Origin of the sequence: Paenibacillus sp. EKM212P, from assembly GCF_011066115.1 — a bacterium.
GTDB classification, from domain to species: Bacteria; Bacillota; Bacilli; order Paenibacillales; family Paenibacillaceae; genus Paenibacillus; species Paenibacillus polymyxa_B.
This window is the reverse complement of record NZ_JAAMNR010000003.1, coordinates 346,027-403,697: the sequence shown is the minus strand read 5'-3', so window position 1 is coordinate 403,697 and position 57,671 is coordinate 346,027. Positions and strand designations below refer to the sequence as shown.

Here is a 57,671-nt window from a genome sequence, read left to right as displayed (position 1 = left end):
TCCAGTTTTAAAAAGATAAGCATTTTGCCTAATCCAGAGAATGGATGCAAAATGCTGGGGAATATATCAGTAGCTTAGCCGCCTGTAAAAATCCAAAAGACTTAGCAGGGTTGCTGTCCTGTAAAGATACAAAGACTGGCAGCATGGCTGCCCATAGAACAACTGTTAGCCTGCGGGTAACAGTTGTTCTATGGATAGTATACATGGTTCCGCAAGCAGGATAAAGCCTGCGGCTTATGTCCGCTGGGAAGGACAGGAGTGTGCTTGCAATAGCGCTTCATTGTGATGAATTAGCTCACGGCGAACAGCGGCGCTGCCGAGAGAACGCAAGGGATCAGATGATGTATTGAAGGTGTAGTCCTCCAGTCTAGCGATGGTGGTCGTCGCTACGTGAATACGGGTATCACTGGATGCGTAGTAAATAAAGACTTCATCTTGCTCGTTAACAACAGCCCCGTTGCAAAAAATAACATTCGAAACGTCGCCCACGCGTTCCTCATCATAAGGAGCCAGAAAGTGCCCGCCGGGCTTGGCGATGACGCGCGTAGGGTCTTCTAGACTGGTGGCAAAGGTATACAGCACATACCGCAGCCCGGCGGCCGTATTGCGTACCCCGTGAGCAATATGAATCCAGCCGCGACTGGTTTTGATCGGGGCAGGCCCCTGACCGTTCTTGGCTTCGTACACCGTATGATAACAACGCTCATCAATGACGGTTTCGTGTTCAATCACGGGTTGTGTAATATCTTTGCACAGGCCGAAGGCGATGCCTCCGCCTGAACCGGTGGAAATAAACCCGTCCTGGGGACGAGTATAGAAGGCATATTGACCGTCCACAAATTCAGGGTGCAGGACAACGTTGCGCTGTTGTGGGGACTGGGTAGTGATGTTGGGAAGCCGGGTCCATGTACGAAGATCACGAGTGCGGACCAGTCCGGCCTGAGCGACAGCACTGGAGGTATCGTGGGGTGGTGCGTCAGGGTCCTTTTTTTCCGAGCAATAAATACCGTAAATCCAGCCGTCCTCATGCTTTACCAATCGTATATCGTACATATTTGTTTCTTCCGGGTCGATATCCTCCCATACGAGGGGAGCGTCAATGAATCGAAATTGATCAATGCCGTTATCGCTCTCTGCCAAAGCAAAAAATGACTTTCGATCCAGTCCCTCTGTACGCGAAACAAGAATGTATTTTCCTTCATGATAGATCGCCCCTGGATTCAATGCCGCATTTACACCCAGCCGCTCCATGAAAAAGGGATTGGTTTGCGCATCCAGATCAAACCGCCAGTGAAGTGGAACATGATGGCGTGTGAGCACTGGGTAGATGTAGCGTTCGTAGATACCATTATAAAAGGTAGCTTTAACCTCATTGGGGCGTGTAATCAGTTCCTCTTGCTGCAACCGCAGCTCATTATATTTGCTATGGATCATTGGTTTTCCATCCTTTCTAGCATTTCTATGCAAAATCGGCTGTTATGATAAGGGCACTTCCAGGGTCCTGCAATCTCTCTCGCATCAGGCTTACCATCCGCTTGAACTGACCAGAACCATTCGCCTCCGGGGCGCGGATCGATGATATGTTGCTGGGTATAGGACCATAGATTTTTCACAATTTGCAAAAAACGTTCGTCTTTTGTACGTTGAAACGCATTATAAAAACCAACCATCCCCTCGGCCTGTACCCACCAGATACGTGAGGTGTCTACCCGCTCTCCTTCCCGCTCATTGATGAGCGATCCGTCTGGCTGAACAGCGCGCTCTGCTACCGCATTGGCAATATCCATCACCATATCCACGTATTCTGACGGGTAATAACCCAGCACATTCATAGCGTCTTCAATCAACCAGCTGGCTTCGATGTCGTGACCATATGAGGTCAGGTCAAGCAGAGAGCGCCATTCACGATCGAAAAATACCCCCAGTCGTCGAGCAGAAGCATCGTAAACACGATGATATAAAATATCCAGTACGTTCGTCAGTGCATCTCGAACCTCTTCATTTGGCCAGACGCGCAGCAATTGGGTGTACGCCTCCAAAACATGAATATGCGTATTCATGGTGATATGCGCGGTGACGCCATTTTCGCTGAGTAGCTCATTAGGCTGCGTGTTCCACAAGCGGTCATATTGTTCGCCGTATGCCTGTCGGGTGGGATCATATCCTTTTTGCTCCAGCAGGTGGAACAGCTCCATAGCTAGTGGTAATGCATTCGGGTCGTCTGTGGCACGTGCATACTCTGCTAGCGCATAGATCGCGAATGCCTGCGCGTATACATGCTTGCACGTGTCCACGGGTTGCCCGGTGTAGTTCACTATCCAATACATTCCTCCATGTAATGGATCAAGCAGGTGATCTCGCAGGAATGTGAATGCATGTCGTGCGGCTTCTGCATAGGTATCTTCCCCTGTTACACGGGCAGCCGCCGAGAATGACCAGAGTAGCCGTGCAGTGGCAATCCCCCCTTTGTCGGCTTGGTTATGAGTGTGCAGATCCACATCCACTTCGCCGTAAAACCCACCGTGTGTCTCATCCTTCAGTCCAAGCCAGAACGGGAGTATGTGTTCCTTCCATTCCTGTCTAATTTCGTCCAGTAATGTTTCCAAGAGACAAAGCCTCCTTCGGAAAATGAATTATTAGGTTATCGTTAACTTTACAGGATTATCATATATAGCTGTTTGTAAACTGTCAACCATGCTAAATTGGTGTTTTTTCATAAGATGTGACCCATTCCACTTTACAAAAAGAATATTGCAATTGACATAGTAAGCGCTAACATAATAAAATGATTTTGTTACTTTAACGATAACCTTATTCGAAAACAACAGGAGGAGTCGTCTCATGAAGTTGTCCAAGGTTTTGATGTCATTACTATCCGTGGTTTTGTTAGCGGGGCTGTTTACTGGCTGTACCTCAAAGAAGGATGAGCCAGCTGCCAGCTCTGATCCGAAGGGTGTGGAAGGTGAAATTACGGTTATCACACAGCGGACAGATATTGTGGATACGGTGTTTCAGGACTACGCCAAGGAATTTAACAAGCTTTATCCGAACGTGAAGGTCAATTTTCAGGCATTGGCCGATTATGAGGGCCAAATTAAAATCCGGATGGGGACCAGGGATTACGGAGATGTTTTGCTGATTCCTGGCAGTATTCCAGTTGAAGAGCTGCCCAATTTTTTCGAGCCACTGGGTACTTATGAGGAGATGAAAAACAAGTATACCGGCCTTGAAGAGCGTACGGTGGATCATAACAGCTACGGTATTCCGATTGCGATGGTTTACTCTGGTGTGATTTATAACAAAAAGGTGTTCAAGGACGCAGGAATCACGCAGCTTCCCAAAACACCGGACCAATTCCTGACAGCGTTACAGCAGATTAAGGACAAAACCAAGGCAGTGCCGCTGTTTACGAACTATGCCTCTGGTTGGGCACTGACCCAGTGGGAGTCTAGTCTGGCAACATTGGCGGGTACGAAGGAATATGTGAATGTCACACAACCGAATACAGATGACAATTTCACGAAGGGCCAGCCCCACTATGAACTGTATAAGGTCCTGTACGATGCGGCTAAAAAAGGCCTGATTGAAAAAGATCCAACGACTACAGATTGGGAGACCTCCAAGGCGGATCTCGCTCAAGGCAAAATCGGTACGATGGTGCTTGGCTCTTGGGCGATTGACCAGATCAAAAGCACAGCTTCTAACAAGGATGATATCGGTTTTATGCCTTTCCCGACGAATGCCTCCAAGGTACTTGTGCCTCTGGCTGGTGATTTTAACCTCGGTATTAACGTAAACAGTGAAAATAAACCGGCGGCCCGTGCCTGGGTGGATTGGTTTACCGAAAAGTCCAACTATGCCGTAGAGCAGGCAGGTAGCATTAGTCCGCTGAAGGGTGCCCCAATGCCTAGCATTTTGAAGCAATACGAAGATCAGGGAGTCGTTTTTGAAACGCTCACTCCGTCTCCAAAAGGACAGGAAGGGATTGTCGATAAAATCGACAAAAAGGGAGAAATCGGCTTGTGGCAGCCTGACTTCAAAAAACGCATTATTGAGGCAGCGGTCGGTAACCGCCCGGAATCGTATGATGCCATTATGAAGGATCTGAACGATGCATGGGTGAAGGCGCGTGCTGAAGTGGCTGCAAAGGAAGCAAAATAACCATCTGAACTGACGAAAAGAAAGGATCGACGTAGCAGTCGATGGACGGATAGCCAGGAGGTGCAGCATGTTAAAATTTTCGAATCTCAGCTACTCCAAACAAAGATTGGCGATTATTGTTGCCTTTTCAATTATTCCGCTAGCGCTGCTGATCACTTTTGCGTACTTGCCAGTGATCAATATGTTTAAGTACAGCTTTTCGGACTGGAATGGCTATAGTAAGCGTCTGGAATATGTGGGCTTTGAAAACTATATCAAAATCTTTACCGACCCCGAGTATTTCTCGGTGTTTAAGGTCAGTCTGTATTACTTTGTAGCCACGTTTGTACAGATGGGGCTGGCCCTTTATTTTGCAACCATTCTCAGCTTTCAAACCTGGTTTAAAAATTTCTTTAAAGGCGTTTTGTTTTTTCCTTCCCTGATGAACGGGGTAGCTATTGGTTTTATTTTTCTATTCTTTTTTAAGCCAGACGGTACCCTTGATACACTGCTTCAGGCGATGGGGCTGGGTTCGTATGTCAAGCTGTGGCTGGGCAACCCGGAGATTATCAATATTTCGCTGGCTGGCACGTCGATCTGGAGATACATGGGCTTTAACTTTATCGTGTTTCTCGGTGCGATTTCCTCCATATCCAGTGATCTGTATGAAGCGTCTGATATAGACGGGGCTAACCGCTGGCATCAATTCCGCTCTATTATTTTGCCGAGTATCAAGCGGATTTTGCAATTGAATCTCATCTTGGCGATTAGCGGGGCGATCAGTGCGTTCGACATCCCGTATATTATGACCGGTGGCTCCAACGGCAGTGAAACATTCGTCATTCAGACGCTTGATGTGGCATTCAAATACAGCAAGGTCGGTTTGGCCTCAGCGATGGCGGTCGTTCTGCTGCTGATCGTGATTGCTGTCACACTGCTTCAACGGTTGCTAATTCGGGGAGAGGAGGACTAATCATGTATAAGCTGAAAAGAATACTGGGTAGCAGCATCAAGTATGCCGCGCTTCTACTAGGTGCGTTCATTGCACTGCTGCCGATTGTCGTCATTTTGTTTGCATCTTTGAAGACGAAGGCTGAATATGCGGCAACCAGTCCTCTGACTCCCCCCGTAAACTGGCTGAATTGGGCTAACTATACCAAAGCCTTTATTAACGGAAATATGCTGACCGGATTTGTGAACACAGCTTTTATCCTGTTGATTTCGATCATCGGAGCTACGTTGACCGGTTCCATGATCGCGTATATTTTGAACCGTTTTAAATTTAAGGGCAAAAGTCTCATGCTGGGTGCGTTCTTGCTCGCCACGCTCATTCCGGGGGTGACGACACAGGTATCGACATTCCAAATTATCAACAAGCTGGAGTTGTTTAACACGCCTTGGGCGGCGATCTTGCTGTATTTGGGAACGGATATTATTGCGGTGTATATTTTTCTGCAATTTCTGGATTCCATTGCGGTGGCGCTGGATGAATCAGCCATGCTGGACGGGGCCTCCTATCTGACGATCTACTGGCGCATTATCTTGCCCCTGCTGAAGCCTGCCATTGTGACGGTGATCATTATCAAGGGCGTTAATATTTACAACGACTTTTACACCCCGTTCCTGTATATGCCCAAAACAAGCCTTCAGGTCATATCGACGGCGCTATTCAAGTTTAAAGGGCCATATGGCTCGCAATGGGAAGTCATTAGCGCGGGCATTATCATTGCCATTATTCCGACGCTGATTGCGTTTTTATCATTACAAAAATATATCTATAACGGATTCGCGCAGGGTTCGGTGAAATAGAATAACGGCGAAATAGAAAAATGATGAGATCAAGTATCTCGGTGAGAGGAGAATATACGTATGAGTAAATTGAATGTGGATTTGGATGTAGGTAACGTACGAATTGTGGGAGAAAGTCTGTCGAAAATGCCGTGGCAGGATAAGCCGGAAGGTAGCGAGGCTCCGGTGTGGAGGCATAGTGAGAATCCGGTCATTGGGCGGAATCCGGTGCCGGGCATTGCCCGTATTTTCAACAGTGCAGTAGCTCCGTATGAGGGACGGTTTGTAGGGGTATTCCGGGCTGAAACGATTAATGGACGTCCGCATTTGCATCTAGGCTGGAGTGACGACGGGTTGGCTTGGGACATTGAGACAGAACGTCTGCATTTGGTCGATGAGGAAGGAAGCGATTACCAGCCTAATTATGCTTACGATCCGCGTCTGGTCCGCGTGGAGGATACGTATTATATCATCTGGTGCACAGATTTTTACGGTGCAGCGTTGGGAATAGCACAAACGAAGGATTTTAAAAGCTTTGTACGATTGGAAAATCCGTTCCTGCCGTTTAATCGCAATGGTGTGCTGTTGCCCCGCAAGCTAAACGGAAACTTTATGTTGCTATCCCGTCCGAGCGACAGCGGACATACACCATTTGGCGACATTTTTCTGAGTGAAAGTCCTGACTTGGTCTATTGGGGCAAGCACCGTCATGTCATGAGCAAGGGCGGACAGGGCTGGTGGCAATCGGTAAAGATTGGCGGCGGACCGGCTCCGATTGAGACGACAGAGGGCTGGCTGATGTTCTACCACGGGGTGACAGGCACGTGCAATGGGCTGGTATACAGTATGGGCGTAGCCGTTCTTGACCTGGATGATCCGTCTAAAGTTAAATATCGTTCCTCGAATTTCGTGCTGACCCCGGAGGAATGGTACGAAGAACGGGGTTTTGTGCCGAATGTGGTGTTCCCGTGTGCTACGCTGCATGATGCGGACACCGGGCGGATTGCGATTTATTATGGAGCCGCTGACACGTATGTAGGTATTGCATACACGACAGTGTCTGACATTATGAAGTATGTCATCGCAACGGATGAAGTGGTCGCAGACGACCGTGAGTCAGGTCGGATGTAGGAGGAACTTGAATGCCGGAGGATATGTCTTTACAGCAATTGCAGTCATATATGGGGAGTAACCCGAAGCCGCCGGATTTTGACGCATACTGGGAACGGGCATTACAGGAGCTGGAGCGGCAGCCGCTTGATTATACACTGGAGCCTGCTGATTTTGTCTCTCCGATGGTGGAGTGTTACCATCTATATTTTACTGGAGTGGGCGGAGCAAAGGTTCATGGGAAGCTGGCTCGTCCCAAGCACCTTACGGAACAAGGGCCAGCTTTGGCCATGTTTCATGGATATTCCTGCGACAGTGGCGACTGGTTCGACAAGGTAAGCTATGCGGCACACGGATTCACTGTGCTGGCCATGGATTGCCGGGGGCAAGGTGGGCTGTCCGAGGACAATTTGCAGGTTCAGGGAACGACGGTACGCGGCCATATCATCCGAGGGATTGACGACCCGGACCCGGATCGGTTGTATTACCGCAATGTATTTTTGGATACCGTGCAGACGGTGCGCATTCTGATGTCTATGGAGCAGGTCGACCCTGAACGGATCGGCGCATTTGGCTGCTCCCAGGGAGGGGCCTTGACGGTTGCCTGCGCTGCATTGGAGCCGCGTGTCCGTATGGCAGTTCCGGTATATCCGTTTCTGTCGGACTATAAAAGAGCCTGGATGCTGGATGCCACTACATCTGCATATGAAGAACTGGTTTATTATTTTCGTTGGTTTGATCCGAACCATCTGCGCGAGGAGGAGCTCTTTCACCGACTAGGCTACATCGATATTCAACATTTGGCAGATCGTATTCGTGGTCGTGTGTTGTTTGTGACAGGACTGTCGGACATCATCTGTCCGCCTTCCACGCAGTTTGCGGTGTACAATAAAATCGTATCAGACAAGGAAATACTCCTGTATCACGAATACGGTCATGAGTACCTACCCTATCTGTCGGATCGTGCTATGAGCGAATTTTTGCGGCTGTAGGGGGTTGAACTTAGCCACAGGCTCCTTTATAGTAATAGCTATAACCTTCGTGAATGCGTAATAAATGAATGCCCCATTTGTATAACCTCAATAATATGGTTTGAGGGTCTCTACCAGGAACCGATAAATCCTGATTACAAAAAGTGTACGTCTTGTACATTTCTTGTGGTCAGGATTTTTTTGCGTAATACGAGGGAATTTACATGACAGCAAAGGAGCTAATGTAATGAACTTCAAAGTAGTTATTTTAACGATTGCGACCTTTACGGTGGGGCTGGTGGAGCTGATTATCGGTGGCGTGCTACCCCAAATTGCACAGGATTTGAATGTCTCCGTAAGCACGGCAGGACAGCTTATCATGATCTATGCGCTCGTGTATGCTATTGCTGGGCCAACTTTGTTGGCGTTGACAGCCAAAATTGAACGAAAACGACTGTACCTGTGGTCGATGTTTATTTTTATTCTGGGAAGTCTGCTGGCCTTCTGGAGTCCGAATTATGCAGTCTTGTTTGTATCCCGTATCATTACCGCTGCAAGCGGGTCGCTAATCGTGACATTGTCACTGACCATTGCAGTCAAAGTGGTGTCCAAGGCTTATCAGGCCCGTGTCCTCGGTGTCATCTCCATGGGGGTTAGCTCCTCCATCGTTCTAGGTATTCCAGCCGGGGTGCTGATTGGAAATGCATTTGGCTGGCGGGTGCTTTTCCTGATCATTGCTTTGTTGACGGTCGTTGCTATGATCGTTATCAACTTGTTTATGGAGCGTATTCCGACAGAACATGTTGTACCTATGCGTGATCAGTTGAAATCCTTAAAAAATGTTAAAGTCATCAGTGCTCATTTGGTGACCACGCTGACACTGGCGGGCCATTACACGTTATATGCGTACTTCACTCCGTTTTTAGAAAATATGATGGGCTTGAACGCTTCGTGGGTTAGTGTGGCCTATTTTGTCTTTGGGCTGGCGGCAGTGAGCGGTGGTTTTATTGGCGGCTCTTTGGCAGATCGGTTCGGCACAGCGAAAAGTATTCTAGTCGTCGTAGGCGTGTTTATCGCCGTGATGTTCTTGCTGCCATTCTCAATTCACTCGATTTATGTATTTGCGCCACTACTGATTATCTGGGGCATACTGAGTTGGGCCTTGTCGCCCCCGATGCAAAGTTATCTTATTGAACATGCACCCGAATCGGGTAGTATTCAGCAAAGCTTTAATTTCTCCGCACTCCAGGTCGGGATCGCTTTAGGTTCTGCCTTGGGAGGAGTAGTGATTGAAAATAGTGAATCTGTTGCCACGAACGCTTGGGTAGGTGGGGCATTTGTGATTGTTGCTTTTGTCTGCGGCGTATTTTCGATTACCAGAGCGGGGACATCGCAGGCTGTCAGAGGGCACCACTCTGTTTCATAATTTGCTGGACCATCGCCCTCTTTTATAATGCGAGCAAACATGTTATACTACACACAATTATGAAGAAGGAGGTGAGGTAGGTGAATCACGAGATGCTGAACAACCGTATTAGCCAGCTGCCGATTGCTATGGCTGGCATTGTTCATGCTTTTCCATACAACGGGAGAAGTCTGTCCAATTTTAATCATACGGTTGTAAACATCGCGAGAAGACGCCTACCTTAACTCGAACGGATTGCTGTATCTTCCGAAGAGTCGCGGGGTTGCTCCTGCGGCTCTTTTTGTGTTACCCGGGTAAGGGTCTTCCTAAATAAAGGAGAGCCTGAACATGTATATAGTAAACGGTCAACAATTGAAAAAATACCATGCTGCCAATCTGATTTTGGATGGTGCATCGTTTGATATCCATACGGGAGAAAAGGTGGGGCTCATCGGCCGCAACGGAAGCGGTAAAACCACCCTATTACGCCTAATCGCACGTTTGTCCCGCCCGGATGAAGGGCAACTCGTCATCGCCAAGGATACGAAAATTGGCTATTTGCCGCAAATTCCGGCGGAGTTTGAGAGCTTCAACGTGTACGAAACACTGGCTTATGCCTATCGTGAGCTGAAGGATTGCCGCAATCAGATGAGCACACTGGAACGGGAAATGTCAGATCCGGTTGTGGCAGCAGACGTGGGCCTTCTGGAGAAGTTGCTGCAATCGTATGCTACCTTGCAGGAACGGTTTGAACGCAACGGCGGCTATGAAATGGCTGCAAACATTGACCAGGTAGCGGATGGGCTGCGTATTCCCAAAGGAATGTATACGCGCAGCTTCGGCTCGCTGTCGGGTGGAGAGAAAACAAAAATAGCGCTGGCATCACAGCTCATCGGACGGCCGGATTTGTTGCTGCTGGATGAGCCGACCAATCATCTGGATTTGAAGGGGCTGGAATGGCTGGAGCAATTTTTGCAGGGCTACACAGGTGCGTGTGTGGTTGTATCTCATGATCGTTATTTTCTGGATCGGGTCGCCGTTAAAATGATTGAGCTCGAGGATGGCGAGGCGTTTACGTATTATACGAACTACAGTGGCTATGTTAAGGAAAAGGAAGAACGACTGCTACTACAATTTGAAGACTATAAGGAACAGCAAAAGCGGATCAAAAAGATGAAAGAGGCCATTCGGCGCTTTGAAGAGTGGGGGCGCAATGGCGACAACGAAAAGTTTTTCAAAAAGGCAGCCTCCATTCGTAAGGCGTTGGAGCGCATGGAACTGGTGAAGCGGCCTGTATTGGACCCGCAGGGGGCGGAATTTCACTTAAAGCTGGAGGATCGTTCCGGTCGCCGGGTACTGCAGTTTGAAGAAATTGCTAAAGCCTATGGAGAACGCCAGATATTAAACGGGGCAACGGGCAGTCTGGAATTCGGCGAAAAGGTGGCCTTGCTGGGTGATAATGGGTCAGGCAAAACGACGTTGCTCAAGCTGCTGCTTGGTCAGGAAAGCGCGGATGCAGGCACAGTCCAGTGGGGTGCGCGCGTGGAGTACGGATATTTGGCGCAGCAGGAGAGAGAACGGAATAGCCGGGCGACTGTGCTTGCTTACTTCAAGGAGGAAGCAGGGGTGGAAGAAGGCGAGGCACGCGGGTTGCTAGCGAAGTATTTGTTTTACGGTGCCGATGTGTTTAAGCCCGTGAGCATGCTGTCCGGTGGCGAATGGTCCCGCTTGCGGCTAGCGTTGCTGGTCATGAAAAAACCAAATTTGTTGGTGCTGGATGAGCCGACGAACCATCTGGACATTGACTCACGCGAGGCGCTGGAGGAAGCGTTAGACACCTACACGGGAACAGTACTGGCGATTTCACATGACCGCTATTTTGTGAATAAGCTGGCAGGGCGCGTGTGGGAGCTGGAGGCTGGAAAGCTGACCTTTTATCTAGGCAGCTTTGACGAGTACCGAGCGAAGAAGCGGGAGCTGGAGAACGCTCGTCTACAGAGCGACGGGGATACCGGGACACGCCCGACATCTGCAAGCAGAGCCGCATCGGGTGGCGGCTCTGGCTCGGGCACAGCTGTACATTCCAGTGCAGCGAGCAATGGCATGGGGGCGGCTGCGCATGCGGGAGCGACTACGGAAGACGATGCGAGCCGTGCACGCTCAGGTCGCTTGGGCTCGCCCGCTACCGGGTCTGGAGCACGCGAAGCGAAGGCCGCCGCGAAGTCATCACGCACGCCCGCTGCATCCAGCGAGCGGTTGGAGCGGGCCATCGCCGCCAAAGAAGCAGAATTGGCGACAGCGGATGCCGAGCTGGAGCTGCTCGGCACAAACGGCGACACGATCCACATGGCGGAGCTGTGGGATGCGCGTGAGCGGCTGCAAGCCGAGCTGGACACGTTGCTCGGCGAGTGGGTTGAACTGGAGTAGGTGACAGGCTAGTAGTTACTGGATAGAAAACAGTTTATTTTATATAGAGGGTAGCCCTGAGGTAGAACGTTTACTGAAGGGCTACCTTTTTTGCAGTGTAAAGACAAAGAGATCATCACGAAAATTAATGACCATTAATTTAGATAAATGGAATTGATGTATCATTATTATTATATTTTACATATAAAGAAAGTTGTTTGCATTTCGCAACATGTGATATTTTTTAAATTGAATAAATAATATGTTTCATTGTTAAGTGAAGTATGTGTTGTCCATCATGATCTTACATATCAAATGCACGCGTTGGAACTTTGTTGTGATTTGTTATGGATGGAGGGAATAGTATGTCAGACTCCTTACTGGAGGTCAGTCAGGTAACGAAAAGAATGGGGAAAAGGCATTTGTTAGACCGTGTTTCCTTTAAGCTTCAGAAAGGGAAGATATATGGATTCATCGGACCTAATGGAGCTGGCAAAACCACAATGATGCGAATCATGACCGGATTAATGCAGCCAACCAGCGGCTCTGTAAAGATAGCTTCATACGATGTACAGACGGATCGGGAAAAGGCGCTGTCCAAGGTGGGGGCTATTATTGAATCTCCAGTCTTTTTTGATTATATGACAGGCAGACAGGTTTTGCGCAATTTGTCACGGTTACACTCTGAGATTGTGCCCTCAGATCGGGAGATACATATTGAAGAATTGCTTACAAAGGTGAGACTGGAAACACGGGGAGATGACAAGGTGAAAACCTATTCGCTGGGAATGAAGCAAAGGCTAGGTATTGCGCAGTCCATGCTGGGTGCTCCTGAGCTTTTATTGCTGGATGAACCGTCTAATGGGCTTGATCCTATGGGAATGCGGGAGCTGAGAGATATCGTGCTTCAGCTACGTGATTCAGCGAATTATGCCTTTTTTATCTCCAGTCATCTGTTGGATGAACTGCAACAGATGTGTGACGAACTCATTGTTATCAAAGAGGGCGGGCTAGTTTGGCAGGGACCTGCTGATCAACTAGTAGAGGACGGTCAACGGCTAGAGGATGCTTTCATGGGATTGATGGGACTATGAAATCATTAATATACAGTGAGTTCGAGCGATTATGGAGACGAAAGTGGTTCTGGCTCATGGTGTTATGTACGCCGCTGCTCGCTTGTTCGACAGGAGTATATTTTTTGCGCACGATGAAGGTTCCTGTTGAGGTATTATCTTTAAACTTTGTCGTTACTGGTCTGCGTGAGAATTTGTTTTTAGTATGCAACATAGCTGTAGCTGCTTTAGCTGCTGCTGTATACACAGAGGAATTTCGAAGCGGGCAACTGCGGTTGTTATTTATGCGCCGATTTACCCGCGGGCAGATTTTCTGGAGTAAACTGCTGGTTTTAAATGCTACTATTTTGTTTCTTCTCATTGTATTTGCAGTATCATCGCAGGTGATCGTTGAAGTATGGACTCTTTCATATGATGTAAGTGATGCGGGGTTGTCCGAATCTCAAGGACTGCAGATGCTTAAATACTATGGTTGGGCGCTTGCCTCATTATTAGCAATAAGCTCCTTCTATTGTTTCGTCGCTATGTATAGCAAAAGTGTAACGTATGCCATCGGTGTTTGTATGGTATACAATCTGGGCTCTCTGTTGTTTGATTCATTATATTTAAAATTGGCCTCTTTTGTTTCCCATATCCCATACCTATACAATGTGATCGCATTTATGATTATTCCATATATGCAGCATACAGGATTAGATAGGTCCTTAATGGGCAATTCGTCTGTGAATGGGGCGATTATCACCGTTGTTAGTCTATATCTTATCTTGTTTACTTGGGGCGCATACCGCCGTTTTGTGACTGATGATTATCTGTATTAGGGGGGGTTCCTCATGCTGGCAATCTGGCGAAGTGAAATGGAACGAATTTGGAATCGCAAATCCACTCTTTTATTATATATAGCCTATATATTCATCGTGGTTGCAATTATATGGAGCCATAAAGTAACGGGTACGAAGGTCTTACGTTTTGGTGAAGGAACTGTGGTCGTAAATAATCTGAACCTGCCGTGGCTGATGATGAGTGAGGTTGCCTTATTTCTAGTTACAGCAATCCTGCCCATTCTGTATGTGGATCAGTTAAGCGGCGATCTCTATTCTGGAGCATATAGGCTATATATGCTACGACCGTATCGACGTTTTCAGTTTTGGCTTGCCAAGTTGCTCGCACTATCAGCCTCAACAGCCATTTTTATGGGGACAAGCTTGCTTATAGGTGTATTCGCTGGCTGGTTGTTTTTCCCACACAGCTCTACTTTTTTTAAATATGGTTCATCCGTCGCCTCTTCCCCATCAGATGCCGTACCCTACATAATTTCGTTTTATTTGGTATTAACGCTGGTTTGCTTGGTAAAGCTCATGTTGAGTAGCGCTGTATGTTTGTTCATGTCACGGCCACTGTTTGCTTATATAGTGATTCTTATCTTATCCGTATTTCTCTTTGAGTTGTTTAGGCCCCTCATTATGTTAATGGACCCATTTCAGCAAATAATGCTTGCTTTAAGAGTAGACAGTTCTTTTAATTTTTGGATGTGTGCAGGTGGATTGATTCTGGTAAGTATCATTATTAGTTTTACACGATGGGAAAAAAAGATTGTTTAGAAATAAGACTTGTAACCTGAACATCATAAAAGTAAAAGAAAGATCCAACCGACCGTTTGAGGGTCAATTGGATCTTTTTTAACATTGGTTCCTCCTGTTATCAGATTGTTGTAGCAGTATCGTTTCTTTTACATAAGGGACGGGTATTAATTGTCTAGTCCCGCATAGATTGACATAGGGGAAAAGGAGGTATGAGCATGTGGTGTTGGGTCAAAAAGCTGTCTACACTGGCGGCGATCCTTTTATTGGCTTTTTTTGTAAGCGCATGCAACAAGGACGATGCTTCGGGTAAGGTGAAAATTGAATTTTTTCAAAACAAGCCGGAGGCCAAGGGTTCATTCGATAAGCTAATCTCTCAATTCAATCAGGAACATCCCGGTATTGAAGTGACACAGGTCAACCCGCCAGAGGCAGAGACTGTGTTATTGACCCGGGTTGTCAAAAACGATGTACCTGACATTGTAGGGCTTGGGGCCACCGATACCTACTCCATTTTGGCACAAAGTGGTATTTTTACGGACCTGGCGAATACAGAATTGCCACGTACGATTGACCCGATTTACCTCAAAATGCTTAAGGATGTAACCGGGGTCGATCCCGTGTATGGAATTCCTTATGCTGCGAATGCGAATGGTGTGATGTATAACAAAACGCTTTTCAAGGAAATGGGATTACGGGTACCCAAAACGTGGGATGAGCTGATTGCAACGGCGCAAAAAATCAAAGCTGCTGGAAAAATCCCGTTCTATTTTACATATAAAGATGATTGGCAAACGAACCTCCCCTTTAATGCGCTGGGTCCGAATCTGGTGGGCATTGATTTTTTCCTGCAACGGCGTGAAAATCAGGTCACTTTTCAGGACAAGTACCGCGAGGTTGCGGAAAAGCAGCTGGAGCTACTGAAATACGGACATGATGATAATTTTGGCAAAAACTATGCCGACGGTAACCGTGCCTTCGCTAACGGGCAGGGATTGATGTACATTCAGGGCTCGTGGGCCATATCTGAAATTCGCAAAGCCAATCCAAAAGTGGAGCTTGGATTTTTCCCATTACCAACAGGGAATGACGAAAAGGCGGTCAAACTGGTGTCCGGTATAGATACGCTATTAGCCGTATCGGAGAGCACTCCGCATAAAAAGGAAGCCGAGGCGTTCATTGCCTTCTTGTTGAAGCCGGAGAACAGCAAGCAATACATTACAGAGCAAACGCTGTTTTCGGCGGTGAAGGGAGTCACGCAGGATGATCCGAGTGTGGCAGAGCTGTTGCCGTATTTTAAATCGGGTCGCGTCGTTGATTTTGCCGATCACTATATTCCCAAGGCGGTCCAATTGAATTCGATTGTGCAGGCCTTCCTGCAAAACAGAGACATCGACGCTTATCTGGCCAAGCTGGACCGAGAATGGGATAAGGTAGCTAACCGCCGATAGGAGAGGAGGAGGAGACATGAATAAGCGACTAACAACTTTTTACTGGATGACGGTGCCGGCGGTGCTATTGTTTTTTGTATTTTTGACCTTGCCTGCCTTGCAGGGCTTTTATTATTCGCTTACAAACTGGAACGGCTTTGGTCATCAGTATCACTTTGTCGGGTTTAAGAACTATATTAATTTGTTTCAGGACGACAATGTGGGGAACGCATACTGGTTTACTTTCAAATTTGCGATTGTGGTTACCATTGCGACTAATATCCTCAGTTTGCTGATTGCGCTAGGGCTGAATGCTAAAATACGGTTTCGTAACTTTTTCCGCGGTATTTATTTTCTGCCTAATATTTTGAGCGTGCTAATCGTGGGTTACATATTCAATTACTTGTTCTCGAACGTGTTTACGATTTGGGGGCAAAATTTAGGTATTACCTCATTGTCGACGAACATTTTGGGCAGCGAACAACTGGCTTGGGTGGGGGTTGTTATCGTAGCTGTATGGCAGGGGATTGCCTTTAATACGATTCTCTATCTGGCCGGGCTGCAAACCATTCCGACAAGTCTGTATGAGGCGTCCAACCTGGACGGTGCGGGTAAATGGCGCGAATTCTGGAGCATTACCTTTCCGTTAATTGCACCGTTTTTCACGATTAATATGGTATTGGCGATGAAAAATTCCCTGATGGTGTTCGATCAGATCGTGGCTTTGACGAATGGCGGGCCGGGACGAGCCACCCAGTCGATTTCCCACCTGATATACACCGGGGGATTTAAAGGCGGAGAATTTGCTTATCAGTCGGCTAACTCTGTTATTTACTTTATTGTGATCGCGATCATTTCCATCTTACAGCTGCGATTCCTCCAGAGAAGGGAGATGGATAACTGATGAAAACCAGCAGACGTACCAACTGGCCTGTGCTGCTTCTGGTAGCATTGGGGGCAATATTTATCCTGTTTCCCCTCTATATGACGGTAACGATAGCACTTAAAAATCCCGAACAGATGGCGCATTCCGCCTTTGCCTTTCCGACCGAGCTGCATTGGGAAAATTTTAGTCGTGCAGTAGAAATGACCAACTTCTTCAGCGCTTTTCAGAACAGTGTGATAGTCACGACATCGACGGTCATATTGACTTTGCTAACCAATTCGATGGTCGCTTATGCGATTGCCCGTAATATGCAGCGACGCTTTTTTAAGGGATTATATTTTTACTTTGTGAGCGCCATGTTTATACCGTTCCCGATCATCATGCTGCCGATTGTAAAACTGGCCTCGGGCCTTCATATGACTAATCTGTTGGGTCTCATTATGCTGCATACGGTGTATGGTTTGGCGTTTAATGTCTTCGTGTATGTTGGTTATATTCGCTCCATTCCGGTGGCATTGGAAGAGGCTGCCACGGTAGATGGTGCGACGACATGGGGTACTTTTTGGCGCATTATATTCCCGCTGATGGCGCCGATTAGTGCTACGGTGGGAATTCTCACTTGTCTGTCCACATATAACGACTTCCTGCTGCCGCTCATTATTATTAGCGATGCAGAGCAATATACGCTACCGCTCGTTCAGTATGTGTTCCAGGGGCAGTTCAATACCGACTTTAATTTGGCCTTTGCCTCGTATCTAATGGCCTTGCTGCCGATGATTATTGTCTATCTGATTGCACAAAAATGGATTATCAATGGCGTTACGCAAGGTTCTGTGAAGTAGGGCGTGAGTCAATCGTTCCAGGCAGACTGTGCCTTCATAGGAAAATAAAAAGGGGTTCCCTATACCACGGTTCACACAGGTATATGGGACACCCTTTTTATAGCATTACTATTCAGATGCTTCGCTTGTGTTTGTCAGAGGCTGTAATGGTATAGTTGTCCCTGCCTCTGGGTCGTCCGTCGTGTAGTAGAACATATAGATGGAAGCCTCGGTCCCCTTGAAGTTCTTGTAGACATCCACTGCCTTGTTATTGCCGTCTCCGGCAAAATTGGCTGTGATCGGCTTGCCGATAATCCGTTCTTTACCCAGGCCAATATGCGTCTGGTTAATCCCTCCAAAGTGAGCATCCTCGCTTTCGGTTTCTACGAACAGATCCGCTCCTTGTTTATAGTAGGTCCAGTTCACCGGATAGCCGCCAATTTGTGTGGTCAGCGTCTGCCTTTGATCGGAAATATGAGTTAAACGCAGCGGCGTTTTATCATCTGAGTGTATCGTTACTTTGTATTTCCCGGTAAACGTAATCGGTGTGTCCTTGGTAATGACAAGCTCGGACGGTCGCTCAAAACGGATCGTGGTCAGATAAGGTTCGCTATTAGGCGGTGACCATCGGTTACCCTCCAGCGTCTTGCCGTTCACGGAAAGGGAGTATTTTTGATAAGGGATATCGACGAATTTTTTCTTGCTTCTGACCGTGACACGAATTTGTGTGGGTGTGACGATCATATGCTCCATCGTAAAATTTGGATCTCCCTTCTCCAGTGGGGTATCGAGCACGGTTTTAATCGTTCCGCTCTCCATTTGTTTTTTGCTTAACTGAAGATCAAATTCGATGGGCCCGTCGATGCTTTTTTCCGTTTTGGCATACTGTAGTTTGTAGGTGGTCTGTTCTTCCGGTATATCACTCCGCTTAAAATACTGCTGTGCCGTATATTCTCCATTCTCTCCGGGCTTGCCAAAAGCTCCTCCCGGCTGCGACATCACAGGGATTCCGCCCTTGTAGGCCATGATCTGCGGATTATCCCATTTCTTTGGCATGGATGAATCGAAGGTAATTGCGGAGGATAGCATCAGTTTGTCCTTCCCTTGATCAAATGCTTGTACCTTTATGTCGTGCAATCCGTCACGCCCCAGCGTGAAAGTTTGCGGCTCAGGCGATTGGATATGGAGCGGCAAATCCAGTTCCTGTATGCTGTAAAGCTGCATATGCTCTACGGTCAGCTGCATGTTCTCCGTCTCCTGCTGCGGTGTCCAATCGCTTTCAAAGTATCCGTTATACCGCTGGTTTTTGGGATCCCACTGTTGGAAGTTGTATTCCCCGTCACTGCCTTTTTTTGTAGCCTTTTTGAGTGACATACCTTTAACATTCCAAAACTCGTTGTCTGCACGTTTTCCGACCTCCAAGCTGTACAGGATCACGGTCCGGTTCTCATCGACAATAGCTGTATGCAGCGTTAGCTTCACTCCGTCTCTGGTCACGGACTGCTCCAGCGGTTGCCCGAGGTTTTGCTTTAATGCTGTCTGGATGCCACTTCTTCCGCGTAGCAGATTGTCCCAGTTGTAGTGGATGGCGGCATAGACAGGAACTGCAACCAGAAGTGCGCTTAGAGAGGCGGCAATAGCTATTTTGCGCCAGTTTCTGTGTCGGTGGGGAGTGAATGAATCGGAAGTGTCGGTTAGCGTAGGGGCAGTATGCCCTGTCTGTTCCATCCGGTTCCACATCTCATCGAAGTCAGGATAGGCCATTTCCGAATCATCATTTAACTTGCGCTTCAATGCCTTTTCTATGTTGTTCATAGTTCTCTCCTTCCATCTCGGGAATTTGTACCCCTGCATCCCGCAATATTTGCTCCAATAACTTTAGTCCTTTGTGAGTCCTCGATTTGACGGTTCCCAGCGGAATTTCCAGCAGTTTGGATATTTCCGCCAGCGTGAAATCATGCATATAGCGGAGTGTCAGCACAGCGCGGATTTTGGCCGGAAGGCGATTCATATAAACGGCCCATTCCTCTGCCGATTCGCGTTCTTCCACCAGCCTGTCTACAGGTTTACCTTCCGCCCCGCTAAATAGATAGGGATTAGCCGATACCTTCAAATGCAGGCTTTTCTGGCGTTTAAGGTAATTCAGACAATGATTGACCGTAATCTTCATAATCCAAGCTTTTAGTTGTTCGATCTGTTCACGATTGCTGCGAAACAGGATGATAAACACTTCCTGCGTTAAATCCTCTGCATCCGATGCATTATGTACCATGTAGTAGCAGGTTCGGTATACATCTCGTTGATACAAATCAAACAACTCTCGATTGCTCTCCAATGATGTGCTCTCCTTTCTCGTGCAGTTTATCTATATAACAACTGAGGTTCTCAAAAGGTTCATTTGGTTGCGAAAAGTAAACCGTCTGCTTCAAATGTACCACACGAAAAAAAGAAGCCTGTAAATCTCAAAATTGCAGATTTACAGGCTTCTTACATGTTCCTAAGCTAGACCCTATGGGATGACACTTCTTCACGCGAAAACACGCCAATGGATAGCTTGCGGACTACTCCGCTTAGTCAACCAGCCGTACTAGCGTTCTTCCTTGCGAGCGGGCTGCAAGGATGTCTTCGAGCGCGCTTGGCAGGTCGGCCAATCCGACTTCGCGCTCAACGAGCTGCTCCAGCTGCTCCAGCTGTTCCGGCTTCCATTCGCTGCCGAGCCGCTTCCAGATTGCTACGCGAGTGTCGTATGGGCAGAAGACAGAGTCTATGCCCAGCAGACTTACGCCGCGCAAAATAAACGGCAGCACCGTCGTAGGCAGCTTGGTGCCTGCCGTCAGGCCGCTCACGGCAACGGAGCCGTTGTAGGCGATCTGGCTGAGCAGCGAAGCGAGCGGCTTTCCGCCTACAGGATCAACAGCTGCTTGCCAAAGCTGCTTGCCCAGCGGGCGGATGCTCTCCGCACCGTCGTAGACCTCCTCGCGGGAAATAACCTCGGCTGCTCCGAGCGCCTTGAGGTAATCGAGCGCATCGGCCTTGCCACTGCTGGCTACGACATGGTAGCCTCTCTTGTTCAGCAAGGCAATGGCTGCCCCGCCTACGCCGCCCGTCGCTCCGGTGACGAGTACCTTGCCCTGCTCGGGAGTAACGCCGTTTTGTTCCAGTCGATATAACGACAGGGCTGCGGTGAATCCGGCTGTCCCGAAAATCATTGCCTCTCTCGGCGTGAGTCCGTTCGGAAGTGGAACCACCCAGTCCGCAGGCACGCGTGCATATTGGCTGAATCCTCCGAATTGAGAAACACCCAGCCCGTATCCGGTAACGAGCACCGCTTGTCCTTCGCTAAAGCGGCTATCCTCCGAAGAGACGACGGTTCCCGAGCAATCTATGCCTGGTACGAACGGATAGGCTTTGACAATATTGCCATCCTTGCGGGCAGCAAGCCCATCTTTATAATTGATGCTGGAATAAGCGACACGAATCAATACTTCTCCAGCAGGTAAACTGCCAGCTTCCAGAGAACGTACCTCTGCTTGAACTTCACCGTCCTGTGTCTGATCGACGACAAGAGCTTGAAATGATTGAGTCATCTGTAAAAGCCTCCTTTATTACCTTTTAACCCTATGAATGTCCTATATATTCCATCTTTAATTCACAAATTATGCTTAGGAAGCATACAACAATCTTCACAACCTGTCAGCGGCAATGCTCACAGGCTCGTATTCTATTATACTCTTTAGCTCATAATTGCGTCGAAAAGACCAGACTACTGATATATTCTTGCAATATCCTGTTTCAATAAAGTTCGATAATCAATTATAAAGAGGGTGATAAATGAATTCTTACGCATTTTGCAAATCATTTTACGTAAACGGGATGTATTTTCAGAATGACTGTGCTAACATACCTTTTGATCGTTAAATAAATCTATGAAGAAAGGTGAATGAATGACAACCAGAGCACTAAAAAAAGGTTCGGTATTGTCCGAAGCTAAGGAACTGAATTTGTTCCGTTTAACATGGCCTATTTTCCTTGAATTGTTTCTGTTTATGCTAATGGGGAGCGTCGACACGTTCATGATCAGTTCTGTATCTGATAATGCAGTGTCGGGTGTGGGCGCGTCCAATCAAATTATTTCAATTGCGATCCTTGTACTGGAGGTTATCGGCAACGGCGCTGCTATCGTCGTAGCTCAATATATCGGTTCTAAGAAACTAGTCGAAGCGGCCCAGGTTACAGGTACGGCCATTACGTTGAATTTGATGGTAGGTCTTTTGCTTAGCGTAATTTTTCTTGTATTTGGTACGCACATGTTGCAATGGCTGAATGTCCAGGGTGAGATTCTGGCTTACGCGGAGTCGTATATGAGCATCGTCGGGGGTGCCATTTTTCTTCAAGCATTGATTAATGCGCTGGCGGCGACCATTCGTACACATGGTTTTACCAAAGAAACGATGTATGTATCGGTTTTTATGAACGTGATCCACGTGGTCGGCAACTATGTTTTGATTTTTGGGCATTGGGGAATGCCTGCACTTGGAGTAGAGGGTGCTGCTATTTCTACAGTAGGTAGCCGCTTTATTTGTCTCTTGATCTTCTTCTGGCTGATGTACCGAGTCACTGAGGTTCGTGTCGAGTGGAAATATTACGTCCAATTGTCCAAAAAGTTTATCTCTAAAATATTGCGCATTGGTGTACCATCCGCGCTGGAGTCCATTATGTATCAGTCGTGTCAGCTCATCTTCACACTGTACGTGACTTATCTTGGCGCAGAAGCAATGGCGACACGTCAATATGCGAATAATATTTCAAGCTATATTTACTTGTTCAGTATGGCAGTCGGTATGGGTACGGCTATTGTGGTAGGAAGGCTCGTGGGAGCCAGACAGAAGGATACTGCCTATAAACGTGTACTGACCAGTGTGAAATGGGCGTTGCTCGTGACCGTGATTATTGATGCGGTGGTCATCTTTTTCCGTGTTCCCTTGCTTGGTTTGTTCACGGAAAACCCTGAAATTATTCGTTTGGGAGCACAGGTCATTTTACTTAGCATTCTGCTAGAAACTGGCCGGACAACGAATATCGTCATTATTAACTCGTTGCGTGCTGCTGGAGATGCGAAGTTCCCGGTCTTTATGGGCCTGATCTCCATGGTCTGCATGAGCTTGCCACTTGGTTATCTGCTTGTGTTCAAGCTGGACATGGGGCTCGCCGGCGTGTGGCTGGCGATTGCTGCTGATGAATGGACTCGTGCTGTCATCATGTATGCTCGCTGGAAAAGCCGATTATGGGAAAAGCATGCGCTGGTCGAGCACGATACACCAGATCAGTCTGCAACGCCCGTTCCGGCACATTGATGTCGAGCAGCATTTAGGGCCAGCTGGAGCCTAGCTTTTCGATAGAGTTGTGTACGCGGAGGCAGTTCAAGAGAACATCTTGAACTGCCTCTTTTTGCTGCTGAAGAACCATACTTCTACACGGGGGCACGATAGGCAACTTTGAAGTTCGACTTATATCATAATGGCATTCATAAATAGAAGTATGGTAAATTTACTAAAAAAAAGATATACTTTTGTTGCACTAACGCAGTACATGAAAGACAAGGAGTGTACCGATGAAGAAGCCGACGATTGAAGATGTTGCCCAGAAGGCAGGAGTGTCTAAAAGCACTGTCTCGCAATTTCTGAACAAACGATATAAATATATGAGCGACCAGACCAGAGACCGGATTGCCGAGGTTATTCAAGAGCTGAACTATCAGCCTAACGGGCTGGCCCGCAGCTTGAAGCAAAACCGGACGTTTATGGTGGGGGTCATTGTAGCCAACATTGACTATACCCTTTCGATCCAGTCTATCCGTGCGATTGAGGAGGAATTGCAGCGTTTTGGCATTCAGGTGATCATTTGCAACGCCGATGAAAATCCGGACAAGGAGGGCCAGTATATTGAGATGCTCAAGGCTCGGCAGGTAGATGGCCTGATCATCTTCCCGACAGGCAAGCATGCAGATATTTACAACCAACTCATTCGTGAAAAGTATCCGTTAGTGTTTTTGGACCGTTTGGTAGATGGGGTAAATACGCGCAGCCTGCTACTGGATAACGAAATGGCGATTAAGCTGGCGATTCAGGAACTTGTGGCTCATAAACATGAGCGAATTGCGCTGATTACTTTGCCCCTTGGCTTGAATCGGATTACTCCACGAGTGGAACGGCTCAGCGGATACAAAAAGGCGCTGGAGGAGCATGGCTTGCCATCTCGTGAAGAATATATGCACAGTGTGCCGAGAGAAGAAATCCAGCAGACGCTGAAGGAGCTGTTCCAACTGCCGGAGCCGCCGACTGCGCTGTTGGCCGGGAATGATATCGTGTTGGCTGAGGTGTTGAAGTATGTGAATGCCCGCCGTATACGTATTCCGGCAGAGCTGTCCATTATCGGGATTGACGATGCGGAGTTTGCCCATATTTACAATCCGCCGATTACGACCATTACACAACCCATTGCGGATATGGGGAAGCAGGCGGCAAAAACACTGCTGTCCAGCATTGAGGAAGGCGGCGAATCAGTCCCGATTATTTACCGATTTGTGCCGGATATCAATCGGGGAGAATCCGTCAAAACGCTGTAGACGAGCAATGTGTCATATATTATAAAAATAGCCCGTATTCCTTTGTACGATCTGAGTATGCGTATGCTGCTCAGATCGTACAAACGCGAATACGGGCTATTGGAAGTTAAGGCTGACTTTGGATTCGGCCTTGTTGAGCTTGCGCTTATAGCGGTGAAGGTTATGCGGGGAATAAACCCGGACTAATTTGTGCTGGCGCTGAGCAAAAACGATTCCAGCTCGGCTCGTGTCGGATAGCCGTCCATATCTCCGGCTGACATGACGGCCAGCGCACCAAGTGCATTCCCGCGCTTGACTGCTTCTGCCAGGGGAAAGCTCTCCAGCAGCGCGCTGATAACGCCTGCAGCAAATCCGTCACCGGCACCGACGGTATCCACGACATGCTCTACGCGGAAGCGTTTGACGTATCCCTCAGCATCTGCGGATTTGTAATATGCGCCTTCGGTTCCCAGCTTGATGATGACCAGCGAGGTACCTCGGTCAAGATAGAAGGAAGCGATATCCTCTGGTGAGGTGTAGCCTGTCAATATTTTACCTTCATGAATGCCCGGCAGAAGCCAGTCGCACCCCTCAGATGCCTCGTTAATCGCCTCCACCATCGTTTGCGTGTCAGGCCATAACTTAGGTCTGAGGTTCGGATCAAAGGATACGGTTTTGCCAGCCTTTTTCATAAATTGCCGCGCATGACGTGCGAAATCACGGCACTCAGGGGAGAGGGCGACAGAAATACCTGTAAAATGCAGATGGCGAGCTCCGGAAAAGTAAGCTTCGTTAAAATCAGCGATGCTTAATGTAGAAGCGGCGGAATGTTTGCGGAAATATTCCACCTCGGGGTCCCCACTTGTAACTTTGGATTTAATCAGCATTCCGGTAGAGTGGTCTTTGGTAAACATGACGTTCTGTGTGTCGATCCCTTCCTCACGTAGCGCACTGGCAATGAACTTGCCGAACGTATCCTCGCCGAGTTTGGTCACGAGTCCCGCCCGTAGACCCAAACGCGCCAAACCGGCTGAAACATTCGTCTCTGCCCCGGCCAACGCTTTGGTGAATGAACGCACCTCATCCAGAGAGCCTGCTTCATTGGCATAAAACATGGCCATCGGTTCTCCGAAGGTAACAGCATCCAATGTTGCGGTCATTTGTATTCCTCCTTATGTTTAGTAAACTTAATCTGTAAGCGCATGCACCAACTGAATAAATTGAAATTATCACATAAATCGGTTTTTCACAATGATGAAGTTGATATATTGGCTAAAAACTTTTTAGGTAATACAGATAAAAAAAAGTGGTTTTGTTTATCAAAAGGTAAAAAGCGTGTAAAACTTCGTATGTACTAAGGGTTTTTCTAGGAATAGTGAAGTTTTAGGTTGACACCCTCTTAGATAATTATTACAATTCTAGCTAAGAAGTAGAGTTAGAAACCGCTTTTATAACAATTCCATTGATAAAAAAGTTTATCTAAACAGGAGGAATGTTTTTATGGAAATGCGTTATTCAACTCATCCCGAACATGCCAAGCATTTTACGACTGAAGAGTTGCGTCAGCACTATTTGATCCAGGAACTGTTTGTACCTGAGGAGGTAAAGCTGGTCTATACGCATGAAGATCGTGTCATTATCGGGGGCATTTATCCCGTGAATAAATCTGTTGCGCTGGAAGGTAACGATCAAATCAAAGCAGAAACTTTCCTGGAGCGCCGCGAACTGGGCATTTTTAATGTCGGCGGCAGCGGTACGGTCAAGGTGGACGGTGAAACTTACGAGCTGGCCACAAAAGACTGTCTCTATGTAGGCAGAGGGGGCAAGGAGTTGATCTTTGAAAGCGATTCCAGTGAAAAGCCTGCAAAATTTTATATCGTTTCGGCCCTGGCTCATACCACGTATCCGACGACGAAGCAGTCTTTTGCCGATGTACCGTCTGAAAGTCTGGGTTCACAGGAAACAGCTAACAACCGAACGTTGCGTCGCTTTATCCATGATGAAGGCATTCAAAGTTGCCAATTGGTTATGGGGATGACGACGTTGGAGAACGGCAGTGTGTGGAACTCCATGCCGACACATGTTCATGACCGTCGGATGGAAGTGTATTTCTACTTTGAACTGGATGAGAATGCGAGAATGTTCCACCTGATGGGTGAACCGAACGAAACGCGCCATCTGGTGATGAAAAATGATGAAGCCGTTATTTCTCCACCTTGGTCTATCCACTGCGGTGCGGCTACGGGTAGCTATACCTTCATTTGGGGCATGGCCGGTGAAAATAAAACATACAAAGACATGGACCAGGTTGCCATGAGCGAGTTGCGTTAATCCAATTAGTGTATTGGGGCGTGAACCTGCAAGTGGCTGAGGGTACATGGTCATCCCATTCGTGGAAAGGATCAGGAACATGACGAAAAAGAAAGTTTTGGAACATATCACTTCAGTAGGTGTCGTCGCAGTCATTCGGGGAAACACGGCGGAGGAAGCATATCTAATGTCTAAAGCCTGCATTGAAGGCGGCTTGGATAATATTGAGCTTACGTTTACGACGCCGGATGCGGATCAGGTCATTCGAAGATTGAGAGACGAATTTAAGGATCGGGCAGTGATTGGTGCAGGAACGGTACTGGAGTCACTGACGGCAAGAATTGCTATTCTAGCCGGAGCAGAGTTTGTCGTGAGTCCTTCTTTTGAAGAAGAAACAGCGAAGCTATGCAATTTGTACGCGATTCCTTATATGCCCGGCTGTATGACGCTGAATGAGATCAAGGAAGCCATGAAATTGGGTAGCGATGTCGTGAAGTTGTTCCCAGGCAGTGCAATGGGGGCGGACTTTGTGAAGGCTGTCAGAGGTCCAATGCCTCATGTACAGATTATGCCAACTGGTGGCGTTGATCTGGACAATATGGAAACCTGGCTGCGTAACGGATGTGTAGCCGTGGGAATTGGGGGTAATTTGACGGCTCCAGCCAAGGAAGGTCGCTACGACTTGATCACAGAAAATGCAGCACGTTATGTAGCTAAATATAAGGAAGTACGCGCAGCGCTGTAGGCTTCAGGAATTATAGGTTTTAAACTAATTTGTGATGGAGGCGTAGGCATGGGTCTGGACAATTTTTCATTGGATTTTTTCAGTCTAAAAGGTAAAACGGCGATTGTAACAGGAGGCAACACTGGTTTGGGTCAAGGATATTCCGTAGCTTTGGCCAAAGCAGGTGCAAATCTGTTCATTGTAGCTAACAATGATGAATATGAAGAAACAAGACGTTTGCTGGAGCCAACGGGTGTGAAGGTTGCCTTTTATCAGGCTGATCTGACAGAGAAAGAATCCATTAAAAAAATTGTAGAAGAATGCGTCAATGAATTCGGTAAAATTGATATCCTTGTAAACAATGCAGGTACGATTCGTCGCGCCCCTCTGCTGGAGTATAAAGATGAGGATTGGGACGCTGTTATGGAGATTAACCTGAATGCCGTATATCACCTGAGCCAGGAAGTGGCAAAAGTGATGGTAGAGCAAAAAAGCGGGAAGATTATCAATGTCGCTTCTATGCTTGCTTTTCAGGGTGGCAAATTCGTTCCGCCGTATACAGCGAGCAAGCATGCGGTAGCTGGTTTGACCAAGGCATTTGCGAATGAGCTGGCGGTTCATAACGTTCAGATTAATGCGATTGCGCCGGGTTATATTGCTACGGCAAATACAGCTCCAATCCGTGCGGATGAAAGTCGCAATCAAGAAATCTTGTCGCGTATTCCTGCGGGTCGTTGGGGCGATCCGTCTGATTTGATGGGAGTTGTGGTTTTCCTCGCTAGTCAGGGTTCCGACTACATGAACGGTCATATCTTGGCGGTGGACGGCGGCTGGCTGGTACGTTAAGCAGCGCTGGTCGCATCGAAGTTTATGAACTGAAAGCTGCCTCAAAAGGAAACTATCCTTTCAGGCAGCTTTTATTTTTTAATGAAGCTATATGCTGAACTTGAAGACTTGGAGCGCTGTTTCGATCCGTCCTATGCATATGGCACGAATGCCTTTATAATTTAATGAGATAAAAATTGCTAGGCTCCAGCCGTACACTTGGTTGGAGCCTTTGAGCATAACACAGATAGATAGGAGAATGGAGAGATGAGTTCACAGCAACACCAACGAGCTTTGGTATACAAATCTTTGTGGCATGCCGGTCCTTGGGTGCTTGCCATAGGGATCATTCTGGTAGGTGCCAATCTGCGCGCCTCGATTACCTCGGTAGGACCTCTTATCGGTTTGATTAAGGATTCTTTGCATATTTCGAATACACTGAGTGGCCTATTAACGACATTGCCGTTGCTGGCTTTTGCCCTGTTGTCGCCTTTTGTAGCCAAACTGTCGCGCCGCTTCGGGTCATCTCTTATTATTTTTGCAGCCTTGCTGCTGTTGACCGCAGGTATTGTGGTGCGCTCAACGCTGGGGGTGACCGCATTATTTGTCGGGACCGCCATGCTGGGACTGGCTATTGCCGTGTGTAATGTGTTGCTGCCCAGTCTGATCAAAGAGGAGTTTCCTCGCAACAGCGGACTGATGACCGGCGTATACTCAGTATCCATGAATGTGGTTGCTGCAACAGCATCCGGGCTGAGTATACCGCTGGCTTTGAACGGAGGTATGGGCTGGCGCGGTGCTTTGGGAATATGGGCGATTGTAGGTGTCGTAGGAATCTTACTCTGGGTTCCCCAACTCCTTAAGGCTCGCAAAACAGCCAATAAAGCGGCAGTGTCTGCCCGAACTGTGAATGTGTATACATCGTCTTTGGCTTGGAAGGTGACGCTGTTTATGGGGCTGCAATCTGCCCTGTTCTATGTTCCTGCCGCTTGGTTTCCCGAAATGATGAGCGGACAGGGGATGGATTCAGAGACTGCGGGATGGATGCTGTCCGTGCTGCAGTTTTCACAAATGCCATTTACTTTTATTGTGCCTATTTGGGCAGCGCGGGTGAAGGATCAGCGGGTATTGGTTCTGATTATGGCTGCGCTGTATTTTATCGGTTTGGGTGGATTTCTGCTTGGGGCTACACAGTGGAGTGTGATTTGGGTCATTTGTATCGGTATAGCGGGTGGTTTTGCTTTCCCGTTAGTGATGATGTTCTTTAATTTACGGACGCGGACACCGCAGCAGGCAGCGGAGCTGTCTGGTATGGCACAATCCTTTGGTTATTTGCTAGCAGCGACCGGACCGACACTGTTCGGTTATTTGCATGATGCGACGCAAGGTTGGACAATCCCGCTGCTGCTGCTCTTGTGTCTGAGTGTGTTGCTTATGTTTATAGGGCTGGGTGCAGCTAAGAAACGATATGTCGGAGGCGAGGTGGATGATCAGGCTACAATTTGATGCAGATGGCTACAGTGTGGTCTGTAATGCAGATCGTGTTATGTTGTTGGCTAAAGAATTTGCGCTGTTGCGCTTTCTGTACGATAACCGGAATCAGGTGTTCACCCGGGAACAACTGCTGGATCGTGTGTGGCCGCTGGAGTATCCGGTGGAGCGTACGGTGGATGATCATATCTATAGATTGCGCAAAAAACTTAAGTCATGGGATGGGCTCCGTATTCATACGGTTAGAGGGTATGGCTACAGCTTGACCTTGACTGACGTGCAGCCTCAGAATCATCCGTCCTTGCTCGATCAGGAGGTGCAGGACGCCGTACATGGGCTTTTCCGGAAATACCAGCTGTTGGGGCAGGGGAATTCCATCGTAGCGCTGGCTGCCCAGCAGGAGCAGATGGGTTTTCAAATGTCTGCCTTTTATCAAATGTATACCCGTTTTGTACAGGCGGATGTGTCCTGGTTCTTGAAGCGGGAGGATTTTGCCCCTGTAGACCGATTGTATTGGATGTTGCTGCTATTTACGGGCACAGCAGGGGTAACGGATGAGGAGATTGCTCTATGTGAGTGTGCGCTTTCCAGCAGGCTGCTGTCCAGTGAACAGGAACGGGAATTACGCATTCTCAACATCTTGGAGGCTTATGTGGAAAATGGAGAACCTGAACGCGCACAGGAAGGTCTACCACTAACCTTGAGGGTCATGGAACGGGATAATCTCGATAAATTTGTGATGCCTGTTGCACTGATGGAGATGTACATGCATCTGGTTTCCAATCATATGGAAAAGGCTGCGGAACTGTCTGATCGTCTGGAAGGCATGCTATCGGAGGCTCCGTATTTACGCGAACTGGGCCGTTATCGCATGATGCGCGGACTTATGCTTTTGCGTACTGGAGATGTGAACAACGCCGAGCGGCTTATGGATGAAGGGCTGGATACCCTTGATATGGCTAAACAGGAATTGCTAAAAATCAAAGCGGTCTGCCAAATCCGCGGTTTTTTGAAGCTCTGTGGCACCTATCCCACGCTGGAAGAGAAATATGCGGCTCAATATGATCGGCTTGACCGGGACAACAGTTTAACACTGCATCGTCAGGCGCTAAGGCATTGGTTGGAGCAAACACTTTCTGTGATCTGATGTTTTTAGCTGTCTGATTTTCCTCTGATATAGACCCGCTAGAATGTTCTTATTGCTAAAAGAAGCTGAAAATGAGAGCAGGGTGAGTAGATAATGAAGGAAAAGAAAGAACTGCAATCCACGCCTAGCATTTGGCGCAATGGCCGTTTTCGGCGGATGTTTGCGGCGCACACGGCTGCCTCCTTTGGCGATTGGTTTGATGCTATCGCCATTCAGGTGCTTGTTGCCTATCGCTGGGAAGCCGACCCTATGATGATTGCGCTGATTCCGGTAGTGATGGCCCTACCGGGTCTGCTGCTGGGTTCCATCGCGGGCACGTTAGCCGACCGGGTACACAAGGCCAGGCTGATGATCGTCTGCGATGCAGCTATCGCCTTATTGACGCTGGTGATCCTCGCCGTCCCGGGCCCGGCGTGGCTGCTGCCTTTGCTCGGTCTGCGCGCGGCGGCTGGCGTATTCCAAATGCCCTCACAGCAAGGCTTAACCCGCACGGTAGTCGCCAGCGACGACCTGTTTCGGGCGACCTCGCTGAATGGGCTGGTCAATCAGGCCTCCAAAGTAGCAGGGCCATTACTGGGTGCTATGACCTTGACTGTGTTGTCCCCTCAGGCATGCATTATTCTCAATGCATTGCTGCGTCTCTGTTCCGGCCTGCTGCTGTGGCCGTTGCGGGGAATCGGTCCGGCGCTGGTCAGCACAGACCAACAAGCTGTTGCAGCCGGGCAGCAAGGAAAGTCGGCTGCGCATACAGCGCCTGAGGCTGATGAAGCCAAAATGCGGGAGGGGCATGTCCGCGCATCTCGTTTTTTCAACCAATGGCGTGAGGGCTGGGCGTTCTTATGGCGCAGTCGAATGCTTTTGCATACGCTTATATTCGGACTTTTCGGCTTGATCGCCATTCTCATGATCGACTACCAGTTCCCTACATTGCTGCGAGTACTCGCTCCGGGTAATGAATCACTGCTTGGCTGGCTGGTTTCAGCCATTGGTGCTGGCGCCGTCGGCTGCATGCTTGTGCTTAATCGCTTGAATCGCATAAGCGCAGGCTGGGGGCTCGGTGGTGGATATGTGCTGGTTGGCGGAGCTATTGCTGCTTTAGGCTGGGCGCGACCCGGAACAGGATTGCCTGTACTGCTTATGATCGGGGCCGTGCTGGGCGTGGGCAACGGCCTGTACATTATCACCCAGAATTATATACTACAAGCCAAAACCCCTGCTGATATGGTGGGGCGCGTCTTTGGTATCCAAAGTACCGTGATTGGAGCAATCATGGTACTTTCCCCGCTTGCAGGGGGAGTATTGATCCGAATAGCAGGGGCGGGAACGGCTTTTGTCTGGATCGGGATGACTGTTGGAATCTTGGGTTTGGCAGGCCTGCTGCTTCAATCCGTAATTTGGCGCGAGTCCCTCGCTGATTCTAGCCTGACTACGGAGCAAAATGCAGACCTTGCGTAGTCGAACTTGCGCAATAATTTGCTTTGATTTTCGTCATTTATATTTTTAGCATGGGAGAGATCATGATGACTCAACAAACTTCAGCCTCAGAGCCTGTGGCACGGTTACTTGAAGGATCACGGGTGTACTTGCGTCCCGTTAACGTAGAGGACACCGAGCTATACTATAATACATTGTTCCATCAGGATGTGCGGAGGCTGACAGGCACACAACGCAGCTTTACCAAGGATCAAATTGCCCGTTATATTGAAGCTAAAGGACAGGACACCTCAAGCCTGTTGCTGTTGATTGCGCTTAGCGAAGATGATCGTGTCATTGGGGATATAGCCCTGCAGGATATGGACAGCCTGAACCGCAGTGCCAACATCCGTATTGCGATCAATGAGCAGGGAAATCAGGGGAAAGGCTACGGCACCGAAGCGCTTGTACTTATGCTGGATTACGGATTCGGTATCTGTAATCTGCATCGGATTGAGCTGAATGTATTTGATTTTAATGAACGCGCCATTCGTTGCTATGAAAAAGTAGGCTTTCAGCGCGAAGGTGTGCAGCGGGATGCTTTATTCTATAATTATGAATACCATGATTCGATTCTGATGAGTATGCTGGACCACGAATACCGCGACCGCTATGTGAAAAAAGCAGAAAATTGATTCAATACGTTTACACGGGTTTGCAGAAGAGATATAATTAAAATATAAAATTGCTTGTTTGCGCAAGTATGACCGACAACATCAAATGAATATATGAATTTACCGGAGGAGCCTGTCACCAAGGCTCCTCTATGTCTTTTTTAGGGGAACCTGTGCTTTATTTCGGGTTTCCCTTTTTATTTTGCGAGCCGTTTGTTTCAGGTCGGACACATATTTTGCACGTTTGTTTAGCATTTTATGATTATCAGTTTTCTTCAATATTGTGGGTTATGCGCAGATGAGTTCAAGGATTAAATAAAAGGAGGTTATCAGCCTATGCAATTTATACTATATCTTCTGCTGATTCTACTATTCACAAAAGTCGCGGGTCATTTGTCCGTCAAGCTCGGTCAACCAGCGGTGTTGGGAAAGCTGATCGCAGGAATTGTCCTGGGCCCAGCCGTATTAGGATGGATTCAGAATGATTCGCTGATTCATAATATGTCTGAAATCGGCGTGCTGCTGCTGATGTTCATTGCTGGACTGGAGACGGACCTGGATCAACTTCGGCGTAACTGGAAGCCTGCGGTAGCTGTGGCGGTTGGAGGTATTATTTTACCGCTAATTTGCGGTTTTGGTGTAGGGGAAGCCTTTGGATTCTCGGTGCATGAAGGCTGGTTTCTAGGAATTATTCTGAGTGCTACCTCGGTAAGCATTACGGTACAGGTACTCAAGGATATGAATAAGCTGAATACCCGGGAAGGCTCGACCATTTTGGGTGCGGCAGTGCTGGATGATGTGCTTGTCGTGGTGCTGCTAGCGGTAGTAATGAGTATATTCGGTATGGGTGGAGAAACTTCGTTGGGACTTCTTGTTGGCAAAAAGCTAGTTTTCTTCGTCGTAGCTATTCTGGGGGGCTGGTTCGTTGTTCCATGGGTTATGAAAATACTTGCTCCGCTCAAGGTGACTGAAGCGGTCATCACGACTGCGTTGATTATTTGCTTTGGGTTTGCGTATTTTGCGGATATGTTGGGGATGGCAGGGATTATCGGAGCCTTTGCGGCCGGGATTGCCATTGCACAAACCAGCTTTAAGCACGTTGTAGAAGAAAAGGTGGAACCCATCGCTTATTCCATCTTTGTTCCTGTATTTTTTGTCAGCATCGGATTAAATGTTTCCTTTGAGGGAGTAGGGCAGCAGCTCGGATTTGTTGTTGTTTTGACACTGATTGCGCTGGTGACAAAGCTTATCGGGGGAGGACTCGGGGCGCGGCTGACGGGCTTCGATAACCGTTCTGCCCTTGCGATCGGCTCCGGGATGATATCTCGCGGCGAGGTCGCACTTATTATCGCAGCTACCGGTCTACAGTCGGGTCTGTTGGCACAGCAATATTTTACATCGGTGATCATTGCCATCATTCTGACGACCTTGGCTTCGCCTCCGATCCTCAAGCTGTGTTTTAGCGATAAGAGGGAGACTTCCGCTCACGTTACAGAAAAGAAGGTCAGCACGGACAAGTCATAACGAGAGTATCAACAGGTCATTAACAAAAAGACCCTTCGGGTACAGCTTCTCATAGCGTGCATGGAAAGTCTGATTTAGAGTAAAGCGGACTTTCCATGCAAGATGAGAAAATGGGCGAAGGGTCTTTTTTATGCTAAATGTGCGGCAAGAATAGGGAAATTAGGACTCGGACACCACAGTGAAACGTTGGTTCAGATGTTGTGGTTTTTCGATTTCGTCCACTACGGCAACTGCATAATCTTCGTAGCTGACATAGCTTGCACCTTTGGAATTAACCAACAGCGTGTCTTTTCCCACTTGGTAAGAGCCTGTGCGTTTACCCAGAGCAAATTCCGCAGAAGGACTAATGAAAGTCCAGTTCAGGTCGCTGGTACCACGCAAAACTTCCAGGTTTTTTCCTTGGTTATTTGCTGTTGGATATACGAAATCAGGGAAGCCGGGAGCATCTTTTACCAAAAGTGTTTGGGATTCGTCAGTGAACAAGCTGCCTGCACCACCTACGACAATCAGGCGAGTACCGGATACATTACGCAGACCTTCAATTAGTACGTTACCTGCATCGACATGCAGATGCTCTTGTCCGAGTGGAGCGGCAAATGCATTAACGACTACGTCAAAGCCTTTCAGATCATCTGTTTTCAGATCAAAAACGTCTTTTTGTACTACAGTAGCACGATTTTCTGTAACTTTAGCCGAGTCACGGACGATGGCGGTTACTTCATGCCCTCTGTCTAATGCTTCTTTTACGATATTACTTCCTGCTTTACCGGTTGCACCAATAACTGAAATTTTCATAATAGATAGCCTCCTATAAATATGATGTGGATGATGGATGATTCATTCGTTTGATCGTAAGTGTACCCAGTGCATTTACGAACTTTAATATGTAACTATTATAGTTACAATATAAAATAAAAGTCAAGCTCTTCTGTTGGGCAAACTAAAGTCCTCCGATTGGAAAGAGAGGAACTCGTTTAAATATATAAGGTGAAACTGAATGAGCAAACTTAAGCCATATTGGATATATGTAGACCACAGATAAGAAAGGAAGAGTGAACCGATATGAGTAAAAAAGTACAGCTTGAACCCGCAGCACAGAAATTTGCAGACGATAATGCCAAGCCTCCGTTTCTATATGATTTGGGTCCTGAAAAAGGACGTGAAACGGTCAATGAGGTTCAATCCGGTCCAGCAGACAAACCTGCCGCAGATGTAGAAGATCTAACTATTCCAGGTGGGCCTGGCGGTGAGGTAAATGTCAGAATTGTTCGTCCACAACAAGTGACAAGCGATCTGCCGGTCATTGTATATATTCACGGAGCAGGCTGGGTATTCGGTAATGCCCACACGCATGATCGTCTGATTCGTGAATTGGCAGTCGGCTCACAGGCAGCCGTTGTATTCCCGGAATATAGCTTGGCACCTGAAGCTAAATATCCGACGGCGATTGAGGAAATTTACGCGGTCGTTCAATGGGTGGCACAGCATGGGCGCGAGCATGGACTGAAGCCCGATACGCTGACGATAGCCGGAGACAGTGTCGGCGGTAACATGACCGCGGCTGTAACGCTGCTGGCCAAAGAACGCAGTGGTCCTGCCATCCGGCAGCAGTTGTTATTTTATCCGGTGACGGACGCTTCCTTTGACACGGAATCCTACCAGGAGTTCGCCACAGGATATTTCCTGAGCCGCGAAGGAATGCAATGGTTTTGGGATCAATATACGACAGATCCCAACGAACGAGCGCAGATCACGGCGTCCCCGTTACGTGCCACCACAGAACAGCTCAAAGGGCTACCGCGTGCGCTGGTCATTACAGGCGAGGCCGATGTGCTGCGCGATGAGGGTGAGGCCTATGCGAACAAGCTGCGTGAAGCGGGGGTAGATGTGACCGCTGCACGCTTTCAGGGCATCATCCACGACTTTGTGATGCTGAACCCATTGTCGGAAACCGCGGCCAAGCGCGGTGCGATCACGCTCGCTACCTCATGGCTGCGCCAAGGGTTTGAGGGCTAGTACACTATGGAGCATTTTAAGGGTGCCATCGTGTGATTTGATCCAGTTCCTTTGAACGATTAGGCTGTCTTCTTCCTGCTGACATCTATTGCAGGGAAGGCAGCCCTTTATACATATCTGCAATGAAACCGCTTCACGTTCGTCGAACAGAGTGATAATATAAAATTTGAACGAGTTTGACCGACATTCAGCCTAAGGGGGATATCCATGCCATTTCAGGGACAACGCATTTTACCTGCAGCTAAGCATATGAAGCAGCTGGAGGGTATTTTGGACAGTTCTTATGAGTATGCTGTTTTTCTGGATACGCATGTAGCGCAGCTGCGCAACCTGTACCAGATGGCTAGAAGTCGCAGCAAGCAAATGCTCCTGCATGCCGATCTGGTGCAAGGCTTGAAGAATGACGAGTATGCGGCTGAATATTTGTGTCAGGAAATTAAGCCATTTGGGATCATTTCGACCCGGTCTGGGGTGATCGCAACCGCTAAAAAGAAGGGGATTCTTGCTGTACAGCGGGTGTTCCTGCTCGATACAATTGCGCTAGAAAAAAGCTACGCGCTGGTGGAAAAAACACGACCTGATTATATTGAGGTACTGCCTGGTGTTGTCCCACCGATGATTAAGGAAGTCAGCGAACGCACGGGCATTCCTATTTTGGCGGGCGGACTTATTCGCACCCCTGAGGATGTGGAAGCGGCGTTGGCTGCGGGAGCTACAGCAGTTACGACCTCCAATAAACAACTGTTCGAGCATTATAAGCAATAGCCTTTACTTGAATCAAGTGGGCAACAATACATAAATATGCAAGGAGGCTGGAAAACGATGGAGCAATACATCCTTGCCTTGGATCAGGGCACAACCAGTTCGCGGGCCATCTTGTTTGATCGGCAGGGAAAAGTGGTATACAAGGCACAACGGGAGTTCCCACAGTATTTTCCCCAGCCGGGGTGGGTAGAGCAAAACGCAAATGAGATATGGAGCTCTATTTTGGCTGTCATCGCCTCCTGCTTGTCGGAATCAGGTGTGAAAGCCAGCCAAATTGCCGGGATTGGTATTACGAATCAACGGGAAACCGTAGTGGTGTGGGATAAACATACGGGTCTGCCTGTATATCATGCACTAGTATGGCAGTCACGGCAAACAGCCGGGATCTGCGAGGAATTGAAAAGCCGTGGATTTGATCATATTTTTCATAGCAAAACGGGACTACTCATTGATCCCTACTTTTCTGGCACCAAGGTCAAATGGATACTCGACAACGTCGAAGGGGCACGAGCTCAAGCGGAGCGCGGGGATTTGCTGTTGGGTACGATTGATACCTGGCTAATCTGGAGATTGTCTGGTGGTAAAGCACATGTAACGGACTACTCCAATGCGGCCCGCACACTCATGTACAACATTTATGAGCTAAAATGGGATGAGGAGCTGCTGGATATTCTCGGCGTTCCTGCGTCTATGCTACCAGAGGTGAAATCATCTTCTGAGATATATGCGCATACGGTGGATTATCACTTTTTTGGACAGGAAATCCCTATTGCCGGAGCGGCGGGTGATCAGCAAGCAGCTCTGTTCGGTCAGGGATGCTTTGACAAGGGCATGATTAAAAATACTTACGGTACGGGATGCTTTATGCTGATGAATACCGGAGATGAACCCTGTGACTCGGAACATGGACTGATTACGACCATTGCATGGGGGCTGAATGGTCAGGTGAAGTATGCGCTGGAGGGCAGCATTTTTGTAGCCGGATCTGCTATTCAGTGGCTGCGTGATGGGTTGCGTATGTTCCGCGAAGCCAAAGATAGTGAAGCGTATGCGGCGCGTGTGACCTCGACGGAAGGGGTATATTTTGTCCCGGCCTTTGTGGGTCTGGGCAGCCCGTATTGGGACAGTGACGTGCGCGGTGCGACATTTGGTTTGACGCGGGGAACGACCAAGGAGCACTTTATACGAGCGGTACTGGAATCGCTGGCCTACCAGACTAAAGATGTCCTAACTGCCATGGCGAGCGATTCGGGTGTACCTGTGCGTTCAATGCGTGTAGATGGAGGTGCAGTGATGAACGAGTTCCTGATGCAGTTCCAGAGCGATATTCTCGATCTGCCTGTAGAACGACCTGCTGTGAACGAGACAACTGCACTCGGTGCGGCGTATTTAGCGGGACTGGCAGTTGGGTTTTGGAGCAGTCTGGATGAAGTCCGGGGATATGCTCAGAGTGATCATACCTTTACTCCGTCCATGAGTGAAGACGTGCGGACTGGGCTTTATGGTGGCTGGAAAAAGGCAGTTCATGCCGCAATGGCGTTCAAGTAGGGATGGTTTTACGATAGAAGGTAGCCATCTGACAACAGGCAGATTTCCCTTTTCATAGCGTATCGTGTGTGCTACGATATAGATAAGTTAATACTCGTCAGGAGACTTGGAGAGACCATGAACCGCTCGGCATCCGCCGCAGCGATGTTCGTGGTCTTTTTTTGTACCTTATGATGATTCGGTTGGCAGATTGCATCGTGAATATATACAAAGCTGGAGGGATACATGATGGGAGAACAGGGATTTGCTGCGCAGGAGAGAACCGCTGTTTTGGAACGTATGGGACATGAGCATTTTGATATTTTAATCATTGGCGGCGGTATTACAGGGGCGGGGATTGCGCTGGATGCGGCGGATCGTGGTTTGAAGACAGCACTGGTGGAGATGCAGGATTTTGCAGCAGGTACGTCCAGCCGCTCGACTAAGCTAGTGCATGGTGGTCTTCGTTATTTGAAGCAGTTTGAAGTTAAGATGGTAGCCGAGGTCGGGAAGGAGCGGGCCATCGTATTCGAAAATGGCCCACATGTGACCATACCGGAGCGTATGCTGCTTCCTTTTCACAAGGGCGGCACGTTTAACGCATTCACCACCTCTGTCGGGCTGCTAGTATATGATTTCCTTGCTGGTGTTAAGCGTAGTGAGCGCCGTCGTATGCTGGACATCCAGGCTACGCTAGAGCGCGAGCCTTTGCTGAAGCGTGATGGACTGAAGGGGAGCGGCAGCTATGTGGAGTACCGCACAGATGATGCTCGCCTGACGATTGAGGTCATGAAGGAAGCTGTTACACGAGGGGCGCTGGCGGTGAACTATGCCAAGGCTGACAAGCTGCTGTATGACAAAGGACGAATAAGCGGTGCAAGCGTAACGGATCGGGTAACGGGAAAGCCATACGAAATTCGAGCTTCACTGGTTATTAATGCGGCCGGACCATGGGTAGATACGTTGCGGGAAATGGATCGCTCCAAAGAGGGCAAGGTGCTACGCCTGACGAAAGGTATTCACCTGGTGTTCGATGCTGAGCGCTTTCCACTCAAACAGGCAGTGTACTTCGATACACCGGATGGACGCATGGTATTTGCCATCCCACGTGATGGAAAAACCTATGCAGGTACGACCGACACGGTGTATGAAGGGGATACGGCGCACCCTCGGATGACCGCCGAAGATCGGGCCTATGTGCTTCAAGCGATCAACGGAATGTTCCCAGATGTGAAACTGACTGTTACGGATGTAGAATCCAGTTGGGCAGGGGTACGGCCGCTCATTTATGAAGACGGTAAAAGTCCTTCGGAAATTTCACGCAAGGACGAAATTTGGGAATCCCGTTCAGGTCTGATCACGATTGCAGGCGGCAAGCTGACGGGCTACCGGAAAATGTCCGAACTCGTCGTGGATCGTTCGGTACGGGAGCTAGGACGCTTGCACGGGCAAAGCTTCCGGGCATGCCGCACCAGACATATCCCGATTTCGGGCGGCAGTGTAGGCGGCTCAGCGGGCTGGGACGCGTACGTAGGTAAGCAAACCGCAGCAGGTGTTGCGCTCGGCCTGTCGCCGGACACGGCTAGAGCATGGGCTACCCGCTATGGCTCCAACACAGAGCGGCTGTTTGCCATAGCGGCACGCAGCATGAAGGAGGCTACCGAGAAGGAAGCGGCGCTCCCTGTGGAAGTGCGTGTCCCGCTCCTGTATGCGATGGAACAGGAAATGACGGTGACACCGTCTGATTTTTTCATACGCCGAACCGGGGCGCTGTTCTTCCAAATTGACGAGGTGAAGCGCTGGAAACAGCCCGCCATTGCATTAATGTCCGAACATGCAGGCTGGAGCGCCGCACAAGAACGACAATATACGGCTGAGCTGGATGCTTACCTGTATGAAGCTGTAACGCCTGTAGAGGTAGAGGCGAAACCCGGCGACGTTAAAGCTATTTGAGGCCGCAAGGGATGTATATCCTTGAGCCGTCCATTGCTTTAAGACATGGACTGAAAGCAAAGAAGCAGCGATTCTTCAATAACAGAATCGCTGCTTCTTTGTATACATATTGCTTACAGCATCAAGTGGAACAGGAACGGGGCGGCTGCCAAGGTAAAGAGAGCGGCGAGCACCATCGAGATGCTGGATATCGTCCCCGTCAGCGAACTGAACTCGAAGGCTTTGGAAGTGCCAGTACCATGAGCACCGGTACCGAGCAGCACCCCACGTGAGACTTCATTTTCAATACGGAACAGTTTTACAATCATCGGACCGATAATAAGACCGCTCAATCCGGTCAGAATAACGAATACAGCCGTGACCGTCGGATTGCCGCCAATCGTTTGCGATACATTCATCGCAATGGGTGTCGTAATGGAGCGAGGAATCAGGCTGCTCAGCAGCGAAGAATTCAGATGCATCCACTTGGCAAGCGCCATGGAGGACAACACGGCTACAACGGACCCAGACAGCACGCTAAGCACGATTTGTGTAGCATGTTTTTTTAACACAGGGAAATATCGGTACAAAGGGACCGCAAATGCAATCGTAGCTGGCTGTAGCAGCATGGACAGCAAGTGGGCGCCCGAATTATAAGAACGGTAGTTCACACCCGTCAGCGTCAAAATCAAAATGATAACAATAGGTGTAATGAGCAATGGAGACAAATACACCTTGGGCAGTGTGCGGTACATGCGTTTGGCCATCCAGTAAATAGCGAGTGTCAATACAATACATAGAAGACCGGTCATGATGATTTATGCTCCTTTCGTTTACCAAGCAGACTGGCGACCATACCTGTGCAGGCCATCACCAGAAAGGTGCCGAGCAACACGACCAGCATGATGCTCATACCATCGTGTTCCAGCATCGGCCAATAATTCATAACGCCGACAGCGGAGGGGATAAAGAATAATAGCAGCTCGGCCAGCAACCAGTTTGCGCCAACTTCAATCCAGCTTAGCCGGACCAAGCCGGTTTGCAGCAGAATAAAAAGGATCAGCATACCAATGATACTACCGGGTACAGGCAGGTGGAGCCAGGAGACTACCGCGTTCAGGATGAGCGAAAAGGCCATCAGGACGGCGATCTGGAGGACACCGCGTATGAAGCTTTTCATATATAATGGCTCCTATCTTTGAGATCGGTTATTTTCAAACTGTAATGAAATTTTACATCACAAGCTTTCATGAGTAAAATGCATATAAAGAATGTAATCTATTCCGTTTGTCTATGGGAGAAGGTGTAGGTTTGGATATCCGACATTTACAATATTTTTTGGAAGTCGCGCGGTTGCGTAGCTTTACAAAGGCAGCCCAGAGCATGTTTATTACCCAGCCGACGATCAGTAAGACGATTAAAAGTCTGGAAGATGAGCTGGGGGTCGCTTTGTTCGACCGAATTGGCAAAAGAATCGAACTGACGGACGCGGGCAAGGTAATTGAGCTTCAAGCACAAGCGATTGTAAAGTCCTTTCAGAGCTTGTCCTCGGAGCTGAGTGATTTGATGAACCTGAAAAAGGGACATATCCGTATTGGCCTGCCCCCTATGGTCGGATCGAGCTTTTTTCCGCGTGTCATTGGAGAATTCCATAAGGCATATCCTGATGTGACCATTCAATTATTTGAGGACGGGGCGAAGAAAGTGGAACGGGACGTAGAAGCCGGGGCATTGGATATCGGGGTGATTGTGCTGCCTGCGGTTGGAGATATGTTTGAGACATTTCTGTTTGTGGAGGAAAAGCTGAACTTGCTCGTTCATCCTACGCATGCATTGGCAGAGTGCAAGGAGGTACCGCTATCTGCGTTGGCGGAGGAGGCGTTTGTACTGTTCCGTGAAGATTTTACGCTGCATGACCGTATTATTGCGGAATGTGTACGGGCTGGCTTTCAGCCGCGTGTAGTCTACGAGAGCTCACAATGGGATCTGATTAGCGAAATGGTTGCTGCAAATCTGGGGGTAGCTCTGTTGCCGGAGGCCATTTGCCGAGATCTGGATTCTGAGCGCTTGCGTGTTCTTCCATTGGTGGACCCCGTCATTCCTTGGCATTTGGGGATGATCTGGCGGAACGATCGTTATCTGTCCTTTGCCGCCAGAGAATGGATATCGTTCACACAACAATTGTTGAGGACGGAATATGGCGGGAAGTAGTCAGTCAACGAGAAGGTGAGTGCGATGCAGATGTGTACCGAAGGAGGACGAATACTGCTTACATCATAAAAAAGCTGCCCTGAGGGGCAGCGATGTAGCTTGCTTCTATGAGTGTGTTTGGTTTATTGCACGCTTGGTGTGAAGGTACTTGTCCATAATACGGTCAAGTCTGGAGGATTTGTCCAATACACGTTCATCTTTTAATCCGTGTAAGTCAGCCATGCGATTCAGTTCACGGCGTTCTTTTTCCATGAGTTTTTCCAATTGTTCGAGGTTCACAAAGCCCACCCCCCATGTCGATTGTAAGGCATGTCTCCACTAGCGGCAGAAGTTTTTTTGATAACGATGTTATTTCCATTTTACCACTTTTTATTAACAATAATCCAGCTTTCCTGACATTTAGCGACTAATATCTATGGTTTTGCCAGTTTCACCTGATTGCGTCCTGAACGCTTAGCTTCATATAATGCCTCATCTGACTTTTCCAGTAAGTGCCTCGATGCAATGACAGGTGAACTGCCTGCTCCGATGGATACGGTTAGCGAGATCGAGGTTCCGTCATTCAAAAGAAAACGTTCATTTTCCACAGCTTTCCGAATTTTTTCGGCAAAGCTTGCTGCTTTCTGACTATCACAATTTCCAATCAGAATGGCAAATTCCTCTCCGCCTTTACGGGAGGGGTACGCCCTCGTTGTAGATTCCCGGGTTAACAGCATTCCCAATTGGCTTAAGACGGTATCTCCGTTCAAATGACCATACGTATCATTAATATTTTTAAAGTGGTCAATATCCAGCATCACGAGTCCAAAGGGTTGTTTTGTAGTCTTGGAAGTATGAAAGACCTCTTCAAATAGCGCATCGAAAGCACGTGGACTGTAGAGTCCGGTTAAATGATCCCGATTTGCAGCTTCCTCCAGCAGATGAACAGCCCGTTCTGTTTTTTTGATATAGGACATCATAAAATAAGTGAACAGGCCGCCAAGCAACTTAACAGTTGTGATTATTATAATAGATTCATTATCAGGAGGGTTAACTACAAAGAAAGTAGATAACAGCGACACTACAGCAGCTCCAAGTACGGCCGACATCCACTTGCGGAGTGTTAGGCTTTTTTCTCGAATAAAGATAAGTGAAATGCCCAGTGTCATGAAACAATTGACGGTAGCAGTCAGAGAAACATCTGTCCAACCACCTGTGATGTAAATACGGTACAGGCTTATGATCAAGGTGGTCAGCAGACCGGATACCGATCCTCCCATATAAACAGATATGATAATCGGCAATTGGCGCAGATCGACCACAAAGTGCCCACGGACCCATAAACCGGTCATCATTAACAGAATGCCAAACAGACCCAGCATTAAACCGTTCATTACCCGATAAATGAATATATGTTTTTTTAGGTAACGTTCATATTTCCGGAAAAATAAATTTCCAAAGAATAAGAAGCTTGTTAATAACGCAAAATTGTTAATTAATTCTTTTAACATATCCCTATCCTTTATGCTGTAATGAGAGTTGTAGTATCGTGGGGAATAAAGCAAAAGGCCCCGTTTCTATATTTCGGTAAAAAGTAGGCATGAGTGAATACCAATTGAATACAAACGATTCTTATGTCCCTTACGTTTCGTTTATCTACGTGGTACAGTGAAAGGACTATGACCGGAACGGGTGATCGTATGAAGGAACCAATTCACATATCGGTGCGTCCACTTGTGGAATATGTGCATCGGAGCGGCAGCATTCATAGCGGCTTTCGATCGAATAGCAGTATGCTCGAAGGAACTCGCGTGCATCAGGTTATCCAGAAAGGGTACAAGGAGCATGACCGCAAAGAGGTACATTTACGTACAGAAATTCCGTATAAGGACGAATTGTTTATCATTGAAGGCCGCTGTGACGGACTGATTGAGCTGGATGGCGTATGGACGGTTGATGAAATTAAATCGATCTCTTTGCCCCTCGAAGATATTCAGGGTGACGGTCAACCCGTACACTGGGCACAAGCATTTCTGTATGCCTATATGATTGCTCGTGAGGAACAACATCATTCCATGCAGGTCCAGCTTACTTATGTACAGGCACATAGTGAAGACATTCGCCGATTCAGACGAGAACTATCCTTTACTGAGCTAGAAGCTTTTGCACAGGAGATGATTGCTGGTTATGCACCGTATGCATTCCTGCTGAGAGCACATGCGGAAAAGCGGGATTCCAGCATTGCTATGTTGAACTTTCCCTTTGACACGTATCGTTCGGGTCAGCGAACGCTCGCGGGTTCGGTGTACAAGACGATTGCCGAAGGGGTTAACCTGTTTGCCAAAGCGCCTACGGGTATCGGTAAAACGGTATCCACCTTGTTTCCTGCGATCAAGGCGATCGGTGAGGGGCAGGTTAGGCGAGTATATTATGTAACGGCTCGTACCACCACTCGGGCAGCAGCCGAAGAAGCTTATGCCAGAATGCAGGCCCAAGGGCTGCACATGCATGTGGTGACTTTGACTGCGAAGGATAAAATTTGCTTTAAGGATGAAAATGATTGTGACGCTGGATCATGCAGCATGTGCGAGGGCTATTACGACCGGATCAACGGTGCGGTATCCGATATTTTGGCGAATGAGACGTTAATGACCCGGGCGGTGATTGAGCGTTATGCGCGCAAGCATAAGGTTTGTCCCTTTGAATTTTCGCTGGATGTGGCGTATGCCTCGGATGGTATAATCAGTGATTATAATTATGTTTTCAATCCACGGATTTCTTTGAAAAGATTGCTGGAGGAGCACAAGCGAAAAGGTGTCGTACTGGTGGATGAGGCGCATAATCTGGTAGAACGCGGCCGGGACATGTTTTCGGCGGAAATTTTGAAATCTTCTTTTTTGGAACTGAAACGAGAGTTTAAGTTGCTAACTCCAGAGATTGCCGCGGCTGCGAGTGCAGTGAACGCACATATGATTACGCTGCGCAAGCAACATGCAGATACAGGAAAAGCAGTGGAGACAGCAGCACCACAAGAGGTGCTGGAGCTGTTGGTGCCTTTTGTGGAAGCAGCTGAACGTGAACTGGTAACGGGGGGCAGTACAAGCCACGCAAGCGGTGAGGGTACGGCTTATGCATTGCTTCTAGATACGTATTTTACTGCTCAGAATATGCTGCGAATTGCTGCTTTATATGATGAACGGTACGTTACTTATGTGGAAGCAGGGCGCAGTGAAGTGAGGGTCAAGCTGTTCTGCCTCGATCCTTCTCACTTGTTGGGACAAGCTATTAAGGGCTACCGCTCAGCCATTTATTTTTCCGCCACGTTGACACCGCTTGCTTATTATCGGGACATGCTCGGAGCAAACGAGGAAGATTATACGTTACAGGTTCCTTCCCCCTTCCATCAGGAGCAATGGGATGTACGTTTGCTGCCGCTCTCCATCCGTTATCGAGATCGTGAGCGTTCCAAAGGGGCAATTGCGGATATGCTGGCTGCATTGGTTGTGGAACGGAAGGGAAATATCCTTGTGTTTTTCCCGTCCTATCCATATCTGCGTGAGGTATATGAGGAGTTCATGCTTCGGAACGTATCCGCAAATACGTTGGTACAAAGTCCGGGGATGACCGAACCAGAACGGGATCGATTCCTAGAGGCCTTCCAGTCTGGGCAAGAGCACACCTTGCTTGGCTTTGCCGTACTGGGTGGTGTGTTTGCTGAAGGTGTCGATTTACCTGGGGATCGCTTAAATGGGGTAGTGGTCGTCGGCGTCGGCTTGCCGCAAATTGGAGCAGAGCGGGATGTGCTGCGGGATTATTTTTCGGAACAGGGACGGAATGGTTTCAACTATGCGTATGTATATCCGGGAATGAACAAGGTTCTTCAGGCAGGTGGCAGACTTATTCGCACAGAGCACGACGAAGGATTGCTGGTCCTAGTAGATGATCGTTTTGCCAAGGAACCATATGCTTCTTTGCTGCCTGACGAATGGAAAAGCTACCGTCTGACGGAACAAGCGGGATTAAGGAAGGAATGGATAGACTATGAACTTTAATTTTCATAATGACTCCATACGCGGGGTGCTGCGTAGTTTTGGACATGAAGATGCCGAAGTGGATAATATAGAGACTTTTGTGACATTTGCGCGCTTGGCTAATGGTATTTTCAGAGAAATGGATACGGATCTTAGCAAGTTGGGGGCTTCTCAGGGTCGAATTATTGTTCTTAGCCTGTTGCATTGCCACTCGCCGCATCGCATGACACCATCAGAGTTAGCGGAAAAAGCTGATGTGACGCGTGGAACCATGACGGGGCTGATCGACGGATTAGAGCGAGATGGCATGATTGAACGTGTGGCTCATGAGAGTGACGGGAGAATGGTGACAGTCGGATTAAAAGAGGCTGGACGAGAGCTGCTAAGCAAGATAGTCCCTTATTATACGAAGCTGATTCGGTCGTGTATGTCTGAGTTTACGCCGCAGGATCATAAGATGATGAAGGGTTTACTGGGGAAAATGAAAGGCGGTTTTGAGCGGTCCTTGCCGAAATGCTGAGTTCCTAATATAGGGGATAAAGAATAGGAGAGAGAACATGTTCTTTTATACAGATGAGGTCTATGAAGCCCGTAATTTTGGCTCAATGGATGCCAGAGAAGGCGAGTGGAGAAATTGCGAGTTTACCCGATGTCGCTTTCGGGGTGTGGAGATGAATGAGTCTCTCGTGGAAGGCTGTACTTTTGTGGACTGTGATTTTACCGGAGCCATTCTGAATGCATCTCACTACAAGGAGTCGGCTTTTACCAATTGTTTGTTCACCAGCGCCAATCTGTTTGTAGTCCGGTTTGATAACTGCAAGCTGGTAGGTTCAGATTTTGCGGGGGCCAATATGGATGGTATCACAATTACGGGTGGAGACTGGTCTTATACGAATTTGCGTCATGCAGATTTAAGAAAACAAGATTTGCGAAAAATACGATTCAAGGAAGCCGACTTATCCGAATGCAATTTGGAAAAAGCAGATTTGCGAGAGGCTGATCTTAGCCGGGTAAGACTGCACAAAGCCCATCTTCAAGGAACAGACCTGCGCGGTGCGAAGATGGATGGTGTGAATTTTAAAGATCTGGACATCACCGGAGCCAAGTTGGATATCGAGCAGGCAGTAGCGGTGGCCCGCTCCTATGGAGCCAAGGTGGAAGGCTAAAAAGCACGGGATACCGGAGCTGGTTTTGATCTGGAGTACCCCGTGCGGGTGAATTGAATGGTTGACTCGAATGTGAAGAACTTAATCTTTAGGGGATGCCGGCAGTAGTGGAATTGCTGCTTCCGGGTTCTGGTTTGGGAAATGATCAACTCCCACAGGCTCTAGAGGCTGCTGTGGAACCGTCCAGTTGCGCGCGATATCTGCGGCAGTTCGCTGTTCCAGCAAGCGTTTGGCTACTTCATAACATTGATCGACATGCCGATTGCCAATGGTTCGCATAGCAGTAAAGCCAATTGCCGCGGCTAGCCCTTGCCCCAGAAGGGGAACAAACTTGCTAACCTGCTTGGTAGCGATCCGAATGCCCATTTTTTGCAAAATCTGCACGATGGCTTCACGGGTAATGAGGCGCCCAATCAGCTTGCTGCCAATCGAAGTGATAAAACCGTACACCATGGATTTTGTTTCTGCGTCCAGACCTTCCAACTGCTTCTCAGATAATCCGAATTTTCCATTAATGGCTGGCAGTAGCTGCATCAAAATGCCAACATCAGCAAGAACGTCAGCCCCTGGAACTGGAACTAATACAGCTCCACCCGAAGCCGCAGCTCTTTTTGTCACCATGGATTTACACTCTTTACGGATCTGCTCCAACTCTTCTATTGTTTGGGCTGTCATATGCATCTCTCCTTCATACACTTCCGATTAGGACCCATGATTCTACCCTGTTATTACACACATTTCTACCTTTCTTAAGCATGGAGTAAGCAAAAAATCCCTGATTCACGCACTATCGCACATTTACTCCTGTGAAGCGATCAGGCATAATGAAGGGTGGTTGCCGATAAGAACAAGCCTGTTTACGGGGATAAAGGAAGGAAGAGACAGATGAGTCAGACAAACGTTTATTTTAATCATGATGGTGGAGTGGATGATCTAGTATCCCTTTTTATGCTGCTTCAGATGGAGCAGGTTCATTTGACCGGAGTATCGGTGATTCCAGCAGATGGTTACCTGGAGCCTGCGACGAATGCCAGCCGTAAAATTATTGATCGTTTTGGACAAAATAAAGGGCCTGTGGAAGTCGCAAAGTCTAATTCACGGGGTAAAAATCCGTTTCCTGCCGCTTGGCGTTTACATTCCTTCTATGTGGATGCATTACCCGTACTAAATGAATCGGGGCGTATGGAAGCACCGCTTTCATCCCTGCCAGCTCATCAGCATCTGATCGAAAAGGTACGCGGAGCTGAAGGTAAGACGCTGTTGCTATTCACTGGACCGCTAACCGATCTGGCGCGAGCGCTGGATGAAGCACCGGATATTGAAGCAAAGATTGAAAAGCTGGTATGGATGGGCGGCACCTTTGAAAAGGGGAATGTGGAGGAGCCGGAGCATGACGGCACAGCAGAGTGGAATGTGTTCTGGGACCCAGAAGCGGCATATCGGGTGTGGCAAAGCGGCATCACGATTGATCTGGTAGCGCTGGAAAGCACAAGCAAAGTGCCATTAACTCCAGCAGTACGCAATCGTTGGGCTGCCGAGCGCCGATATGAGGGCGTGGATTTCCTGGGCAACTGCTACGCGGGATGTCCGCCGCTCGTCTATAGCGAAACGAACTCAACCTACTACTTGTGGGATGTACTGACCACTGCATCCGTAGGACGCCCGGACATTGTCAAGAAAAAGACGGTGCATTGCAGCGTTATCGCAGAAGGACCAAGTCAGGGCAGAACGGTGGAACAGGCAGAGGGACGTCCTGTGAATCTGGTGTATGATACAGACCCGGAAGCCTTTTTTACGTATATGGCCGATTTGGCCAAGCTAGCTGCTCCCAAACGTTACTAAGACCGGCTATGCATAAGCGTGCGGCATAGGGTGATAATACTGCCTAGTGACACGTACTCATAACATAAAGCCCGTGACGTTATGCGTCACGGGCTTCTATTACATGATGTGCTCTATATATCACAAGCTAATCTCTGTTTCAGGCAGACTCCTGGTATATTTTAAGAGTGAACTGGAGCGTTATCTCCGTCCCGCTACCAGGTTCACTGCTCCCTGTCATCTTACCCTTCATTCGTTTTAATAGATGTTTGGTAATCTGCCAACCCAATCCTGGATTTCCATATGAGGGGGAGTACCCACGGTCATGTTCAAGCCACAATTTCAATTTATTCGGAGATATACCGATTCCAGTATCCTTCACCTTTAATTCCAGTTCAACCTCAGGTGCATCGGTCACAGATCGGGTGGTTGCAGATAAAGTGACGGCTCCTGTGCTTGTAAACTTCACTGCATTATCTACCAAATTAATCAGCATACGGCGAATTTTAGCCTCATCCCCGATAAAAATAGGCGAGCTGGTGAGATTCCAGTCGAGCTTCAACTCTAGATTCCGTCGCGCAGCTACCTCTGTATACAGACTCAATACATTTTCCATCATCGTTCTCAGATCAAACGGATCTTCAATATCATCGATCTGCCTGGACTCTATATTGCTGTAATCCAAAATATTACTCAACAACGTCATAAGCGAGCGACTGCTCGACTCCATGATGCTCATATATTGCTGTTGTTCCTCGGTTAACTCCGTCGTCAGCATGAGGTCGGTGGCTCCCCATATTTCGGTTAGCGAAAACCGAATTTTATTACTCAGGGAAGAGATCAAATCCAGCTTGCTCAGGGCAGAGATCTCAGCATCTATCTTTTCTTTCTCCAGTTCCACCACATAACCCAGAAATACAGCCATAGCCTGTAGGGCCTTCAATTCGGATTCTGTCAAATGTACAGATGGCGCATCCAAGATACAAATGGTTCCGTAAGCCTGACCATTTTTCATGCGAATAGGGATTCCTGTAAATGAGTGGTTTCCCATGGTTTTAGTCACATCTAAATCGCATGTGTGCGGGTGAATAGTCGTTTCTGAAATCGTGAGGTGATCTGCAGGATGGTCCAACACCAGACTGCAATAGCTAAGCTCAAAAGGGAGCACATCCCCTTTCTTAACGAGTATCTCTTCCCGGTTAAATGAATCAACGATTACATTCGTAATCCCATCATTAGCGGCAATGAAAATGGTATTTACATGCAAAATATCACTCAACACATCAATGACATGCGCGGTAGCCTCTTGAATACTATTATAAAAACCTGTAGGTGAAGTAGTCATGTATCTCCAATCCTGATGCAAAGTGGTGGTTATCCAAAAACTTTAGCAGTTTGTGTATCCCATTCCCGATCCTCTGAATGTGTTTTTGGAGCGTATCATTAATTATACATGATTATTTCATTATAAACCGATCTTTCTACTTCCATTTACCTATTCGCTTGCGCAAACCTTCATTTTTTAGGTCTAATGCTAGCCTTTCTGGGAAGGTTTTTGTTTGTATTATTACACATTCACGAAAATATATGATTATTTCCATTCTATTTTCATAAATTCATATGTAATCTCATGATATGAAAATTGTGTAATAAAATAGGAGGATAGAACCAGTAATATCATGTAAATATTCTATATAATAGGTTCAGAGGTGGGATTATGAATAGACAGGAAGCCCTACAACACTTCCTTAAGACCTATGCAGAAGATGCGTTGAACCAGAAATTACATCAAGCAGCGTCTTTGTATGAACAAATAAAAGAAGAGCTCATCTCTTCTTTTATTCAATCCTTTCAATCGATCTGCCTGCAAGCCCATTCTGCAGAAGTGGCCAAGACGAGGATCGGATACATTACCTATTCTATGAGGCGCACGTATCTGATGGATCGTAACTATAACTATGTCGTCGAAGCCTATGATAAAAATTGGTTCTTTGATCCTCAACCTTGTTATGGAATCTATGATGCAGGCTCGGCATTCAGCTTTTTAGCAGAATTGGAGGATGAATTGAATCAGCTTCGAAAACTCTATATGAATAAGATTTTTCAGCCTGATGTGGAGCGATTTGTACTCCAGGCTACAGGGGAATTCCATCAATATATTCTGAAATTAGCGAAAGATGCTATTCAGCAGGCTGTACATTTACCTGAATTCAAGGCCTTGAAATGTGAGGACGATTTGGAAGTAAGAATAGGGGAGTATAAAGGAATCAGTGAGGTGGTGTATTCAACAGCTTATGGAGTACTACATGATTCAACAGGATAATCGTATTACGGAGTATATGTATCCAGTAGAGACAAATCGCAGGCAGTTGTTGGAATGGGCAGAAGGCTCATCATGTGCCGATGAAGAATCTATTTTACAATTTTATGTATCAGGTGATGCGGACTATATTGATTTTATAGAGCATCCGGTATCCATCATTTCGGAACAACTAAAGGAAATCTTTGATATATATCAATCTGGATTAAGCTGGAAGTTGGTTGTTTTTGCCGATATGCAGCGAATGCAGCAAACAAGGTATTGGCTGGCAAATCCGCCTAGCCTGATGTGTTTATCACCACGTAGTGAATATCATAGGGACGGTACACTGAAGAAAATCATTCTAGATGAATATAAAGTAGAGAATCATAAAATATTCAGGGTTCAGGATGCCAATCATCATATCATTGTAGATCTTGATGTGGCTGAATGTATTTTGAAGTTCAATCTGGCAGGCTTGAAATTACAAAAGGTCGATACAGAGGGGCCATCTATACAAAGGAGAGTCCAAAAATGAGTGAGAGCTATGTAGTGGATGGGGCACAGATACATTGTAGCTATGGAAGTCATACGGGAAGATTTAGTGTTTCAGCTAACAGGGGGATTAGTATTGGCGACAAACTGCAAGGGAATATTCAGGATTTTCACCCGCAGACGCATATCCCTTCTTTCGGAAAGTGCCGTAGTATGCATAATCCTGCAGTTTCTTCTGCTAACAAAGGAAATTCCGGGAAAATCATTCCGCAGCCCTGCAAACCGAGCGTTTCTATGCCTTGGTTGAATGGAAAAAAGGATGTATACGTAGATCAATCTCCGGCTCTTATGAGCTGCTCCACGAACTTGTGCATGTGGTGTGGAAAAATCTCGTTCACCACAGACGGGCAGGAATAGTTAACAGATTGTAGGATTTGCATCATATGAAAAGCAAACGGGGGGAGTAAGATGGGACTGGCAGGAACTATGCTGACTTATGGAAATATTAGAGTGAATGCACCGTATGAAATTATCAGGCTGCTTGATTTTGAATTGACACAGAAGATAAATGAGCACGGCAAGGTGTACATTACTGCTCTCATACCGGATGAGGATCATGCAAAGTATGATGGATTAGCTTACGATGAGGATGTGCTAGAGGTATATGAGATGGATGAAGACCGAGGGACAGTTAGCATTTTTAAAGGAATCGTCACCAATATTAGAATTGCATTCAAAAATGGCGTATATCACATGTACATAGAGGCTGCCTCTTTTACATATCTGATGGATCAACAACGGAAAAACCGTTCGTTTCAAAACAGCAACTTGACGTATTATCAACTGTTCCGCGAACTTATAGATGCCTATCCACATGGGGATTTTATTGACCTGGCGGACAGCGATCAAAAGCTGGGCGGCTTTACTATTCAGTATGAGGAGAGTGATTGGGAGTTTCTAAAAAGAATGGCCTCTCATCTGCAAACTGGACTCATTGCCGAGATTACATCCGTGTTCCCGAGACTATGGTTAGGTACCTCAAAAGAACAGGTGAAAGGTGAATTGCGTAGCATTAACTTTTCCCTCCAAAAAACAAAGTCAGGTCCCCAGTATACATATGCTGAAGTGGAGGATACGAAGCGTTTTGAACTTGGAGATGTCGTCATGTTTCAACGAAAGCATTGGGTTATTGATCAGATTCATGCAGAGATGAAGCAAGGCATTATGACATATGGCTACGTTCTCGTTCCGGGAGCAGGCATTCCGAGGGAGGTTATACATAACCCGTTAATCAAAGGTACCTCTATTGAAGGGAAAGTTATTGATTTAAATAGTGAAAACGAATCCGTTAAACTTCACTTGTCCGTGGATTCTATGCAGTCCAAAGTTGAGGGGTGTTGGTTTTCATACCCCACCATGTATACCGGGGAGGGGATCGGTTGGCATTGCATGCCTGAGCTAGGGGATCATGTCCATTTGTATTTTCCATCCAACAATGACAAGGAAGCTCGTGTAGTTCAATCCCTACGTAAGAGAGACTACAAAGGAGATGAAATCAGCCAGCCATCAAGAAAGCTATTTCATACCAAAACCCAAAAAGTGGCAAGATTCGATGATAAGGAATTAGCCCTTTCCACCCAAAAAGAAAAGATACTTGTACGATTAAATCCAGCTTCTGGTATTCACGTGTATAGCCATCACGATCTCACCTTTCACGCCGATACAGACTTGGTGCTGCATGGCAAAAAAGTACAAATGAACGCTACTCGCGAAATATCTCTAACGTGCAAAACCAGCTATATCCGAACCGATGGAACACTTCATATTAAGGCTAGTAAGTTCATGAAAAGTCAGGTGCCTGATGCAGAGCTAAAAGCCTATAAATCCCTGATTCAAGAATTGAAGGGAAAAGGGTATCCGCAATGGGTGCAGAATTTGCTGCTTCAATTTAAAACGGACTACTACAAAGCCGTGGCAGCAGGGGACAAAAAGGGGGCCAAGGAAGCAGCATCCAAGGCCAAACAATTGCGTCAGCAGGTGGCAGAAATAGATCGTATGCCTGCCTGGGCCAGAGCGCAAATGCACGAATACACGTCCCAGTGGTGGGAAGCACATGGAGCCAACGATAAAGCCAAGCAAAAGCAGATGCATCTTCTCGCCAACCAACTGCGTGACAACGTGCTAATCAACGAGCTGATTCGTGGGCATTCAGCCCAATCCTATCTAGATGCGAGTCGGCTGGAGGAGCTGTCTGGACAATACGCAGATGCGGCCCATAAGCTGACCGTTGCTGATCAAAAGACTCTAGCCAAGGAAGCAGCTGCTCTGCGGAGTAAGTATGGCGTGAACAGCCAACTTGCCAGGGAGAATTTGAACAAGCTTGCCAAGAAGTATCCAGACAGCTTCTCGTACAAGCTTCCAGCTACAGGCGATTGGGATAAGGAGCTTAACGCCGCACTGCATGACTTTGCGAAAAAATACGGTCTGGAGAATAAGGGCTATGGTCGTGATGTGCTCGCAGTGTACCTACATCAAGTAGCCAATGGCGTTCTTCCATGGCCCAAGGTTAGCAAGGCTGCAACGCCAGCAGTTTCAACAACGACGACAACAACGAAAACGGAACCGGGCAAGAAGCCGCCGACTACTCCTGAAAAGCCGTCGAAGGAGGAACCAGAGCCTACACCATCCAACAGTTCTGCTGATGAGAAAAGGAAAGCAATTGTAGAATTCGCTAAGAAGTTTTTAGGCAAGATTCCTTACTGTATGGATACTAAAATCAGAACGATGAAGCTTGATCCCAACAACCCTCCTGAATATATGGACTGCTCTGATTTTAGTTCCTCGGTGTACTTTACCATATTAAATGAGCGTATAGGGGGGACTACAAGAGACCAAATCAATCGAGGAACAGAGGTTGACCACAAAAGTTTACGAACCAGTGGAGATTATAAAAATTTGAAGTTAGGTGACTTAATATTATTTGATTGGAAAAAAAGAACGGGGAGACAGCCGAATCATGTAGGCATGTATATCGGGAATGGGGAATTTATTCACGAGCATGGTAACGCAACTAAGCCTAGTGAAATCGATTCAGATAAAAAGCCTTCTCATAATGTAACGATAGATAAATTAAGCAAAGATTGGAAGGGGTCTTACGGTCGTATATATACAAACGTAATAGCAGTTAAGCGTATTATCCAAGACGATGGATCCATTAAAAATAAGTAGGAATAAGGAAGTACAGAATCGCATAAAGGAAATGAGACAACTCGCTTAATGAGGAAACTTTATAAAGAGTGTTATAAGAAAGGAGAAATCATGCGTTATATAAAAGCAGCTTTGATTATTGTATTTTCAGTATTGATATCTGCATGTACAGCAACCACAAGAGGGGATATTTTCACATCTTCTCAGTCCCCCAGTATACCTTCAACCAATGAAGTTAAGGTAAGTAAGAATGCTGCAAAAGGAACTGAAAAAAAAGCAAGTTGGCTTTTGAATGGTCAAGAAGGCGTAGAAGATCGAGTTCAATTCTTAACCAATTTAGATGATCCTACTGGAAAAACTAATATTCGTATCGACGACCTAATTGACACCATGGAAACTAAGGAGGAAGGTACAAAATATTGGGGTTCACAAGTATATGTCGGGAAAATAACAAGTGACGGCAGTCGTATGGCGATTATAAGAGATGTTTATGGGGAGCAACCAGAGGAGTCACTCATTATTGAAGTGTACAATCTGGATGCTGGAGAAAAAGAACGAGAGTTTAAATTGCCGCCAGCTGCTCAATATCCTGTTGTCTCTTCTGATTTAAGTAAATATTTATATGTAATGGATGGACGTTTGTATTTATATGATGCAATAAGTAAAAGAACTACAGAATTGAAGACTAACAAAGGGAAAGCGGATATTAGCAATATTGCTCAGGGAGTGTTTTCACCGGATAACACCAAGTTATCTTTTGTGGATGATCAGACAGGGATCGTAATGCTTGATCTATCTGGTGATAGTGGTACGAAGCTTCTGCTTGCAGGCACTGATGTCTCGAGTATTATGCAATGGGATCAGGGGAACCAACTTATTTATACCACTTATAAAAAAGATAATACTTTCATAAACGATATTTATTCACTAGATATACCCACTGGAAAAGTACAGTTTATAACTAAAAATGAGGGCGATTTTATTTTATCCCCAGATCAAAAAAAATTGGTCCTGGCAGATGATGAAGTTGTAAAAATGTTCATGATTGATATAGCTAGTGGAAAAAAAGAAGATGTTTCGTCCATTGTAAATGGCGAAGGAACCTGGGTAGTCCCAATACAATGGATCGATACAAAAATCAATTATATGAAATATAGCAACAAGGTCAAAGTGAAAAAGGTTACGGCCTCTTCTACACTTCCTAATCGGAGTAACTATTCTTTTAGTGTGAACAATTTAACGGACGATAATAATTTAACCCCTTGGTGTGAAGGAACGAAGGGAGGCGGAGTAGGAGAAACGGTAACTATGGATTTGGGTTCAACTCAAGAGGTCAGAGGTATAGAGATGGTCGACGGCACTATGTGGGTTAACAATAAGTATTTAGACATGAATACAATCCAGAAAATGAAACTAGATTTTTCGGATGGACAATCTTTGATGCTTGAGAACAATGACACCCGCTTCAAGTTTGATGAACCCATACGAACATCTTTCGTTAAAATCACTATTCTAGAAGCGAAAAAAGGCACGGATTTCCCCAATACTTGTATAGGTGAGCTGAAGTTATTGTGATGAACAGTAGAAAGCGAAATAAAACTGCGGTATGGATAAGTAAAATTACGTTATTCGTCTTGATCTTTTCCATGCTATGCGGGTGTATACAATCGAGCGAGAGCCAAAAAGCAGTACAGGAGCGAAAGGAAACTCATCCTTCAGTCTCTCAGTCCAAGAGACTTCCTCCAGCAAAAAAGGCTGTAAATTGGTTGCTTTTTGAAGCGGAAAATGGAAACATGCCTGTGGATTATCTCGCTGATATGGATGATCCTACAGGCAATACCTATATTGAGTTAGATGACATTATAGATGAATTATATGCAAGTGAAGGTGAAGCGTATCCTAA

At 47.3% G+C, this 57,671-nt stretch carries 53 protein-coding genes and 1 riboswitch (1 of these 54 running past the window's edge); of the genes, 40 read left to right on the top strand and 13 right to left on the bottom strand.

The window, feature by feature from the left end:
- Positions 1 to 234: 234 nt before the first annotated feature.
- Both G9G54_RS11055 and G9G54_RS11050 read right to left on the bottom strand, forming a co-directional pair.
- Positions 235 to 1,434: a glycoside hydrolase family 130 protein gene (locus tag G9G54_RS11055; protein ID WP_165177994.1), complete on the bottom strand. Its 1,200-nt coding sequence runs from the start codon at positions 1,432 to 1,434 to the stop codon at positions 235 to 237.
- On the bottom strand, positions 1,431 to 2,606 hold the full coding sequence (locus tag G9G54_RS11050; protein WP_165177992.1) for an AGE family epimerase/isomerase: 1,176 nt from the start codon (positions 2,604 to 2,606) through the stop codon (positions 1,431 to 1,433). The genes G9G54_RS11055 and G9G54_RS11050 overlap by 4 nt, the downstream gene beginning before the upstream one ends.
- Before the next feature lie 235 nt (positions 2,607 to 2,841).
- Between G9G54_RS11050 and G9G54_RS11045 the strand changes: the two genes are divergently transcribed.
- The 14 genes from G9G54_RS11045 to G9G54_RS10980 all read left to right on the top strand — a co-directional run bounded on the left by G9G54_RS11045 (position 2,842) and on the right by G9G54_RS10980 (position 17,628).
- On the top strand, positions 2,842 to 4,161 hold the full coding sequence (locus tag G9G54_RS11045) for an ABC transporter substrate-binding protein (protein ID WP_165177990.1): 1,320 nt from the start codon (positions 2,842 to 2,844) through the stop codon (positions 4,159 to 4,161).
- A 67-nt stretch (positions 4,162 to 4,228) separates the two neighbouring features.
- Positions 4,229 to 5,113 (top strand): carbohydrate ABC transporter permease, encoded by an 885-nt coding sequence (locus tag G9G54_RS11040; protein WP_061829466.1) that lies wholly within the window; start codon positions 4,229 to 4,231, stop codon positions 5,111 to 5,113.
- 2 nt (positions 5,114 to 5,115) lie between these two features.
- Positions 5,116 to 5,949, top strand: coding sequence for a carbohydrate ABC transporter permease (locus tag G9G54_RS11035; protein ID WP_025721962.1), 834 nt, complete (start codon positions 5,116 to 5,118; stop codon positions 5,947 to 5,949).
- 60 nt (positions 5,950 to 6,009) lie between these two features.
- Positions 6,010 to 7,059, top strand: coding sequence for a glycoside hydrolase family 130 protein (locus G9G54_RS11030; protein WP_165177988.1), 1,050 nt, complete (start codon positions 6,010 to 6,012; stop codon positions 7,057 to 7,059).
- 11 nt (positions 7,060 to 7,070) lie between these two features.
- Positions 7,071 to 8,030 carry an acetylxylan esterase gene (locus tag G9G54_RS11025; protein ID WP_165177986.1) on the top strand — a complete coding sequence of 320 codons (960 nt, stop codon included), beginning with the start codon at positions 7,071 to 7,073 and terminating at the stop codon, positions 8,028 to 8,030.
- Positions 8,031 to 8,087: 57 nt separating this feature from the next.
- Positions 8,088 to 8,187: riboswitch (purine riboswitch) on the top strand.
- A 69-nt stretch (positions 8,188 to 8,256) separates the two neighbouring features.
- Positions 8,257 to 9,435, top strand: coding sequence for an MFS transporter (locus tag G9G54_RS11020; RefSeq protein WP_165177984.1), 1,179 nt, complete (start codon positions 8,257 to 8,259; stop codon positions 9,433 to 9,435).
- 80 nt (positions 9,436 to 9,515) lie between these two features.
- On the top strand, positions 9,516 to 9,659 hold the full coding sequence (locus tag G9G54_RS11015) for an RAxF-45 family protein (RefSeq protein ID WP_016822706.1): 144 nt from the start codon (positions 9,516 to 9,518) through the stop codon (positions 9,657 to 9,659).
- Positions 9,660 to 9,762: 103 nt separating this feature from the next.
- Positions 9,763 to 11,841, top strand: a complete 2,079-nt coding sequence (abc-f, locus tag G9G54_RS11010) for a ribosomal protection-like ABC-F family protein (protein WP_165177982.1) — start codon at positions 9,763 to 9,765, stop codon at positions 11,839 to 11,841.
- Positions 11,842 to 12,185: 344 nt separating this feature from the next.
- The gene (locus G9G54_RS11005; protein WP_165177980.1) at positions 12,186 to 12,914 is read left to right on the top strand and encodes an ABC transporter ATP-binding protein; all 729 of its coding nucleotides are present in this window, start codon (positions 12,186 to 12,188) and stop codon (positions 12,912 to 12,914) included.
- Positions 12,911 to 13,711 carry an ABC transporter permease gene (locus tag G9G54_RS11000; RefSeq protein WP_165177978.1) on the top strand — a complete coding sequence of 267 codons (801 nt, stop codon included), beginning with the start codon at positions 12,911 to 12,913 and terminating at the stop codon, positions 13,709 to 13,711. The genes G9G54_RS11005 and G9G54_RS11000 overlap by 4 nt, the downstream gene beginning before the upstream one ends.
- A gap of 12 nt (positions 13,712 to 13,723) precedes the next feature.
- On the top strand, positions 13,724 to 14,491 hold the full coding sequence (locus G9G54_RS10995) for an ABC transporter permease (RefSeq protein ID WP_165177976.1): 768 nt from the start codon (positions 13,724 to 13,726) through the stop codon (positions 14,489 to 14,491).
- A 197-nt stretch (positions 14,492 to 14,688) separates the two neighbouring features.
- Positions 14,689 to 15,921 (top strand): ABC transporter substrate-binding protein, encoded by a 1,233-nt coding sequence (locus G9G54_RS10990; RefSeq protein WP_165178337.1) that lies wholly within the window; start codon positions 14,689 to 14,691, stop codon positions 15,919 to 15,921.
- Between the two features lie 16 nt (positions 15,922 to 15,937).
- Positions 15,938 to 16,804: a carbohydrate ABC transporter permease gene (locus G9G54_RS10985; RefSeq protein ID WP_069290633.1), complete on the top strand. Its 867-nt coding sequence runs from the start codon at positions 15,938 to 15,940 to the stop codon at positions 16,802 to 16,804.
- A complete protein-coding gene (locus G9G54_RS10980; RefSeq protein WP_165177974.1) occupies positions 16,804 to 17,628 on the top strand; it encodes a carbohydrate ABC transporter permease in 825 nt (274 codons plus the stop codon). The genes G9G54_RS10985 and G9G54_RS10980 overlap by 1 nt, the downstream gene beginning before the upstream one ends.
- 108 nt (positions 17,629 to 17,736) lie before the next feature.
- Here G9G54_RS10980 and G9G54_RS10975 read toward each other — a convergent pair whose 3' ends face one another.
- The 3 genes from G9G54_RS10975 to G9G54_RS10965 all read right to left on the bottom strand — a co-directional run bounded on the left by G9G54_RS10975 (position 17,737) and on the right by G9G54_RS10965 (position 21,194).
- The gene (locus tag G9G54_RS10975; RefSeq protein ID WP_165177972.1) at positions 17,737 to 19,422 is read right to left on the bottom strand and encodes a DUF4179 domain-containing protein; all 1,686 of its coding nucleotides are present in this window, start codon (positions 19,420 to 19,422) and stop codon (positions 17,737 to 17,739) included.
- Entirely contained in the window at positions 19,382 to 19,942 is a 561-nt protein-coding gene (locus G9G54_RS10970) for an RNA polymerase sigma factor (RefSeq protein ID WP_025721972.1), read from the bottom strand. The genes G9G54_RS10975 and G9G54_RS10970 overlap by 41 nt, the downstream gene beginning before the upstream one ends.
- Positions 19,943 to 20,177: 235 nt before the next feature.
- Positions 20,178 to 21,194 carry an acrylyl-CoA reductase family protein gene (locus G9G54_RS10965; protein ID WP_165177970.1) on the bottom strand — a complete coding sequence of 339 codons (1,017 nt, stop codon included), beginning with the start codon at positions 21,192 to 21,194 and terminating at the stop codon, positions 20,178 to 20,180.
- A 357-nt stretch (positions 21,195 to 21,551) separates the two neighbouring features.
- Here G9G54_RS10965 and G9G54_RS10960 point away from each other — a divergent pair, with 357 nt between their 5' ends.
- The 3 genes from G9G54_RS10960 to G9G54_RS10950 all read left to right on the top strand — a co-directional run bounded on the left by G9G54_RS10960 (position 21,552) and on the right by G9G54_RS10950 (position 24,418).
- Positions 21,552 to 22,961 (top strand): MATE family efflux transporter, encoded by a 1,410-nt coding sequence (locus tag G9G54_RS10960; protein WP_023990870.1) that lies wholly within the window; start codon positions 21,552 to 21,554, stop codon positions 22,959 to 22,961.
- A gap of 257 nt (positions 22,962 to 23,218) precedes the next feature.
- Entirely contained in the window at positions 23,219 to 24,232 is a 1,014-nt protein-coding gene (locus tag G9G54_RS10955; RefSeq protein WP_061831958.1) for a LacI family DNA-binding transcriptional regulator, read from the top strand.
- Positions 24,233 to 24,241: 9 nt separating this feature from the next.
- Positions 24,242 to 24,418 carry a hypothetical protein gene (locus G9G54_RS10950; RefSeq protein ID WP_155765236.1) on the top strand — a complete coding sequence of 59 codons (177 nt, stop codon included), beginning with the start codon at positions 24,242 to 24,244 and terminating at the stop codon, positions 24,416 to 24,418.
- Here the strand turns inward: G9G54_RS10950 and G9G54_RS10945 are convergent.
- Entirely contained in the window at positions 24,415 to 25,371 is a 957-nt protein-coding gene (locus tag G9G54_RS10945; RefSeq protein ID WP_165177968.1) for a sugar kinase, read from the bottom strand. The two genes, G9G54_RS10950 and G9G54_RS10945, sit on opposite strands and share 4 nt — an antisense overlap.
- A 340-nt stretch (positions 25,372 to 25,711) precedes the next feature.
- Here G9G54_RS10945 and kduI point away from each other — a divergent pair, with 340 nt between their 5' ends.
- From kduI to G9G54_RS10905, 8 genes are all read left to right on the top strand, one after another.
- Positions 25,712 to 26,542, top strand: a complete 831-nt coding sequence (gene kduI, locus G9G54_RS10940) for a 5-dehydro-4-deoxy-D-glucuronate isomerase (RefSeq protein ID WP_061831956.1) — start codon at positions 25,712 to 25,714, stop codon at positions 26,540 to 26,542.
- 79 nt (positions 26,543 to 26,621) lie between these two features.
- A complete protein-coding gene (locus G9G54_RS10935; protein ID WP_025683172.1) occupies positions 26,622 to 27,266 on the top strand; it encodes a bifunctional 2-keto-4-hydroxyglutarate aldolase/2-keto-3-deoxy-6-phosphogluconate aldolase in 645 nt (214 codons plus the stop codon).
- Positions 27,267 to 27,314: 48 nt separating this feature from the next.
- Positions 27,315 to 28,091 (top strand): 2-dehydro-3-deoxy-D-gluconate 5-dehydrogenase KduD, encoded by a 777-nt coding sequence (kduD, locus tag G9G54_RS10930; protein WP_061831955.1) that lies wholly within the window; start codon positions 27,315 to 27,317, stop codon positions 28,089 to 28,091.
- Between the two features lie 246 nt (positions 28,092 to 28,337).
- Positions 28,338 to 29,576, top strand: coding sequence for a CynX/NimT family MFS transporter (locus G9G54_RS10925; RefSeq protein WP_165177966.1), 1,239 nt, complete (start codon positions 28,338 to 28,340; stop codon positions 29,574 to 29,576).
- On the top strand, positions 29,557 to 30,708 hold the full coding sequence (locus tag G9G54_RS10920) for a winged helix-turn-helix domain-containing protein (protein ID WP_165177964.1): 1,152 nt from the start codon (positions 29,557 to 29,559) through the stop codon (positions 30,706 to 30,708). Before G9G54_RS10925 ends, G9G54_RS10920 begins: the two co-directional genes overlap by 20 nt.
- 93 nt (positions 30,709 to 30,801) lie before the next feature.
- Positions 30,802 to 32,163: an MFS transporter gene (locus G9G54_RS10915; protein WP_165177962.1), complete on the top strand. Its 1,362-nt coding sequence runs from the start codon at positions 30,802 to 30,804 to the stop codon at positions 32,161 to 32,163.
- 62 nt (positions 32,164 to 32,225) lie between these two features.
- The gene (locus G9G54_RS10910; protein WP_165177960.1) at positions 32,226 to 32,816 is read left to right on the top strand and encodes a GNAT family N-acetyltransferase; all 591 of its coding nucleotides are present in this window, start codon (positions 32,226 to 32,228) and stop codon (positions 32,814 to 32,816) included.
- A gap of 315 nt (positions 32,817 to 33,131) precedes the next feature.
- Positions 33,132 to 34,319, top strand: coding sequence for a cation:proton antiporter (locus G9G54_RS10905; protein ID WP_165177958.1), 1,188 nt, complete (start codon positions 33,132 to 33,134; stop codon positions 34,317 to 34,319).
- A gap of 159 nt (positions 34,320 to 34,478) precedes the next feature.
- On the opposite strand, the gene G9G54_RS10900 is transcribed toward G9G54_RS10905, so the two are convergent.
- Positions 34,479 to 35,114, bottom strand: a complete 636-nt coding sequence (locus G9G54_RS10900) for an NAD(P)-dependent oxidoreductase (protein WP_165177956.1) — start codon at positions 35,112 to 35,114, stop codon at positions 34,479 to 34,481.
- Positions 35,115 to 35,381: 267 nt separating this feature from the next.
- Between G9G54_RS10900 and G9G54_RS10895 the strand changes: the two genes are divergently transcribed.
- The 4 genes from G9G54_RS10895 to G9G54_RS10880 all read left to right on the top strand — a co-directional run bounded on the left by G9G54_RS10895 (position 35,382) and on the right by G9G54_RS10880 (position 40,580).
- Positions 35,382 to 36,335, top strand: a complete 954-nt coding sequence (locus tag G9G54_RS10895; protein ID WP_165177954.1) for an alpha/beta hydrolase — start codon at positions 35,382 to 35,384, stop codon at positions 36,333 to 36,335.
- Positions 36,336 to 36,542: 207 nt separating this feature from the next.
- Complete coding sequence (locus tag G9G54_RS10890; protein WP_023990856.1) at positions 36,543 to 37,100, top strand: glycerol-3-phosphate responsive antiterminator; 558 nt, start codon at positions 36,543 to 36,545, stop codon at positions 37,098 to 37,100.
- 57 nt (positions 37,101 to 37,157) lie between these two features.
- Positions 37,158 to 38,648 carry a glycerol kinase GlpK gene (gene glpK, locus G9G54_RS10885; protein ID WP_165177952.1) on the top strand — a complete coding sequence of 497 codons (1,491 nt, stop codon included), beginning with the start codon at positions 37,158 to 37,160 and terminating at the stop codon, positions 38,646 to 38,648.
- Positions 38,649 to 38,876: 228 nt separating this feature from the next.
- A complete protein-coding gene (locus G9G54_RS10880) occupies positions 38,877 to 40,580 on the top strand; it encodes a glycerol-3-phosphate dehydrogenase/oxidase (RefSeq protein ID WP_165178336.1) in 1,704 nt (567 codons plus the stop codon).
- Positions 40,581 to 40,693: 113 nt separating this feature from the next.
- On the opposite strand, the gene G9G54_RS10875 is transcribed toward G9G54_RS10880, so the two are convergent.
- Together G9G54_RS10875 and G9G54_RS10870 are read right to left on the bottom strand one after the other, a co-directional pair.
- Positions 40,694 to 41,371, bottom strand: coding sequence for a CidB/LrgB family autolysis modulator (locus tag G9G54_RS10875; protein ID WP_013312486.1), 678 nt, complete (start codon positions 41,369 to 41,371; stop codon positions 40,694 to 40,696).
- Positions 41,368 to 41,739: a CidA/LrgA family protein gene (locus tag G9G54_RS10870; RefSeq protein WP_013312485.1), complete on the bottom strand. Its 372-nt coding sequence runs from the start codon at positions 41,737 to 41,739 to the stop codon at positions 41,368 to 41,370. The genes G9G54_RS10875 and G9G54_RS10870 overlap by 4 nt, the downstream gene beginning before the upstream one ends.
- Positions 41,740 to 41,870: 131 nt before the next feature.
- Here G9G54_RS10870 and cidR point away from each other — a divergent pair, with 131 nt between their 5' ends.
- On the top strand, positions 41,871 to 42,770 hold the full coding sequence (cidR, locus tag G9G54_RS10865; RefSeq protein ID WP_245248344.1) for a cidABC operon transcriptional activator CidR: 900 nt from the start codon (positions 41,871 to 41,873) through the stop codon (positions 42,768 to 42,770).
- A gap of 105 nt (positions 42,771 to 42,875) precedes the next feature.
- On the opposite strand, the gene G9G54_RS10860 is transcribed toward cidR, so the two are convergent.
- A complete protein-coding gene (locus G9G54_RS10860) occupies positions 42,876 to 43,049 on the bottom strand; it encodes an aspartyl-phosphate phosphatase Spo0E family protein (RefSeq protein WP_013312483.1) in 174 nt (57 codons plus the stop codon).
- 134 nt (positions 43,050 to 43,183) lie between these two features.
- Positions 43,184 to 44,260, bottom strand: a complete 1,077-nt coding sequence (locus G9G54_RS10855) for a GGDEF domain-containing protein (protein ID WP_165177948.1) — start codon at positions 44,258 to 44,260, stop codon at positions 43,184 to 43,186.
- Positions 44,261 to 44,428: 168 nt separating this feature from the next.
- On the opposite strand from G9G54_RS10855, the gene G9G54_RS10850 reads away from it, so the two are divergent.
- Genes G9G54_RS10850 through G9G54_RS10840 form a run of 3 tightly spaced genes read left to right on the top strand, consistent with a single transcriptional unit; the run spans position 44,429 to position 47,946 of the window.
- The gene (locus G9G54_RS10850; protein WP_165177946.1) at positions 44,429 to 46,801 is read left to right on the top strand and encodes a helicase C-terminal domain-containing protein; all 2,373 of its coding nucleotides are present in this window, start codon (positions 44,429 to 44,431) and stop codon (positions 46,799 to 46,801) included.
- Positions 46,791 to 47,300, top strand: coding sequence for a MarR family winged helix-turn-helix transcriptional regulator (locus G9G54_RS10845; RefSeq protein WP_039271748.1), 510 nt, complete (start codon positions 46,791 to 46,793; stop codon positions 47,298 to 47,300). The genes G9G54_RS10850 and G9G54_RS10845 overlap by 11 nt, the downstream gene beginning before the upstream one ends.
- Before the next feature lie 37 nt (positions 47,301 to 47,337).
- Positions 47,338 to 47,946, top strand: coding sequence for a pentapeptide repeat-containing protein (locus G9G54_RS10840; RefSeq protein ID WP_165177945.1), 609 nt, complete (start codon positions 47,338 to 47,340; stop codon positions 47,944 to 47,946).
- 81 nt (positions 47,947 to 48,027) lie between these two features.
- Here G9G54_RS10840 and G9G54_RS10835 read toward each other — a convergent pair whose 3' ends face one another.
- On the bottom strand, positions 48,028 to 48,621 hold the full coding sequence (locus G9G54_RS10835; protein ID WP_165177943.1) for a hypothetical protein: 594 nt from the start codon (positions 48,619 to 48,621) through the stop codon (positions 48,028 to 48,030).
- A gap of 210 nt (positions 48,622 to 48,831) precedes the next feature.
- Here G9G54_RS10835 and G9G54_RS10830 point away from each other — a divergent pair, with 210 nt between their 5' ends.
- Positions 48,832 to 49,788, top strand: coding sequence for a nucleoside hydrolase (locus G9G54_RS10830; protein WP_165177942.1), 957 nt, complete (start codon positions 48,832 to 48,834; stop codon positions 49,786 to 49,788).
- A gap of 139 nt (positions 49,789 to 49,927) precedes the next feature.
- On the opposite strand, the gene G9G54_RS10825 is transcribed toward G9G54_RS10830, so the two are convergent.
- Entirely contained in the window at positions 49,928 to 51,112 is a 1,185-nt protein-coding gene (locus G9G54_RS10825; protein WP_165177940.1) for a sensor histidine kinase, read from the bottom strand.
- Between the two features lie 372 nt (positions 51,113 to 51,484).
- Between G9G54_RS10825 and G9G54_RS10820 the strand changes: the two genes are divergently transcribed.
- The 6 genes from G9G54_RS10820 to G9G54_RS10795 all read left to right on the top strand — a co-directional run.
- On the top strand, positions 51,485 to 52,090 hold the full coding sequence (locus G9G54_RS10820) for a hypothetical protein (RefSeq protein ID WP_165177939.1): 606 nt from the start codon (positions 51,485 to 51,487) through the stop codon (positions 52,088 to 52,090).
- Positions 52,074 to 52,604 carry a hypothetical protein gene (locus tag G9G54_RS10815; protein ID WP_165177937.1) on the top strand — a complete coding sequence of 177 codons (531 nt, stop codon included), beginning with the start codon at positions 52,074 to 52,076 and terminating at the stop codon, positions 52,602 to 52,604. Before G9G54_RS10820 ends, G9G54_RS10815 begins: the two co-directional genes overlap by 17 nt.
- Positions 52,601 to 52,978 carry a DUF4280 domain-containing protein gene (locus tag G9G54_RS10810; RefSeq protein ID WP_061830527.1) on the top strand — a complete coding sequence of 126 codons (378 nt, stop codon included), beginning with the start codon at positions 52,601 to 52,603 and terminating at the stop codon, positions 52,976 to 52,978. The genes G9G54_RS10815 and G9G54_RS10810 overlap by 4 nt, the downstream gene beginning before the upstream one ends.
- A 51-nt stretch (positions 52,979 to 53,029) precedes the next feature.
- Positions 53,030 to 55,789, top strand: a complete 2,760-nt coding sequence (locus G9G54_RS10805; protein ID WP_165177936.1) for an NlpC/P60 family protein — start codon at positions 53,030 to 53,032, stop codon at positions 55,787 to 55,789.
- Positions 55,790 to 55,879: 90 nt separating this feature from the next.
- On the top strand, positions 55,880 to 57,343 hold the full coding sequence (locus G9G54_RS10800) for an NADase-type glycan-binding domain-containing protein (protein ID WP_165177934.1): 1,464 nt from the start codon (positions 55,880 to 55,882) through the stop codon (positions 57,341 to 57,343).
- Positions 57,343 to 57,671 carry the beginning of an NADase-type glycan-binding domain-containing protein gene (locus tag G9G54_RS10795; protein ID WP_185156290.1) on the top strand. The gene runs 1,114 nt beyond the window's last position, so the window shows 329 of its 1,443 coding nt (coding positions 1-329); its start codon is at positions 57,343 to 57,345; its stop codon lies off the right edge, out of view. Before G9G54_RS10800 ends, G9G54_RS10795 begins: the two co-directional genes overlap by 1 nt.

What these genes read in the sequence shown, in the direction of transcription:
- G9G54_RS11055 (WP_165177994.1), bottom strand. Translation starts at nt 1,434, where the DNA reads ATGATCCATAGCAAATATAATGAGCTGCGGTTGCAGCAAGAGGAACTG.
- G9G54_RS11045 (WP_165177990.1), top strand. Translation starts at nt 2,842, where the DNA reads ATGAAGTTGTCCAAGGTTTTGATGTCATTACTATCCGTGGTTTTGTTA.
- G9G54_RS11040 (WP_061829466.1), top strand. Translation starts at nt 4,229, where the DNA reads ATGTTAAAATTTTCGAATCTCAGCTACTCCAAACAAAGATTGGCGATT.
- G9G54_RS11035 (WP_025721962.1), top strand. Translation starts at nt 5,116, where the DNA reads ATGTATAAGCTGAAAAGAATACTGGGTAGCAGCATCAAGTATGCCGCG.
- G9G54_RS11030 (WP_165177988.1), top strand. Translation starts at nt 6,010, where the DNA reads ATGAGTAAATTGAATGTGGATTTGGATGTAGGTAACGTACGAATTGTG.
- G9G54_RS11025 (WP_165177986.1), top strand. Translation starts at nt 7,071, where the DNA reads ATGCCGGAGGATATGTCTTTACAGCAATTGCAGTCATATATGGGGAGT.
- G9G54_RS11020 (WP_165177984.1), top strand. Translation starts at nt 8,257, where the DNA reads ATGAACTTCAAAGTAGTTATTTTAACGATTGCGACCTTTACGGTGGGG.
- abc-f (WP_165177982.1), top strand. Translation starts at nt 9,763, where the DNA reads ATGTATATAGTAAACGGTCAACAATTGAAAAAATACCATGCTGCCAAT.
- G9G54_RS11005 (WP_165177980.1), top strand. Translation starts at nt 12,186, where the DNA reads ATGTCAGACTCCTTACTGGAGGTCAGTCAGGTAACGAAAAGAATGGGG.
- G9G54_RS11000 (WP_165177978.1), top strand. Translation starts at nt 12,911, where the DNA reads ATGAAATCATTAATATACAGTGAGTTCGAGCGATTATGGAGACGAAAG.
- G9G54_RS10995 (WP_165177976.1), top strand. Translation starts at nt 13,724, where the DNA reads ATGCTGGCAATCTGGCGAAGTGAAATGGAACGAATTTGGAATCGCAAA.
- G9G54_RS10990 (WP_165178337.1), top strand. Translation starts at nt 14,689, where the DNA reads ATGTGGTGTTGGGTCAAAAAGCTGTCTACACTGGCGGCGATCCTTTTA.
- G9G54_RS10985 (WP_069290633.1), top strand. Translation starts at nt 15,938, where the DNA reads ATGAATAAGCGACTAACAACTTTTTACTGGATGACGGTGCCGGCGGTG.
- G9G54_RS10980 (WP_165177974.1), top strand. Translation starts at nt 16,804, where the DNA reads ATGAAAACCAGCAGACGTACCAACTGGCCTGTGCTGCTTCTGGTAGCA.
- G9G54_RS10975 (WP_165177972.1), bottom strand. Translation starts at nt 19,422, where the DNA reads ATGAACAACATAGAAAAGGCATTGAAGCGCAAGTTAAATGATGATTCG.
- G9G54_RS10965 (WP_165177970.1), bottom strand. Translation starts at nt 21,194, where the DNA reads ATGACTCAATCATTTCAAGCTCTTGTCGTCGATCAGACACAGGACGGT.
- G9G54_RS10960 (WP_023990870.1), top strand. Translation starts at nt 21,552, where the DNA reads ATGACAACCAGAGCACTAAAAAAAGGTTCGGTATTGTCCGAAGCTAAG.
- G9G54_RS10955 (WP_061831958.1), top strand. Translation starts at nt 23,219, where the DNA reads ATGAAGAAGCCGACGATTGAAGATGTTGCCCAGAAGGCAGGAGTGTCT.
- G9G54_RS10945 (WP_165177968.1), bottom strand. Translation starts at nt 25,371, where the DNA reads ATGACCGCAACATTGGATGCTGTTACCTTCGGAGAACCGATGGCCATG.
- kduI (WP_061831956.1), top strand. Translation starts at nt 25,712, where the DNA reads ATGGAAATGCGTTATTCAACTCATCCCGAACATGCCAAGCATTTTACG.
- G9G54_RS10935 (WP_025683172.1), top strand. Translation starts at nt 26,622, where the DNA reads ATGACGAAAAAGAAAGTTTTGGAACATATCACTTCAGTAGGTGTCGTC.
- kduD (WP_061831955.1), top strand. Translation starts at nt 27,315, where the DNA reads ATGGGTCTGGACAATTTTTCATTGGATTTTTTCAGTCTAAAAGGTAAA.
- G9G54_RS10925 (WP_165177966.1), top strand. Translation starts at nt 28,338, where the DNA reads ATGAGTTCACAGCAACACCAACGAGCTTTGGTATACAAATCTTTGTGG.
- G9G54_RS10920 (WP_165177964.1), top strand. Translation starts at nt 29,557, where the DNA reads ATGATCAGGCTACAATTTGATGCAGATGGCTACAGTGTGGTCTGTAAT.
- G9G54_RS10915 (WP_165177962.1), top strand. Translation starts at nt 30,802, where the DNA reads ATGAAGGAAAAGAAAGAACTGCAATCCACGCCTAGCATTTGGCGCAAT.
- G9G54_RS10910 (WP_165177960.1), top strand. Translation starts at nt 32,226, where the DNA reads ATGATGACTCAACAAACTTCAGCCTCAGAGCCTGTGGCACGGTTACTT.
- G9G54_RS10905 (WP_165177958.1), top strand. Translation starts at nt 33,132, where the DNA reads ATGCAATTTATACTATATCTTCTGCTGATTCTACTATTCACAAAAGTC.
- G9G54_RS10900 (WP_165177956.1), bottom strand. Translation starts at nt 35,114, where the DNA reads ATGAAAATTTCAGTTATTGGTGCAACCGGTAAAGCAGGAAGTAATATC.
- G9G54_RS10895 (WP_165177954.1), top strand. Translation starts at nt 35,382, where the DNA reads ATGAGTAAAAAAGTACAGCTTGAACCCGCAGCACAGAAATTTGCAGAC.
- G9G54_RS10890 (WP_023990856.1), top strand. Translation starts at nt 36,543, where the DNA reads ATGCCATTTCAGGGACAACGCATTTTACCTGCAGCTAAGCATATGAAG.
- glpK (WP_165177952.1), top strand. Translation starts at nt 37,158, where the DNA reads ATGGAGCAATACATCCTTGCCTTGGATCAGGGCACAACCAGTTCGCGG.
- G9G54_RS10880 (WP_165178336.1), top strand. Translation starts at nt 38,877, where the DNA reads ATGGGAGAACAGGGATTTGCTGCGCAGGAGAGAACCGCTGTTTTGGAA.
- G9G54_RS10875 (WP_013312486.1), bottom strand. Translation starts at nt 41,371, where the DNA reads ATGACCGGTCTTCTATGTATTGTATTGACACTCGCTATTTACTGGATG.
- G9G54_RS10870 (WP_013312485.1), bottom strand. Translation starts at nt 41,739, where the DNA reads ATGAAAAGCTTCATACGCGGTGTCCTCCAGATCGCCGTCCTGATGGCC.
- G9G54_RS10855 (WP_165177948.1), bottom strand. Translation starts at nt 44,260, where the DNA reads ATGTTAAAAGAATTAATTAACAATTTTGCGTTATTAACAAGCTTCTTA.
- G9G54_RS10850 (WP_165177946.1), top strand. Translation starts at nt 44,429, where the DNA reads ATGACCGGAACGGGTGATCGTATGAAGGAACCAATTCACATATCGGTG.
- G9G54_RS10845 (WP_039271748.1), top strand. Translation starts at nt 46,791, where the DNA reads ATGAACTTTAATTTTCATAATGACTCCATACGCGGGGTGCTGCGTAGT.
- G9G54_RS10840 (WP_165177945.1), top strand. Translation starts at nt 47,338, where the DNA reads ATGTTCTTTTATACAGATGAGGTCTATGAAGCCCGTAATTTTGGCTCA.
- G9G54_RS10835 (WP_165177943.1), bottom strand. Translation starts at nt 48,621, where the DNA reads ATGACAGCCCAAACAATAGAAGAGTTGGAGCAGATCCGTAAAGAGTGT.
- G9G54_RS10830 (WP_165177942.1), top strand. Translation starts at nt 48,832, where the DNA reads ATGAGTCAGACAAACGTTTATTTTAATCATGATGGTGGAGTGGATGAT.
- G9G54_RS10825 (WP_165177940.1), bottom strand. Translation starts at nt 51,112, where the DNA reads ATGACTACTTCACCTACAGGTTTTTATAATAGTATTCAAGAGGCTACC.
- G9G54_RS10820 (WP_165177939.1), top strand. Translation starts at nt 51,485, where the DNA reads ATGAATAGACAGGAAGCCCTACAACACTTCCTTAAGACCTATGCAGAA.
- G9G54_RS10815 (WP_165177937.1), top strand. Translation starts at nt 52,074, where the DNA reads ATGATTCAACAGGATAATCGTATTACGGAGTATATGTATCCAGTAGAG.
- G9G54_RS10810 (WP_061830527.1), top strand. Translation starts at nt 52,601, where the DNA reads ATGAGTGAGAGCTATGTAGTGGATGGGGCACAGATACATTGTAGCTAT.
- G9G54_RS10805 (WP_165177936.1), top strand. Translation starts at nt 53,030, where the DNA reads ATGGGACTGGCAGGAACTATGCTGACTTATGGAAATATTAGAGTGAAT.
- G9G54_RS10800 (WP_165177934.1), top strand. Translation starts at nt 55,880, where the DNA reads ATGCGTTATATAAAAGCAGCTTTGATTATTGTATTTTCAGTATTGATA.